This is a genomic window from Xenorhabdus littoralis (assembly GCF_033949345.1).
In the GTDB taxonomy this organism is placed as follows: Bacteria; Pseudomonadota; Gammaproteobacteria; order Enterobacterales; family Enterobacteriaceae; genus Xenorhabdus; species Xenorhabdus littoralis.
Genome location: NZ_VCDP01000017.1, coordinates 1 through 57,671 on the forward strand (window position 1 = coordinate 1; position 57,671 = coordinate 57,671).

The 57,671-nt window shown below is 45.2% G+C and carries 54 protein-coding genes (1 of these 54 running past the window's edge); 18 read left to right on the forward strand and 36 right to left on the reverse strand.

Going from position 1 to position 57,671, the window contains the following annotated elements; genetic code table 11:
• Nucleotides 1-131: 131 nt before the first annotated feature.
• Nucleotides 132-662: a MarR family winged helix-turn-helix transcriptional regulator gene (locus FE394_RS05395; protein WP_319925376.1), complete on the reverse strand. Its 531-nt coding sequence runs from the start codon at nt 660-662 to the stop codon at nt 132-134.
• Nucleotides 663-998: 336 nt separating this feature from the next.
• On the opposite strand from FE394_RS05395, the gene FE394_RS05400 reads away from it, so the two are divergent.
• The 8 genes from FE394_RS05400 to FE394_RS05435 all read left to right on the forward strand — a co-directional run bounded on the left by FE394_RS05400 (nt 999) and on the right by FE394_RS05435 (nt 13,444).
• Entirely contained in the window at nt 999-2,636 is a 1,638-nt protein-coding gene (locus tag FE394_RS05400) for an FAD-dependent monooxygenase (protein WP_319925377.1), read from the forward strand.
• A complete protein-coding gene (locus FE394_RS05405; protein WP_319925378.1) occupies nt 2,627-2,827 on the forward strand; it encodes a DUF2783 domain-containing protein in 201 nt (66 codons plus the stop codon). The genes FE394_RS05400 and FE394_RS05405 overlap by 10 nt, the downstream gene beginning before the upstream one ends.
• Nucleotides 2,828-3,772: 945 nt before the next feature.
• A complete protein-coding gene (locus tag FE394_RS05410) occupies nt 3,773-7,240 on the forward strand; it encodes an indolepyruvate ferredoxin oxidoreductase family protein (RefSeq protein WP_319925379.1) in 3,468 nt (1,155 codons plus the stop codon).
• Between the two features lie 2 nt (nt 7,241-7,242).
• Nucleotides 7,243-8,700, forward strand: a complete 1,458-nt coding sequence (locus tag FE394_RS05415; protein WP_319925380.1) for an acyl-CoA carboxylase subunit beta — start codon at nt 7,243-7,245, stop codon at nt 8,698-8,700.
• A 13-nt stretch (nt 8,701-8,713) separates the two neighbouring features.
• Nucleotides 8,714-9,958 (forward strand): hydroxymethylglutaryl-CoA reductase, encoded by a 1,245-nt coding sequence (locus tag FE394_RS05420; protein WP_319925381.1) that lies wholly within the window; start codon nt 8,714-8,716, stop codon nt 9,956-9,958.
• Nucleotides 9,955-11,439 (forward strand): acetyl-CoA carboxylase biotin carboxylase subunit, encoded by a 1,485-nt coding sequence (locus tag FE394_RS05425; RefSeq protein ID WP_319925382.1) that lies wholly within the window; start codon nt 9,955-9,957, stop codon nt 11,437-11,439. Before FE394_RS05420 ends, FE394_RS05425 begins: the two co-directional genes overlap by 4 nt.
• Nucleotides 11,429-11,989: an acyl-CoA carboxylase biotin carboxyl carrier protein subunit gene (locus FE394_RS05430; RefSeq protein WP_319925383.1), complete on the forward strand. Its 561-nt coding sequence runs from the start codon at nt 11,429-11,431 to the stop codon at nt 11,987-11,989. The genes FE394_RS05425 and FE394_RS05430 overlap by 11 nt, the downstream gene beginning before the upstream one ends.
• A gap of 24 nt (nt 11,990-12,013) precedes the next feature.
• Nucleotides 12,014-13,444 (forward strand): MmgE/PrpD family protein, encoded by a 1,431-nt coding sequence (locus tag FE394_RS05435; RefSeq protein WP_319925384.1) that lies wholly within the window; start codon nt 12,014-12,016, stop codon nt 13,442-13,444.
• 119 nt (nt 13,445-13,563) lie between these two features.
• Here FE394_RS05435 and paaK read toward each other — a convergent pair whose 3' ends face one another.
• From paaK to paaA, 11 genes are all read right to left on the reverse strand, one after another.
• The gene (gene paaK, locus FE394_RS05440; RefSeq protein ID WP_319925385.1) at nt 13,564-14,907 is read right to left on the reverse strand and encodes a phenylacetate--CoA ligase PaaK; all 1,344 of its coding nucleotides are present in this window, start codon (nt 14,905-14,907) and stop codon (nt 13,564-13,566) included.
• A gap of 77 nt (nt 14,908-14,984) precedes the next feature.
• Complete coding sequence (gene pcaF, locus FE394_RS05445; RefSeq protein ID WP_319925386.1) at nt 14,985-16,199, reverse strand: 3-oxoadipyl-CoA thiolase; 1,215 nt, start codon at nt 16,197-16,199, stop codon at nt 14,985-14,987.
• Nucleotides 16,196-16,648, reverse strand: coding sequence for a hydroxyphenylacetyl-CoA thioesterase PaaI (gene paaI / locus FE394_RS05450; protein WP_319925387.1), 453 nt, complete (start codon nt 16,646-16,648; stop codon nt 16,196-16,198). Before paaI ends, pcaF begins: the two co-directional genes overlap by 4 nt.
• Complete coding sequence (locus tag FE394_RS05455) at nt 16,638-18,296, reverse strand: 3-hydroxyacyl-CoA dehydrogenase (RefSeq protein ID WP_319925388.1); 1,659 nt, start codon at nt 18,294-18,296, stop codon at nt 16,638-16,640. The genes paaI and FE394_RS05455 overlap by 11 nt, the downstream gene beginning before the upstream one ends.
• A gap of 2 nt (nt 18,297-18,298) precedes the next feature.
• The gene (gene paaG / locus FE394_RS05460; RefSeq protein WP_319925389.1) at nt 18,299-19,096 is read right to left on the reverse strand and encodes a 2-(1,2-epoxy-1,2-dihydrophenyl)acetyl-CoA isomerase PaaG; all 798 of its coding nucleotides are present in this window, start codon (nt 19,094-19,096) and stop codon (nt 18,299-18,301) included.
• Between the two features lie 3 nt (nt 19,097-19,099).
• Nucleotides 19,100-19,873, reverse strand: coding sequence for a 2,3-dehydroadipyl-CoA hydratase PaaF (gene paaF / locus FE394_RS05465; protein ID WP_319925390.1), 774 nt, complete (start codon nt 19,871-19,873; stop codon nt 19,100-19,102).
• 62 nt (nt 19,874-19,935) lie between these two features.
• Nucleotides 19,936-21,081 carry a 1,2-phenylacetyl-CoA epoxidase subunit PaaE gene (paaE, locus tag FE394_RS05470; RefSeq protein WP_319925391.1) on the reverse strand — a complete coding sequence of 382 codons (1,146 nt, stop codon included), beginning with the start codon at nt 21,079-21,081 and terminating at the stop codon, nt 19,936-19,938.
• A gap of 14 nt (nt 21,082-21,095) precedes the next feature.
• On the reverse strand, nt 21,096-21,599 hold the full coding sequence (gene paaD / locus FE394_RS05475) for a 1,2-phenylacetyl-CoA epoxidase subunit PaaD (RefSeq protein ID WP_319925437.1): 504 nt from the start codon (nt 21,597-21,599) through the stop codon (nt 21,096-21,098).
• 48 nt (nt 21,600-21,647) lie between these two features.
• Nucleotides 21,648-22,424 carry a 1,2-phenylacetyl-CoA epoxidase subunit PaaC gene (gene paaC, locus FE394_RS05480; protein ID WP_319925392.1) on the reverse strand — a complete coding sequence of 259 codons (777 nt, stop codon included), beginning with the start codon at nt 22,422-22,424 and terminating at the stop codon, nt 21,648-21,650.
• Between the two features lie 9 nt (nt 22,425-22,433).
• A complete protein-coding gene (gene paaB, locus FE394_RS05485; RefSeq protein WP_319925438.1) occupies nt 22,434-22,721 on the reverse strand; it encodes a 1,2-phenylacetyl-CoA epoxidase subunit PaaB in 288 nt (95 codons plus the stop codon).
• A gap of 124 nt (nt 22,722-22,845) precedes the next feature.
• Entirely contained in the window at nt 22,846-23,787 is a 942-nt protein-coding gene (gene paaA / locus FE394_RS05490; protein WP_319925393.1) for a 1,2-phenylacetyl-CoA epoxidase subunit PaaA, read from the reverse strand.
• A 329-nt stretch (nt 23,788-24,116) separates the two neighbouring features.
• Between paaA and paaZ the strand changes: the two genes are divergently transcribed.
• Nucleotides 24,117-26,183 (forward strand): phenylacetic acid degradation bifunctional protein PaaZ, encoded by a 2,067-nt coding sequence (gene paaZ, locus FE394_RS05495; protein WP_319925394.1) that lies wholly within the window; start codon nt 24,117-24,119, stop codon nt 26,181-26,183.
• Between the two features lie 324 nt (nt 26,184-26,507).
• On the opposite strand, the gene FE394_RS05500 is transcribed toward paaZ, so the two are convergent.
• From FE394_RS05500 to yhfZ, 8 genes are all read right to left on the reverse strand, one after another.
• Entirely contained in the window at nt 26,508-27,635 is a 1,128-nt protein-coding gene (locus FE394_RS05500) for a glycosyltransferase (protein ID WP_319925395.1), read from the reverse strand.
• A 484-nt stretch (nt 27,636-28,119) separates the two neighbouring features.
• Entirely contained in the window at nt 28,120-29,214 is a 1,095-nt protein-coding gene (locus FE394_RS05505; protein ID WP_319925396.1) for an aminotransferase class V-fold PLP-dependent enzyme, read from the reverse strand.
• A gap of 4 nt (nt 29,215-29,218) precedes the next feature.
• Nucleotides 29,219-30,568, reverse strand: a complete 1,350-nt coding sequence (locus FE394_RS05510) for a YhfT family protein (protein ID WP_319925397.1) — start codon at nt 30,566-30,568, stop codon at nt 29,219-29,221.
• Between the two features lie 10 nt (nt 30,569-30,578).
• The gene (locus FE394_RS05515; RefSeq protein ID WP_319925398.1) at nt 30,579-30,941 is read right to left on the reverse strand and encodes a DUF2620 domain-containing protein; all 363 of its coding nucleotides are present in this window, start codon (nt 30,939-30,941) and stop codon (nt 30,579-30,581) included.
• 50 nt (nt 30,942-30,991) lie between these two features.
• Nucleotides 30,992-31,897 carry a phosphotriesterase-related protein gene (locus tag FE394_RS05520; RefSeq protein ID WP_319925439.1) on the reverse strand — a complete coding sequence of 302 codons (906 nt, stop codon included), beginning with the start codon at nt 31,895-31,897 and terminating at the stop codon, nt 30,992-30,994.
• Between the two features lie 298 nt (nt 31,898-32,195).
• A complete protein-coding gene (locus FE394_RS05525) occupies nt 32,196-33,368 on the reverse strand; it encodes a YhfX family PLP-dependent enzyme (RefSeq protein ID WP_319925399.1) in 1,173 nt (390 codons plus the stop codon).
• A gap of 106 nt (nt 33,369-33,474) precedes the next feature.
• Nucleotides 33,475-33,837 (reverse strand): PRD domain-containing protein, encoded by a 363-nt coding sequence (locus FE394_RS05530; protein WP_319925400.1) that lies wholly within the window; start codon nt 33,835-33,837, stop codon nt 33,475-33,477.
• A 53-nt stretch (nt 33,838-33,890) separates the two neighbouring features.
• Nucleotides 33,891-34,799 (reverse strand): GntR family transcriptional regulator YhfZ, encoded by a 909-nt coding sequence (yhfZ, locus tag FE394_RS05535; protein ID WP_319925401.1) that lies wholly within the window; start codon nt 34,797-34,799, stop codon nt 33,891-33,893.
• Nucleotides 34,800-35,296: 497 nt separating this feature from the next.
• On the opposite strand from yhfZ, the gene FE394_RS05540 reads away from it, so the two are divergent.
• Entirely contained in the window at nt 35,297-36,208 is a 912-nt protein-coding gene (locus FE394_RS05540; RefSeq protein ID WP_319925402.1) for an alpha/beta hydrolase, read from the forward strand.
• 35 nt (nt 36,209-36,243) lie between these two features.
• On the opposite strand, the gene FE394_RS05545 is transcribed toward FE394_RS05540, so the two are convergent.
• The 8 genes from FE394_RS05545 to gntX all read right to left on the reverse strand — a co-directional run bounded on the left by FE394_RS05545 (nt 36,244) and on the right by gntX (nt 42,924).
• Complete coding sequence (locus tag FE394_RS05545; protein ID WP_319925403.1) at nt 36,244-36,801, reverse strand: GNAT family N-acetyltransferase; 558 nt, start codon at nt 36,799-36,801, stop codon at nt 36,244-36,246.
• Between the two features lie 17 nt (nt 36,802-36,818).
• Nucleotides 36,819-37,394 (reverse strand): RBBP9/YdeN family alpha/beta hydrolase, encoded by a 576-nt coding sequence (locus FE394_RS05550; RefSeq protein ID WP_319925404.1) that lies wholly within the window; start codon nt 37,392-37,394, stop codon nt 36,819-36,821.
• Between the two features lie 267 nt (nt 37,395-37,661).
• Entirely contained in the window at nt 37,662-39,158 is a 1,497-nt protein-coding gene (glpD, locus tag FE394_RS05555; protein WP_319925405.1) for a glycerol-3-phosphate dehydrogenase, read from the reverse strand.
• Nucleotides 39,159-39,401: 243 nt separating this feature from the next.
• The gene (locus tag FE394_RS05560; RefSeq protein ID WP_319925406.1) at nt 39,402-40,160 is read right to left on the reverse strand and encodes a DeoR/GlpR family transcriptional regulator; all 759 of its coding nucleotides are present in this window, start codon (nt 40,158-40,160) and stop codon (nt 39,402-39,404) included.
• A 56-nt stretch (nt 40,161-40,216) separates the two neighbouring features.
• Entirely contained in the window at nt 40,217-41,053 is an 837-nt protein-coding gene (gene glpG / locus FE394_RS05565; RefSeq protein ID WP_319925407.1) for a rhomboid family intramembrane serine protease GlpG, read from the reverse strand.
• Between the two features lie 83 nt (nt 41,054-41,136).
• Nucleotides 41,137-41,460, reverse strand: coding sequence for a thiosulfate sulfurtransferase GlpE (glpE, locus tag FE394_RS05570; RefSeq protein ID WP_319925408.1), 324 nt, complete (start codon nt 41,458-41,460; stop codon nt 41,137-41,139).
• 145 nt (nt 41,461-41,605) lie between these two features.
• Nucleotides 41,606-42,181 carry a Fe-S biogenesis protein NfuA gene (gene nfuA, locus FE394_RS05575; protein WP_319925409.1) on the reverse strand — a complete coding sequence of 192 codons (576 nt, stop codon included), beginning with the start codon at nt 42,179-42,181 and terminating at the stop codon, nt 41,606-41,608.
• A 59-nt stretch (nt 42,182-42,240) separates the two neighbouring features.
• Nucleotides 42,241-42,924 (reverse strand): DNA utilization protein GntX, encoded by a 684-nt coding sequence (gene gntX / locus FE394_RS05580; RefSeq protein WP_319925410.1) that lies wholly within the window; start codon nt 42,922-42,924, stop codon nt 42,241-42,243.
• A 38-nt stretch (nt 42,925-42,962) separates the two neighbouring features.
• Between gntX and bioH the strand changes: the two genes are divergently transcribed.
• Entirely contained in the window at nt 42,963-43,739 is a 777-nt protein-coding gene (bioH, locus tag FE394_RS05585; protein WP_319925411.1) for a pimeloyl-ACP methyl ester esterase BioH, read from the forward strand.
• 121 nt (nt 43,740-43,860) lie between these two features.
• Here the strand turns inward: bioH and FE394_RS05590 are convergent, their stop codons facing one another.
• Complete coding sequence (locus FE394_RS05590; RefSeq protein ID WP_319925412.1) at nt 43,861-44,304, reverse strand: OsmC family protein; 444 nt, start codon at nt 44,302-44,304, stop codon at nt 43,861-43,863.
• Between the two features lie 212 nt (nt 44,305-44,516).
• Here FE394_RS05590 and FE394_RS05595 point away from each other — a divergent pair, with 212 nt between their 5' ends.
• Entirely contained in the window at nt 44,517-45,707 is a 1,191-nt protein-coding gene (locus FE394_RS05595) for an MFS transporter (protein ID WP_319925413.1), read from the forward strand.
• On the opposite strand, the gene FE394_RS05600 is transcribed toward FE394_RS05595, so the two are convergent.
• Nucleotides 45,682-46,140 carry an RES family NAD+ phosphorylase gene (locus tag FE394_RS05600; RefSeq protein ID WP_319925414.1) on the reverse strand — a complete coding sequence of 153 codons (459 nt, stop codon included), beginning with the start codon at nt 46,138-46,140 and terminating at the stop codon, nt 45,682-45,684. The genes FE394_RS05595 and FE394_RS05600 overlap by 26 nt on opposite strands.
• A complete protein-coding gene (parS, locus tag FE394_RS05605; protein ID WP_319925415.1) occupies nt 46,137-46,583 on the reverse strand; it encodes a type II RES/Xre toxin-antitoxin system antitoxin in 447 nt (148 codons plus the stop codon). The genes FE394_RS05600 and parS overlap by 4 nt, the downstream gene beginning before the upstream one ends.
• Nucleotides 46,584-46,910: 327 nt before the next feature.
• On the opposite strand from parS, the gene FE394_RS05610 reads away from it, so the two are divergent.
• Both FE394_RS05610 and FE394_RS05615 read left to right on the forward strand, forming a co-directional pair.
• Nucleotides 46,911-47,252 (forward strand): toxin, encoded by a 342-nt coding sequence (locus FE394_RS05610; RefSeq protein WP_319925416.1) that lies wholly within the window; start codon nt 46,911-46,913, stop codon nt 47,250-47,252.
• Complete coding sequence (locus FE394_RS05615) at nt 47,249-47,563, forward strand: helix-turn-helix domain-containing protein (RefSeq protein ID WP_319925417.1); 315 nt, start codon at nt 47,249-47,251, stop codon at nt 47,561-47,563. The genes FE394_RS05610 and FE394_RS05615 overlap by 4 nt, the downstream gene beginning before the upstream one ends.
• A gap of 26 nt (nt 47,564-47,589) precedes the next feature.
• Here FE394_RS05615 and FE394_RS05620 read toward each other — a convergent pair whose 3' ends face one another.
• The 5 genes from FE394_RS05620 to FE394_RS05640 all read right to left on the reverse strand — a co-directional run bounded on the left by FE394_RS05620 (nt 47,590) and on the right by FE394_RS05640 (nt 54,113).
• Nucleotides 47,590-47,829, reverse strand: coding sequence for a FeoC-like transcriptional regulator (locus tag FE394_RS05620; protein ID WP_319925418.1), 240 nt, complete (start codon nt 47,827-47,829; stop codon nt 47,590-47,592).
• A 15-nt stretch (nt 47,830-47,844) separates the two neighbouring features.
• Nucleotides 47,845-50,157 carry a Fe(2+) transporter permease subunit FeoB gene (gene feoB, locus FE394_RS05625; protein ID WP_319925440.1) on the reverse strand — a complete coding sequence of 771 codons (2,313 nt, stop codon included), beginning with the start codon at nt 50,155-50,157 and terminating at the stop codon, nt 47,845-47,847.
• Between the two features lie 33 nt (nt 50,158-50,190).
• Nucleotides 50,191-50,415 (reverse strand): ferrous iron transporter A, encoded by a 225-nt coding sequence (feoA, locus tag FE394_RS05630; protein ID WP_319925419.1) that lies wholly within the window; start codon nt 50,413-50,415, stop codon nt 50,191-50,193.
• A gap of 395 nt (nt 50,416-50,810) precedes the next feature.
• Nucleotides 50,811-51,344, reverse strand: a complete 534-nt coding sequence (locus FE394_RS05635) for a pyridoxamine 5'-phosphate oxidase family protein (RefSeq protein WP_319925420.1) — start codon at nt 51,342-51,344, stop codon at nt 50,811-50,813.
• Nucleotides 51,345-51,761: 417 nt separating this feature from the next.
• On the reverse strand, nt 51,762-54,113 hold the full coding sequence (locus tag FE394_RS05640) for a Tex family protein (RefSeq protein WP_319925421.1): 2,352 nt from the start codon (nt 54,111-54,113) through the stop codon (nt 51,762-51,764).
• 250 nt (nt 54,114-54,363) lie between these two features.
• On the opposite strand from FE394_RS05640, the gene greB reads away from it, so the two are divergent.
• The 4 genes from greB to pstS form a co-directional block, all read left to right on the forward strand.
• A complete protein-coding gene (greB, locus tag FE394_RS05645; protein WP_319925422.1) occupies nt 54,364-54,846 on the forward strand; it encodes a transcription elongation factor GreB in 483 nt (160 codons plus the stop codon).
• 174 nt (nt 54,847-55,020) lie between these two features.
• The gene (gene ompR, locus FE394_RS05650; protein ID WP_319925423.1) at nt 55,021-55,740 is read left to right on the forward strand and encodes an osmolarity response regulator transcription factor OmpR; all 720 of its coding nucleotides are present in this window, start codon (nt 55,021-55,023) and stop codon (nt 55,738-55,740) included.
• Nucleotides 55,737-56,600, forward strand: coding sequence for an ATP-binding protein (locus FE394_RS05655; RefSeq protein ID WP_319925424.1), 864 nt, complete (start codon nt 55,737-55,739; stop codon nt 56,598-56,600). Before ompR ends, FE394_RS05655 begins: the two co-directional genes overlap by 4 nt.
• A 219-nt stretch (nt 56,601-56,819) precedes the next feature.
• Nucleotides 56,820-57,671: the 5' portion of a phosphate ABC transporter substrate-binding protein PstS gene (gene pstS / locus FE394_RS05660; protein ID WP_319925425.1), read on the forward strand. 189 nt of this gene lie beyond the right edge of the window; the window shows 852 of its 1,041 coding nt (coding positions 1-852); it begins with the start codon at nt 56,820-56,822; the stop codon falls past the right edge of the window.

Sequence of the window (57,671 nt, forward strand, 5' to 3'; positions counted from 1 at the left end):
GGCTAAAGCCATAAAATAATGGCCAGCAACGATAATTCGTTGCTGGCTTAAAAGGTCAACATTGAGATTGTAGGTTACCTAAGAATTAATCTACCACCACTACTTCTACGGGGGAAAAGGGTAGAAAGATATCAATCTTTTTCAACTCTTCGGTTTGCTTCGTTTATAATCTCTGTTAGAACCCGTTGTGTGGCCTGAACATCGGCAGGATCTGTATTTCCTAAAAGAGAGCTAATAAATCCTCTTAAGACCTGTTCGAGCTCAACTGCAACTCGGCGACCAGCCGCCGTTAATTCAATCAAACGAGCACGACGGTCTCCTGGCATGCTTCTCCTCACGACCAATCCCTCTTCCTCAAGCTCATCTAGAATACGAACTAAAGAGTTTCCTTCTATACCGACGTGCTCGGCGAGTTCTTTTTGACGCATTGAGCCAAATTTACTAATAGCCCATATTGGTCCCGTTATACTTTCCGACAAACGAAAATTGCGTAATTCGTGATTTGCTTCTCGACGCCAAAGCCGAGCCGCTCTCTGTAACAGACAACAAAATGTGTCGTATTCGGGATAAAATTTTGTAGCCGAAGTATTGCTAGTGCGGCTAGAAAGATCATCGGTAGTAGAGTTGTTAGGCTCTGAGCGTTGTTTGACACTATTCTTCATATCTTTTCCATCTAGTTAAACCGTCGCTTTGTCTTAGGGCTGACCAGTAAACTCAACATACATTCATCAACAGTACATCAGCCTTTCATGAGCAGTAGACGTATGGTTTACCTTCGATAAAAGCTGTGTTATAGATCTCATAGGAATAGATCTTATGAGATCTATTTGCAGGCTACATTGTTATATTGCACTATTGCAGCGTAAGTAACTGAATTTTATAAGGCTATTAGCATATTTGTCTAATGATAGTCTACAGATGTTACACATTCAATAAAGTTATTCTAGTCCGAACAATTTACTCATATCAACGCTAGAAAGGGTATATCAGAGGTGACAATGAGCTATCAACGACCAAATTTTACAATCCCTCCCCCTCCCAAAAATGGGAAAGACCAAGATCACTTAGTAACTATCGTCGGTGCTGGTTTAGTTGGTCTAATTCTTGCTTTGGATCTTGGTCTACGTGGAGTTCGTGTTGTAGTACTGGATGAGGATGACTCGGTGGCTGATGGTTCACGAGCCATCGTCTTCGCGCGTCGTTCTCTGGAAATCTTATCGCGATTGGGATTGGGTAATCGCCTAATGGCTAAAGGAATAGCATGGGAAACTAGCACAATATACCTCAACGATACTCCACTTTTTTGCAATACGATTGGAGAAAATAACAAAAGTGAGTATCCAGTATTTTTGAACTTACAACAATATTATATCGAGGAATGGCTTGTGGAGGCTTGCATGGCCACCGGTTATGTTGACCTTCGCTGGCGGCATAAAGTTGTTGAGATAAAGCAAGCAGATAATTACGTTGATTTATCTATAGAAACACCTAATGGAAATTATGCTCTTCGCACAAATTGGCTATTAGCGTGTGATGGTGCTAAGTCATTTATACGCCGTGCGCTCAATTTGCCATTTATAGGTCAGGTCTTTCAGGATAGGTTTCTCATCGTTGATATCAGGATGAAGTCCTCACTTCCTGCGGAACGCCATTTTTGGTTTTCACCATCATTTCACCCAGATCGATCAGTTCTTATTCATAAACAGCCTGATGATATTTGGCGTGTTGACTTTCAACTCGGATGGCAAGCAAATCCCGAAGTAGAGCGTCAGGAAGAGCGTGTACTTGCCAGGTTAAAGTGTATGTTTGGCGATACGGCCAATATCGAAGTGGTTTGGTCAAGTGTCTATACTTTTCAATGCCGTCGTCTTGAGAACTTTATTCATAATAACATAATTTTTGTAGGTGACTCAGCTCATCAAGTCAGTCCATTTGGTGGTCGAGGAGGCAATGGCGGTATTCAAGATGCAGATAACCTGGCTTGGAAACTCACTGCAATTTTATCTGGAATTTCTGACACACGACTTCTGGAAACCTATAATCACGAACGTTGTACGGCGGCTGATGAAAACATACTTCACTCGACGAGAAGTGCCGAATTTATTACTCCGAAGAGCCAAGGTGCTTTAGTTTATCGCAACGCAGTGCTTGCTCTTGCTAGAACGAGTGAGTTTGCACGTAAAATGGTCAATTCTGGGCGGCTGTCTACACCTACTATACTGAAATCAAGCCCACTAAATTATATCAATGACCTGTCTGAAAAAGCGCCTTTACCTCTTGGGGCTCCAGCACCAGATATGCCATTGCAGAGAAATGGCGTTACTGTTTGGATATTACGCCATATTGGTGGGAATAATTTCACACTTATGACTCGCTCATCAAGTCTTAATGAACAGGGACGAGCCAAAATTACATTAAGCACTTACCCTCTAACACAAAATCCATCAATTGAATTGATAGATTCAGAAAATCTTCTGAATAATAGATATGGTATTTTTCCTGGCGGAGCAATGCTTTTTCGCCCAGACCAGCATTTATGCGCTCATTTAACAAATCCTACCCCTGCAGCACTTGAGTTGGCTTATACCACTGCACTTGGGAAATACCTCAGTAAGGGGATACAAACATGCATCTAAACACAAGCGCTTCAAAAGTCTCAAATGATGAACTTTTCGCACTTCTTGTTCAAGCGCACGAACAGCTGAATGAGAATGAGTTACTGCAATTTGATGCCAGACTGGTTTTATTATTGGCAAATCATATTAGTTCAATGGAAGTGATCAAAGAGGCTATTGAGCATGTAAGGAATTCACTTATCTCCAAGTGATAATTAATTTTTAATGAATTGTGGTTTTTTTCACAATATTTAAATCTTATTGGATTTATTCTTTAGAGATGTTTTTGTGGGGTGCACTTTCTTAGGTTGGTATCACTTGAACCTTCATGACTAAACACTAATGTAACTGATTAGAACAAAAGGATTTATTGATAAAGAATAGCAAGGCGATTGCAGATAGTGTTTCCTTTTGAATATATAAATGTTGTTGTAATTTGCCTGGAGACTAGTTTTTTGTCGGCATAGTTGATCGATTTTCTTTTAATTGGGTAATCCAACTCGAGCATATGGAATATATAAATTGAACTTGGATTAACTAATTGGGTGTTGACGAAGCAGTTTTGCAGGAATGAAAAAGAGTGTTCGCTTTAAATTCCGATATGGTTATTAAGTTGGTTTTCAGAGAAGCAACTAACATCGCCAAACGATACGTTTTATTTTTTCAGGAGAATGTTATGGCTAAATAAATTTTTCATAATATTACTACGATTGATGATTTTGTTCGTTCTAATTGGAATGCCAATAATCCAAAGCTGTACTGCATTTCGTTGGCTATGATGTTAACCCATTGTAGAACAAGGAGTAATGTGAAATGGAGCACTATTTCGAAAAGTCATTTAGACATGGAATTTTCAGGAACTTTCAAAGTTGGCGTAACTATTATATTAAGCAAAAAATAAACTACCCTAATAAAAATACAGTAATAATTAGTGCAGAAACATTTTTACGATACAGACCGTCATTAGTTTTTTTGTCTGAGGTACTCACTTTTGAGAGAGCAACCTCCCAATCTAAAAAATCAGTAAATCGCAAAAGTATCAACATTATTCGGATCTTCGATCTGATGAGAATTAAGTTATCTCTCTGCTCGTTCACAAATAAACTGCGACTAGAAAATCACGCTTTCTGTAGGTGTACATTTTGCGGAGATATCGAATGACTAGTTCAACAACGAATTTTATCACTGGCACTGAAGCTCTTGTTGAATTACTTCTTGCTCAGGCTGCCATAGACAAAGCACGAGGCATTAATACGGCTGGTTTTGTATCTGGCTATCGTGGTTCTCCGTTAGGCGGATTTGACCAAGCGTTATGGAGACGTAATAAAGAATTAATTGAAGCAGGAATTAGATTTCAGCCAGCAATAAATGAAGACCTTGGTGCAACAGCACTCATTGGTACACAAAAAGTGGAAACAGACCCAGAACGTAAAGTCAGTGGAGTTTTTGGGATGTGGTATGGAAAGGGACCAGGTGTTGACCGATCAGGGGACGCACTAAAGCACGGAAATGCTTATGGCAGTTCAGCACATGGTGGTGTTCTCGTTGTAGCCGGTGATGATCATGGCTGTGTCTCATCTTCTATGTCCCATCAGTCAGACCTTGCAATGATTGCATGGAACATGCCTGTATTACATCCAGCTTCCGTTGCTGACTATAAGGAAGTTGGTCTTTGGGGGTGGGCAGCTTCACGTATTAGTGGGGCTTGGATTGGATTTAAAGCTATTAGTGAGACTGTAGAAAGTGGAACCACCCTTCGGAGATCGAATGCGCTGGGAGAATTCGAGCACCCAACGGATATAGATCAAGGACCAGATGGATTGCATTGGCGGTGGCCAGATCTTCCAGGACCTCAGGTGGAGCAACGTTTCCGATATAAATTAAAAGCAATTGAAGAATTTGCACGCCTGAATCCTATTGATAGGGTACTCGTTTCCTGTAAAGAACCACATGCCTTGCTGGTTACAGTGGGTAAAGCGCATCATGATGTACTTGAAGCTCTACGTGTCGGGGGATTAACTCCAGATCATTTGGCCTTACACGGGGTTGTCTGGGTACATATCAATCTGGTTTTCCCTTTATCTCCTCTTCTGCAAGATTTGGTACCACGAGTTGAACATATCTTTGTAGTGGAAGAAAAAGCGGCGGTGGTAGAAACATTACTTGCTCGCTACCTGTTTAGCATAACAAATAGTCACCCCATGACTTTGTCGGGAAAACGAGATCCAAACGGGCGCATTATACTGCCTGAAGATATTGAATTGCGCCCATCAAGAGTTTCCCGGCCGTTAGCGAATTGGCTGTCTCAATTTGGAGTTAGTCTCAATATTCCACTAGAGTGGTCTATTGCAACTGAAAAACGAGATTTAACCCTTCCTAAGCGTACACCATATTTTTGTGCAGGCTGCCCCCATAGTACTTCGACTCTTGTTCCTGACGGAAGCCACGCTCAACCAGGAATTGGTTGCCATGTTATGGCTGCTTGGATGGATCGTAATACTGGTGGTGGCTCGGTTCAGATGGGAGGCGAAGGCGTCGATTGGGTTGGTCACGCGCCATTCACTGATAGGAAACATGTTTTTCAAAACCTTGGGGATGGTACTTATTTTCATTCTGGTCACTTAGCTATTCGTCAATCGATAGCGGCAGGTAGCAATATCACCTTCAAGATCTTATTCAATGATGCTGTAGCAATGACAGGAGGGCAGCCCATTGATGGTGTGATGTCAATTTCTCAAATTGCAGCCTTAGCTTTGGCTGAAGGTGCAAAAGCGGTAGCTGTCGTGGCTGAGGATCTCAAACAATATGGTAGGGGAAATCCATTACCTTCAGGTGTTAGCCTTTATCATCGAGATCACTTAGAACTAATCCAGCGTAAATTTCGCGATATCAAAGGCGTTACTGTCATTATTTACGATCAAGCTTGTGCTACCGAATTACGCCGTCGGAGAAAACGTGGCCTCATCCCTCAAGCTAAAGTAAGTGCCTTCATAAATGATCGTGTATGTGAAGGATGTGGAGATTGTCAAATACAATCCAATTGTCTCGCTATTACTCCCATAAAGACCTCTTTGGGGCAAAAAAGGGCAGTTGACCAGAATGCTTGCAATTCTGATCTTTCTTGCCTAAAAGGGTTTTGCCCCAGTTTTATCACAATTGAAGGGGCAGAGCCCAAAAAGGATATAACAAGAGTCATTTCTCAATCAGAACTAGAAGGAATAGTGAGAGAACTGAAATATCCTGTTTTTTCATCGCAAGATGAGCCGTATGACATTCTTCTGGCTGGAATTGGTGGAACTGGAATTGTAACTGCGGCAAGACTTCTTGCTCATGCAGCTGAACAGGATGGAAATGCGGTTAGTGCTCTGAACTTCAGTGGATTTGCACAAAAAGGAGGTGAAGTTTTATCCCACATTCGTTTTTGTCATAACAAAGGAATACTCCATCAGGTTCGTATAGATCGAGCACAGGCAAATTTAGTTATTGCTGCGGATCTTGTCGTCGGAGTTGGTATGGCAAGTCTGGAGGTTATGTCCTCTTCTTCCACGGCTTGTATAGCGAACACGCATGAAACTCAGACAGGTGCGATGCTACGAGATATTTCATTGCAGATTGATGAAGATCGTACGTTGAAAACTCTGCGTAACCATTGCCGATATCTTAAAAGCACAAATGCGAACATTATTGCAACACATTTGGTGGGAGATCATGACCAAGCAAATATAGTGCTTCTCGGTTATGCTTGGCAATTAGGGTTTATACCAATCAGACTTTCTTCTATGGAGTTGGTCATTAGAGGACTTGGCAAGGTATTCCAAAGCGCTCTGAATGCCTTTCATCTGGGGAGAGTAGCCGCAGTTCATCCGGAAATTATTTATAGTCGTCTGACTGATGTCAAAGAAGAATTTCCTAAATCTCTGGATGACTTGATTGCTCATCGTAGAGATTTCCTCTCTGAATATCAAAATCCAGTCTACGCCAATCGGTATGTAAAACATATTGAGCATGTTAGAGCCGCCACATCCATATTTAATGATGAAAGTTTAACACGTGTTGTGGCAGAAAATTTATTTAGACTTATGGCCTATAAGGATGAGTACGAGGTTGCACGTCTTTTTGTCGAGACTGATTTTCTAATTAGAGTGAAAAATCAATTCGGGGGTAAATACAAAATACGTTTCCATATGAGCCCTCCTCTTTGGAATCGTAAAGATGCACGTACTGGGAAACGAGGAAAAATCACATTAGGCTCTTGGCTCATCCCTTTCTTAAAAATAATAGCGAAGGCGCGTTTCCTTCGTGGCACCGTTTTTGATCTGTTCGGGTTGCAAAAAGAACGGAAAATGGAAAGACAATTACTCTCTGATTACGAAAAATTAGTTGACTATATCGTTCATATAGTGACTCCAGATCATCTCTCTCTTTGCATCCAACTCGCTGAACTTCCAAATCAAATCCGTGGATTTGGCTATGTGAAATCCCAAACTGTTAAGCAAGCAACTCAGAAAAAACAAGAGCTTATTGCTCAGCTTAATCGAGCATTGCAAAGTTCTGAGGAGAGCACTAAAACCGTGCGCACTCGACCTTCTGGTAATCAAAAATTTTTTACTGGCTCTGGACATTAAACATGACGACTCAACCAGCCATATCAACAGTACGAGAACTAATTGAACGCTTTGTTGACAAAAATTCTTTTTTTGAACTAGATCCCCTCGCTGAACATGACTGTACATATTTTGGTTCAGAACGCCGTAAGGTTCCTGGAGATGGATTGATAACGGGGTTTGCCCGAATCAATGGACGTCCGGTTGTGCTTTATGCTCACGATGCCAGCTTCCTTGGTGGTAGTTCAAGCCGAATGCATGCCCTGAAGATAACCAAAGTTCTAGATCTTGCTCTCAAGACGGGTGTACCCGTGATTGGGCTTAATAACTCGACTGGCATAAGGATTCATGAGGGAGTTGATGCTGGAGTACAATTTGGTGAAGTGTTCTATAAAATTGTCAAAGCATCCGGTGTTGTTCCACAAATATCAATACTTCTAGGTGATTGTGCTGGTGGTGCTGCCTATGCCCCAGCACTAACCGACTTTGTGATTATGGTTAAGAACAGTTCAACTATGTTTTTAACCGGCCCAGCAGTAATACGGCAAGCAACTGGCGAAGAAGTAACAAAAGAAGATATTGGTGGTGCTATGTTACATGCCAAGGATACAGGTTTAGCTCATTTTGTAGTTGATACTGCGGAAGATGCTCTTAGTTTAACTTGTGAACTTTTAGAATTTTTACCTCAGAATAATTGTTCAATAACACCACAACGTCCCGCAGAAGATCGAATAAAGGCGCGGCTATCCGAAATAATTCCTCAAAATGGCAATGAACCCTATGATGTAACAGACGTTATAGGTGAAATTGTAGATAGAGCTAACTATCTTGAAGTCCATCATAATTATGCTCCCAACATCATTACAGCATTTGCTCATCTTTGTGGTATTCCCATAGGTATCATTGCTAATCAACCCCAGATCCTCGCGGGATGTTTAGACATAGCCGCTTCTGAAAAAGCGGCACGTTTCGTGCGTTTTTGTGATGCTTTTAATATCCCAATCTTAACACTGGTTGATGTTCCGGGGTATTTACCAGGCATAAATCAGGAGGCAGGAGGGATCATTGGTGCAGGAGCAAAACTCTTACATGCCTATTGCGAATCTTCTGTTCCTAAGATAGCTGTTGTTCTGCGTAAAGCTTATGGCGGAGCGCATCCTACGCTTGCAAACAAATGGGCTACTGACATGATTTTTGCATTACCTGAAGCAGAGATCGCTATTATGGGCCCCCAAGCTGCAGTCGATGTTATCTTTCGCCGGCAAATGTCTGAAGCTGATGATCCTCAAGCGCGCCGAGCTGCATTGGCCGCAGAATATCGTAATGCTCACGCTAGTGCCGATTATTCGGCGCGCCGAGGTTATATCAATGGATTCCTAGACGATCAAACTATACGTCCGTTTCTTGCCAGTGCCTTCCGGCTTCTCCAGGACAAAATTGCAGTCACTCCTGGGCGTAAACACTCCAATATTCAACTTTAATTGAGGGAATACCGTGAAAATACCACGCCATGCAGAAAATGACTTTCTTCCTGATGCAATAAAAACTCGCCAGGAGTGGCTGGTTGAACAAATCGGTCGAGATTTACCGTACTTGTTTAATCGACTACCTACACCACCGACTTCGCTAATTGGTACTATAGAAAATTACGTCGGTATGGTTGGCATTCCAATTGGGCTTGCTGGCCCTTTGCACATAGAAGGTAGCTATGCCAAAGGTGATTTTATCGTTCCATTAGCTACCACTGAGGGCGCTCTTGTTGCATCGTTCTCACGTGGAATGCAGGTATTAACAGAGGCTGGAGGATGCCATGTCTTTTCACCAACAAATGTATGGTCAACAGAAGGAAGTAAAAATACCCACTATAAATTCCGTGGTAATGCTCTGACTAAGATATCTGCGGTTTGGCTGCATCGTGCCTCTGATACTTCGCTATTTGATACATGGTTACGTCAACATGCAGAAAAAATTGCTGAAGCAGCTAATAGTACTAGCCGTTTTGCACGACTTAAAGAAGTCACTCCAATATTTCAGGGAAGTATTGTTGGTTTGGCATTTCGCTATGAGACAGGTAACGCAATGGGGTTAAACATGGCCACCAAAGCTAATGAAGCGGCGTGTGCCTATATCCTAGCTCATGCTGACAAGTTGGTTGGAGGATATTTTAACACGTTGGGAGGAGACAAGCGTTTCGTGCCGGATGAAGCCAAAGGGCATTACGTTACAGCAAGTGCTATTTTGCCGGCAGAGCTTATCGCGAAGAGGTTTCGTTCTACACCTGAGCGTATGCAAAGATTCCTTCAGGCATGTCAGCTTATTTTGGGCCAGCGCGGGGCTACCGGGCAAAATATTCATATTGCTAATGCGCTAACTGCGTTTTTTATTGCATGTGGGCAGGATCCTGCTTTTGTTACTGTCTCCTTTTTCAATGCTAGTACCTCTTTTGAGATCAATACAGAAGGTGCTTTGGTGGCAAGTGTTACTTTGCCCAATATTATTGTTGGTGCAATTGGTGGCGGGACGAAACTGCCTGTACAGCGAGAGTGTCTTGCTATGATAGGGTGTGAAGATGATGCTTGTAAGTTGGCAGAGATTTGTGCGGCTGTTGCGTTGGCTGGTGAAATATCTGTTGCGGGTGCAGTCAGTGCTGGGGAATTTACTCGGGCGCATACCCAACTTGGTCGTGGTTTAAGTGATTTTGAGGCTGGTCATATATCCAAAATTACGGAGACACTATGATGATTCGACGTGTGCTACTTGCGTGCCGTGGAGAAATAGCTTTTCGTTTCATTCGTACCGCACAGCGACTTTGTATCGAAACAATTGCTGTATACGATGAGGAAGAAAAAACAGCACCTTTTGTTATGGCTGCAACATATAGGGTACAGTCGGATATGATTAATCCCTTTGCATCTTCTGACTATCTTTTGACTATAGCTAAAGAATACAAGGCTGATGCTATTGCGCCAGGTTACGGTCCATTAGCTGAGAATGCGGATTTTGCTCAGGCATGTACAGATTCTGGGATTATTTTCATTGGCCCAAATGTGTCAGCACTTAGTCTGGTTGGGAACAAAATTCAAGCACGTCAATTGGCCATATTCTCGGAAGTGCCTGTTATTCCTGGCTCGGCTGTGGCATCGCTCAGTGAAGCTCAAGAATTAGCGGCCAGCATTGGATATCCTGTTCTGTTAAAAGCGGTAAATGGTGGAGGTGGGCGAGGGATCCGCCTTGCAGAAAGCCAAAATATGCTAGAGCAGGCTTGGAAAGAGGTCGAACGGGAGAGTTTAGCTGCATTCGGTACAGCAGATCTCTATATTGAGCGTTTTCTCGGACATAATATTCGTCATATTGAAGTTCAAATTTTGGCTGATGTAACTGGAAATGTCATCGCTCTCGGAGAACGTGGCTGTAGTATACAGCGTCGGCGACAAAAGATGGTTGAAGAATCTCCGGTTCCTGGAATCAATGCTACCTTACGTAAGGTGATCAGTGAATCAGCTGTCAAATTTGCCCGAGCTGCGGGTTACACCAGTGCTGGTACAGTGGAATTCTTGGTTGATACTACCGGACAGTACTATTTTATTGAGATGAACGGGCGTATTCAGGTTGAGCATCCTGTTACTGAAGCAGTGACAGGTATTGATATTGTGGAAGCTATGTTTACTATCGCAGAAGGGAAGCCGCTCAGTGACGATATACTGAATATCGTTATTCACGGTCATGCGGTAGAATTTCGTATTTGTGCGGAAGATCCATTTCAGGGATTCATGCCAACGGGGGGTGTTGTTACAGCTTACAATTTTCCACATGGGGCAGGGATACGTATTGATACAGGTATAGCGGAGAATCAGATCCAACTTACGCGATATGACAGTCTTTGCTTAAAACTCATTGTCTGGGGCAGAAATAGGGATGAAGCTATTTCTAGGGCAAAGATAGCGTTAGATGAACTAGTAGTTGCTGGTTTTCCAACCAATATTCCATTCCACCGTTGGCTGGTTGATTATGCCCCATTTTCCACTGGAAATTATGATCTGTCATTGATATCTGATTATCATCCTGAGCCTCTCAATGAAACTCTACAGCACGACATCGCCATCGCCGTGGCATTGCGAGAATACTTGACTATGAAGGCCATTTCTGAAGGCAGCGCTGCTTTATCTTCGTTCTCAAGTTGGCGTTTCATGAATGAACGGAGAGTTTCCTATGGTGGATAAATTATTTTCTATTCAAATTGCTGTACCTTCTGGCACCCCGAAACAACATGTATTACGTATTTCTGACGAAGACAATGGTCAATTTTCTGCAACAGTTAATAAAGGCAACCCAACCCGTGTTCGCCTTCTCAGGTTGGATCAGGAAGGAAAATATGACCGTCTTATTATAGATTTTGAAGGCACAATCAAGAGCATTATTTTAGGTAAGAAAAATGAGCTTGAGCAAACTACCTCCGCAAATATAGATGGTTATCATCTGGATATCAGAGCAATGCATGGTATGCGACCGACGCCTGCCAGTACAAAATATGGTTTTGATAAAAATGAAATTCGTGCCCCATTTCATTCAATAATTTCGGAAGTATTAGTTAATCAAGATGATATTCTTGAGGCTGATCAGCCTGTACTAAGATTGGAATCAATGAAGGTTATTTCGACTTATTTTTCACCTTCATATTGTCGTGTAGCAGAAGTCTTTGCCGTGGAAGGGCATGCCGTTGAGACTGGCTTTCTGCTCATCCGTTTTGAACCACTTTCAATGACCCCATAAATTATGACTCATTAGGAGTTCGGTATGTTTCGTGTGAAAAATATTGAAGACCAAATCGCATCGTTTTCCTATGAATTAACGTATGACAATATTCCATCAGCGGCTTTGAAAATTGCACATTTATCGATACTCGATATATTTGGAGTTACTTTGGCTGGCTCGCTCCGCCCGGAAATCCAACTATTACAGAAGGTTATCGGACAATGGGGAGGCAGTTCTGTTTGCCCTGTTTTCGGGACAAATTTGTGTCTTCCCCCCAGTGCTGCTGCGCTTCTCAACGGTGCTGCATCGCGAGTTTTAGATTTTGATGATGTTGTGGATCCACTAGGTATCCATCCTAGTGTGGCTATATTTCCTGCCCTTTCAACTATAGCTGCTCTCCGTCAACAACACGTCACTTCCAGTGAGTTCTTGACCGCTACCGTCATTGGTCACGATTTGATTACCCGATTTGCACGTGCGCGTAAGGAGACTCTTCTTGAAAGTGGTCGATATGATCTCAGTAAAGTCATTGCAGCAACAGCCGCTGCTGGTCGCCTGTACGGACTGAATCCCATTCAACTGCGCTCCGCTATGGGGATTGCTTACACCTCTGCTCTTGGAGAAGCGCAGTGTATGGTAGAGGGGGCGCCTACAGTTTCTTACCAACAGGGTCTGGTTGCATCCAATGCGGTTAAGGCTGTACTCCTTGCATCAGAGGGTTTCGAGGGTGCTCATCATTTCTTTACTGGTCGATATGGCTTGTTTAGAACATTTGAATCTGGTTCAGATGTAGAAAGTATCGTAGATGGGCTTGGCGCTGTGTTCGCAAGTGAAAATGATATTGCCTTCAAACCTTACCCTACTTGCCGCCCTAATATCTCGGCGACTACCTTGGCGATAAGTTTAGCAAACTATACCCAAGTAAGAGCTGAGGATATCAGTCATATTGATATTGCCATGAATCAACAAATCTATGATCTTGTATGTGCACCCGCCGATAAAAAATGGAAACCAAAGACATCTGTAGAGGCTAGATTTAGCATGGCATATACCGTAGCTGTCGGTTTACGAAATGGTGGAGTATTTATTGCTGATTATGACGATACAGCATTAGATCGTGCAGATGTACTCTCTATTAGCGAAAAAATTCGGCCACGTGTTGATCCCAAGTGTGAAATTCCTGAACTTGGAACTCATGGCAGAATCGAAGTCAGCATTCATTATGTTAGTGGAGATGTTCGCACCGGATTTATTGATATACCGAAAGGAAATCCTCAAAATCCCCTTGAGCCTACTGAGATTATTGAAAAATTCACAAACTGCTGCCGTTATTTCGATCCTAGAAATGGGGCAATACAAGCGAACAACGCAATTCAGGCTTGGGAACGTATTATGAAAGATGAAACTGGTTTGCAAGATTTTTTAGCCTATGGAATAGCCATTACAAGTAAAAGCATTTCTTCTGCGAAATGAATGATTGATATCAAGCAGTAATCAAACTTAATCATGCCTGAGGATCTACGATTATGTTTCTTTGAAAAAACTTTTATCGTGCCGCAGGCATTTAGCTCTATTATTAAGTGCGTTTCAGGTTAACTAGACAGGCGATTATCGATTACCCGAGCGGCTTTGCCCTCTGAACGAGGTATATCTCCGTAGTTGACGATGTTGACATCGGTACTGATTCCCACCATGGATTTTATGTGATGACGCAATTGATGGCAGATATCGCAGCGTTGTTGATAGCTCAGCAGGTCTGATTCTTTCATTTCAACCTTAACGGATAGTTTGTCATAATTACCGACACGGTTCACCTCTAATTGGTAGTGCGGTGATAGTTCTTTGACGCGCATGACCTGTTCTTCTATCTGTGATGGGAAGACGTTGATGCCACGTATGATCAGCATGTCATCGGAGCGTCCAGTGATCCTGTCCATACGACGCATATTGCGAGTTGTACCTGGCGATAAACGTGTCAGATCGCGGGTACGATAGCGGATCACAGGCATGGCCTCTTTGGTCAGTGTTGTGAGAACTAGCTCTCCAATTTTGCCATCTGGCTGAGTATTTAAATTTTCAGTATCAATTAATTCGGGATAGAAATGATCTTCCCAAATGGTGGGGCCATTAGCGTATTCTGATGATTCCATGGCGACACCCGGCCCTATAACTTCGGACAGACCGTAGATATCCAACGCTTTGATGCCCATACGTGCTTCAATCTCGTTGCGTAGGGCATCGCTCCAAGGCTCCGCACCAAAAATACCGACACGCAAGGAGCACCTACTGGCATCCCCACCCATCTTGCGCTCCAGTTCATCCAGCAGCGTCAGGCAGTAGGAGGGGGTCATCATGATGACATCAGGCTGGAAATCCAGAATCAGTTGAGCCTGTTTTTCTGTTTGTCCGAAGGACATGGGGATCACGGTTGCGCCCAATCGTTCAGCGCCATAGTGAGCTCCCAAGCCACCCGTGAACAGGCCGTAACCGTAGGCGATGTGAATCTTGTCTTTGGCGCTGGCTCCAGCAAAACGTAGACAACGGGCTATGATATCTGCCCAATTGTCGATATCCCGTTGGGTATAACCTACTACAGTAGGGCTTCCAGTGATACCGGATGAGGCGTGTATGCGCACTATCTGCTCCATTGGTACGGCGAAAGCATCAAAAGGATAGTGCTCCCGCAGATCTTGTTTTGTGGTGTATGGAAATTTGCGGATGTCTTCGAGTTGTCTGAAATCATTCGGATGGACACCTGCTGCATCAAATTTGCGGCGGTACATGGGAACGTTGTTATAAGCGTGATTGAGCGTCCATTTTATCTGCTTAACTTGGTATGCCTGAATTTCATCAAGTGAGGCAAATTCAAGGGAGTTCAAATGTTGATCTTGGTGCTGATTTAAGTGTTGTTGCAGGTGTTGCGCGTTATTGCTCATAGTTGCCTGTCCTTTTGTTGATTTGTTTGTAACAGGTTGTTTTTGTTGTTATGTGCAGGTGTTGCTAAGTCAGGTATTTATGAAATGCGTTCAATAATCATGGCGATGCCTTGCCCCACGCCAATGCACATGGTGCATAAGGCATAGCGACCCGCCCGTCGCTCCAGTTCAAGCGTGGCTGTCAGCGCAAGGCGAGCTCCGCTCATGCCCAGCGGATGTCCCAGTGCAATCGCGCCGCCATTCGGGTTTATGTGCTCTGCATCATCCGGCAGTCCTAATTGGCGTATAACCGCCAGTGACTGTGCGGCGAAAGCTTCATTCAGCTCAATGATATCCATTTGGTTCAGGCTCAGACCTGCAAGTTCCAGTACCTTGCGGGTGGCAGGCACAGGCCCGATCCCCATGATGCGGGGTTCGACTCCGCATGTTGCGGTAGCGACAATACGTGCCCGTGGCGTCAGCCCTTGATGTAATGCTGCCGCTTCTGAGGCAATGATGAGTGCCGCGGCCCCATCGTTTAGGCCGGAGGCGTTGCCTGCCGTGACTGTGCCGTCAGCCCGGAAAGGCGTTTTTAGCCGCTGTAGTTGTTCGAATGTTGTTTCCGGTCGGGGATGTTCATCTTGTGAGATGATCGTTTCTACGCCTTTTTTTCTGCTTAAGGGCAGAGTGACGGGGATGATTTCTTCTGCCAATACACCTCGTTGCTGCGCTTTGGCGGTGCGCTGCTGGCTGCGCAGGGCAAAAGCATCCTGATCGTCACGGCTAATCTGAAACTGGGTGGCGACGTTTTCTGCTGTTTCTGGCATGGAGTCTGTGCCAAATTGCTGTTTCATTAACGGATTGATAAAACGCCAGCCAAGGGTGGTATCAAAGATCTCAGCCTGGCGGTTGAACGCACTGTCAGATTTACCCATGACGAACGGAGCGCGGGTCATGGATTCAACACCACCCGCCAATATCAGTTGAGTGTCACCCGCTTTGATACCACGGGCAGCGAAAGCCAGTGCATCCAAGCCTGAGCCGCATAGTCGATTAACCGTTGTGGCAGATACTGAACTTGGCAGACCAGCCAACAGTGCCGCCATGCGCGCTACATTGCGATTGTCTTCTCCCGACTGATTGGCGCAACCGAAGATTACGTCATCAATTTGTTCCCAATCCAGCGTAGGATAGCGCGTCATCAGTGCCCGTAGCGGCAGGGCTGCCAGATCGTCAGCCCGCAGGCTTGATAACGCGCCGCCGTAGCGCCCGATGGGGGTACGGATACCGTCACAGATAAATGCGTGAGTCATGATTTCTCTCCCTGAGCGTCTTTCAGAATAGAGTGACCGAGGCGGTGGGCGTGACCACGGAACAGTGCCACGACTTTGCCGTGTTGATTGATGATCTTGACGTCGTAAAGGCCGGTGGTTTTACCCTGATATTGCACAGAAGCTGTTGCGGTAAGCTGATCTCCTTCCACGGCCGGACGGATGAAATCAATGCTGCCACTGGAGGCTACGGTCGCCACTCCTCCGCTGTTACAGGCGTAGGCAAAGGCGGTATCCGCCAGACTGAACAGAATGCCACCGTGACAGTTTTGATGACCGTTTAGCATGTCAGGCACAATCGTCATTCTGAGTCGGGCAATCCCAACGTCAATATGTTCAATGTGCATTCCCAAGCTCTGGGCACAGACGTCTTTGGCATACAAGGTTTCTACGCAGCGGCGGGCCAGTTGGCCGGAGGCGTTATTGTGCATGAGTGCTCTCCTTGTTGTGATTGCCGTGCTGCCGGGAAAGTTGCAGGTTGGCATGTCCTGCTGCCAGTTGGCGCAGAAGAGGAGCGGGACGATAACGGGGTTCGCCGTAAAATTTCTGCAAATTTTCCAGCGTAGCGAGAATATGTTTCCAGCCCACTTGTTCACCCCATGCCAGCGGGCCGATGGGATAATTCACGCCGTAGCGCATCGCCAGATCGATATCTTCGGCACTTGCGATACCTTTGTTGATGGCATCCAACGCTTCGTTGCACAGCATGGCGACGGTGCGCATCGTCAGCAAGGCGGGATAATCCGGTAGGAGAATAATTTGTTTGCCGAGAGATTGCAGGAAGCCAATCACTTTTGCCGTCTGTTGGGGCGTATTCTGGCAGGCGGTACTGAGTGTGATAATGGCAGATGATTGATGATTGGCAGAAAGATCAAACTGTATCACGGGAGCCCTGATTTCATCAGCAATCTGCGCGCAGGTTCTCCCTTTGGCCAGTATCAGGAGAACGTCATCAATTTGCAGGGTGGGAGAGCGGAATCGATCATTTTTATTATCTTCAAATACGATCCCGTACTGCTGTAATTCAGGCTGCTTTAGCAGGGCAACAAAATCAGGTAACGCTGCCCAATTTCCCGTTGCCTTAATCCGTACAGGTTGTTTTTGTTCTCTGGTCTGTTTCGGCTCTATTTTGGGCTGAGGACGAGTTTCTTTATTGAACGGCTTTTCTTTATTGAACTGCTTTTCTTTATTGAAATTCTCTTTGTAGACATTCTCTTTATAGTAATAGAAACCCCGACCACGCTTGCGTCCCAGATGATCGGCATCCACCAGCTCTTTCTGCCTCAATGAGGGCTGGAAACGGGGATCACCGTAGAAGGCATGAAACAGCGATTCGGTCACGGCGTAGTTTATATCATGACCGATTAAATCCATCAGTTGTAATGGTCCCATCGCGAAGCCGCCAGACTCTTTCATGACGGCGTCCAGTGTCGCGGGAGCTGCAACTTGCTCTTCCAATGCGCGCAGGGCTTCTGCGTAGAATGGTCGGGCGATGCGATTGACGATAAACCCCGGCGTAGATCGGCAGATTACGGGCTGTTTTTTCCAATGGGCAACGAGAGTCTTGAGCGTTGCCACAGTTTTGGCAGAAGTTTCCAGACCCTGTACGATTTCCACCAATTTCATCAAGGGCGCGGGATTGAAAAAATGCAGCCCCGCCATGCGTTGCGGTGAAGACAAAACACGGGCAATGGCAGTAATGGACAGTGATGAGGTGTTGCTGGCAAACAGCGTTTGAGCTGAACAAATGGATTCCAGTTGTCGGAATAAATTTTGTTTGGCTTCTAGTTGTTCGACGATTGCTTCAACCACCAGCGCACACGGTGCCAGTGTTTGTAACGAATCAACCTGAGTGATGCGCTGTAATAGAGCTTGTGTTGCACCAGCCTCTGCTTTGCCTGCTTCTACACGCTGATTCAGGCGGGTATGGAGTCCATCCAGTGCATGACGTACAGCGTCTCCATTCGTGTCAAACAGCAGGACAGAATGTCCTGCTTGAGCCGCGACCTGAGCAATACCGATACCCATTGTTCCCGCCCCAATGACGGCGATGGGGCCGTGGAGTAGAGGCGTGGTCATGACTATTTCCCCTTGAACTCTGGCTGGCGTTTTTCAATGAACGCATTCACGCCTTCACGGAAGTCTTCACTGAGCCCGCACTTGCGTTGTAAATCGCGTTCGAGATCAAGCTGTTGATCCAGCGTGTTGGCTGCTGCGGCATAAGTGGATTGCTTGATGCAGGCGAGAGCCACTGTGGGCAGGGTCGCCAGACGTTGAGCCAGTTTCCGTGCTTTATCCTCTAACTCTTTGGGATCAACGACCTGCCAAATCATCCCCCATTCCAGTGCTTGCTCAGCGCTGATTTTGTCTCCCAATAAAGCCATTCCCATTGCACGGGCATGGCCAATTTTATGGGGCAGGAACCAACTGCCACCAGAATCAGGGGTCAGGCCAATGCGGCAGAAAGCTTGAGTGAAGATGGCATTACGGGCCGCGATCACTATGTCGCAGGCCAGGGCAAGGGAAACCCCGGCACCGGCTGTAATACCGTTGACGGCGCAGACGATAGGCTTAGGTAAGGAGGTCATGCGTCGGATCAGCGGATTATAGTAACGTTCAACGGATTGGCCGAGATCCGGGACGCCTCCCTCAGAGATAAGGGTATTTCGATCATTTAAATCTTGTCCGGCACAGAAGCCACGTCCGGCACCGGTGAGCAGGACACAGCGCACAGATTCATCCTGTTCAGCAATATCCATGGCCTTTTTCAACTGCTTGTGTAGTTCTTCGTTAATGCTGTTGAGGCGTTCTGGACGGTTGAGCGTAATGCAAAGGACACCAGCTTTAATATCAGTGAGTATCATTGCCATGTTTTCCATCAGTCAGAATCCTTTAAATGTGGGTTTACGTTTTTCCAGAAAGGCGGCTATGCCTTCCTGACGATCGGCTGTACCCGCCAGCGCAACAAATTGTTGGCGTTCGGCGAGCAGTCCTTGTGACAAGGCAGTTTCCTGTGCAGTCTTGAGTGCTGCTTTGGCTGCCCGTAAAGCCAATGGTGAAAATTCACTGATGCGTTGTGCGATCTGCTCTGCACGTTCTAACGTCAGGGCATCAATGCAAACTTCGCTGACCAAACCTGCCTGTTGTGCCCTTTGGGCATCAATGGCCTCGCCAGTCAGTATCATCTGGTAAGCCAGCGCCTTACCGACGCTGCGGATGAGTCGTTGTGTTCCCCCCGCCCCCGGAATCAGCCCCAGGGTGATTTCCGGCAGGCCAAAGCGGGCGCTTTCTCCACAAATCACCAAATCACAAGCCAATGCCAGTTCGCAACCCGCGCCAAGTGCGTAGCCATTCACGGCGGCAATCAGGGGTTTGCTGATGTTGTTTAAACGTTGCCAGAGTTGTGGACGGCGATCAGTCATGGCCTTGGCGACTGTCTGCTGTTGCAGTTCTTTAAGGTCAGCACCTGCCGCAAAACCGCGTGATGAACCTGTAATGACAATAGTCCCGGTGTCACTGTCCTTATCTGCCTGCTCTAATTGCAGAACAAGCAGTTCAAGGCAGTCATTACTGAGGGCGTTGCGCACTTCCGGACGATTGAGAGTCAGTGTGCGTACTCTTTGCTGTTGGTGGCATAAAATCCATTCCTGACTCATGTTCGTTCCTCATTCCTGGTTTTTATTCATATTTTTATTCGTATCTTTATTCATGAAAGTGCCTAGACATCAAAATCTACGATCACGCCATCCCCTTTCGGCCATGACTGGCAACTTAAGATATAACCTGCCGACAATTGATCCGGTTCGAGGCTGTAGTTCACGCTCATGTCTACTTCACCGGATTTAAGCCGGCATTTGCAGGTAGCACATACGCCCCCTTTACAGGCGTAGGGCAAATCCGCGCCTTGGCGCAGGGCAGCATCAAGAATGCTGTCATCTTCGGCATTCATGGTGATGTTGATTGTGCGTCCATCCAGATGAATTTCGACCCGGGTTTCGCTGCGTTCAGCCAGATTATCTGGGCGTGAGCCCATCGCCGCTTTCCGGGCGCGTCCGGTGTTAAAGCGTTCACTGTGAATGTGCTGGTTAGGAATACCTGCTTGTTCCAGCGCGGAATGAGCATCGTCCAGCATGGCTTCTGGCCCGCAGAGAAAAGCATGGCTGAACCGGGAAAAGTTGAGCAGAGTCTTGCCGATGCGGTGCAGGTGCCGGGTATCAATCCGCCCGTTAAACAGCGGGCTGTCGGTGGCTTCCTGACTGAACAGGTACAGCACCTGAAAACGACTCAGGTAACGATTTTTCAGATCCGCCAAGACTTCTTTGAACATGACTGAACGGCTGGTGCGATTACCATAAATCAAGGTGAAGGTGCTGTTGGGTTCCAGTGCCAGTGTACTTTTGATGATCGATAGAATAGGTGTAATGCCCGAACCGGCGGCGATAGCCAGATAATTCCCCTGTTGATCTGCATCGGGTTGATGACCAAAAGAACCCTGTGGCAGCATGACCTCCAGTTCATCCCCGACTTTTAACTGTCGATTGATAAACGTCGAAAAACGGCCTTGATAGATGGCTTTGACGCCAATCTGCAATACATTATCCAACGGTGAGCTACAGATGGAGTAGCAGCGACGCAGCTCTTCGCCATTGACCTGTGCCTTGAGAGTCAGGTGTTGTCCGGGTTGGTAGCAGAAACGGCTTTTCAGCTCATCGGGAACATGCAGCGTGACGGTCACGGCATCCGGTGTTTCCCGTTCAATGGCAGCGATGCTTAAGCGATGAAAGCTATGTGTTCGCAGTGTTCGCAGTGTTCGCAAGCTATGTTCCCGTAAGCTATGTGAACGTGTTTGATGAGAAATAGCCATCTTCTGCTCCCTTGTTAGATACATTTGAAATAGTCAAACGGTTCCAGACATTGCTGGCAGCGATAAAGGGCTTTGCAGGCGGTGGAGCCGAATTCGCTGATTTTCTCTGTTTCATGGCTGCCGCAACGCGGGCAGATGATGGGTTCCACATCAGTGGGTTTTTCACAGGCCAATCCCTGAGGTGGAGCAATGCCGGATTCGCGCAGGCGTTGTCTGGCATCTGCATTCATCCAATCGGTTGTCCACGCGGGAGCCAGACTGATTTCGAGATATACCGGCGAAAAGCCTGCTTGTGTCAGTGCCTGGCGGATTTCATTGAGCAAAAATTCGGTTGCCGGACAACCCGAGTAGGTCGGGGTAAATGTCACCCGCCAGCCGGATTGCAAGGGTGTGACAGCACGTATCATGCCGAGGTCGGTAATAGAGAGCGCGGGCAGTTCCGGGTCGGCAATGTGATGCAGACATTGCCAGATTTGATGGATTTCCGGCTGCTGTAATGTCCTGAATTGCTGTTCCATCATTTCCTCCACCTTTTATTACCCATTACAGTATTACTAATTACAGTATTACCAATTACTGTTAGGGTAAGTGCGTTGCAGGTATTGCATTTCTGTCAGCATGTATCCCAGATGCTCCGTATGCAGCCCCTGTTTTCCACCCTGCCGGTAAGGCGCTTCCGCCGGTATTTCCAATGTGGCTTCTGCGAATGTGTCGTTGATGATTTTCAGCCACGGTTCATGCAGGGTACGAGGATCTACGGCAATACCGTCTTCAGCCAGTCGCTGTTCTATTTCATCGCAATGGAACAGTTCGCCGGTAAAGCGCCATAATTGGTTGATTGATTGCTGGATTTTCTGACGGCTTTGCTTTGTGCCATCACCCAAGCGGATCATCCAGCCCTGACTGAATCGCAGGTGATATTCCACTTCCTTCAAAGATTTGGCACTGATGGCGGCTAGTTGAGGATCGCTGCTCTGTCCCAAAGCCTGATGCAACAGAACGTGATAGGCATCGATAAAAAACTGGCGCACCAGCGTATCGTCAAAGCCGTTATTTGGTTGTTCCACCAGCAGTAAATTGAGGAATTCACGCTCATCACGACCAAACGCTAAATGATCTTCATCAAGTCCCGTTCCTGAAAGAGTGGCTGCGTAGCTGAGGAAATGACGCGCTTGCCCCAGCAAATCAAGACCGATATTGGACAGGGCGAGGTCAATTTCCAGTTCGGGAGCATGTCCACACCATTCGCACAGACGCTGTGCCAGAATCAGCGGCGTGTCCCCCTGACGCAGCACGTAATTAAACAGATCATGGTTGGGTGATGAAACGCTGTGTGTATTCATATCTCAGCCCTACATATTCTTGATGCCTTCAGGAATGGAGTAGAAAGTCGGATGACGGTAAACCTTGCTCTCTGAGGGTTCGAAGAAAGCGCCGCGATCTTCCGGCTGCGAGGCCACCAGATAGAGGGATTTCACTACCCAGATTGAGCAACCTTCATTGCGACGGGTGTAGGCATCGCGGGCGTTTTCCAGAGCCATTTGATCATCCGCTGCATGAAGGCTGCCGACATGACGGTGGGCCAGTCCCTGCTTACTGCGGACGAAGACTTCATACAGTGGCCAATCGGTATCGTTCATTGCATTGCTCTCCTGCTCAGATAATACAATTTCAGGTGGTACGATTTCCGGTAGTACAATTTCAAGTAGTGCAATTTCAAGTAGTGCAATTTCAGGTAGTACATTAGATAGATAACGCAACGGGTTAAGCAGCGCGTTTTTTAGCGGCTACTTTCTTGGCATGAACAGAAGCGGCTTCACGTACCCAACTCCCGTTTTCCCAGGCGCGGCGTTTAGCCTCCAGACGCTCGTGATTGCATATGCCCTGTCCTTTCAGGACCTGATAGAACTCGTCCCAGTCTATTTCGCCAAAACGGTAATGCCCTGTTGTTTCATCCCAAGCCAGTTCAGGATCGGGGGCTGTCATGTTCAGTGCCGCTAACTGGGGTACGGTGTTGTCGATGAATTTTTGCCGTAGTTCATCATTGCTGAACCGTTTGATTTTCCACGCCATACTTTGGGCGCTATTGGGAGACTCACTATCATTGGGGCCGAACATCATCAGCGTCGGCCACCAAAAACGGTTAATGGCATCCTGAAGCATTGCTCGTTGCGCCTCACTGCCATTCGCCAAAGCCATGACTGCTTCATAACCTTGTCGCTGGTGGAAGCTCTCCTCCTTGCAGATTTTCACCATCGCCCGTGCATAAGGGCCGTATGAGGCACGGCAGAGGGCAACCTGATTGACAATCGCTGCACCATCTACCAGCCACCCGATTACGCCAATATCCGCCCAACTGAGCGTGGGATAGTTGAAAATAGAGGAGTACTTCATTTTGCCGTCTAATAATTTTTGGTAGATATCCTGACGGGAACAACCCAGTGTTTCGGCGGCACTATAGAGATAAAGCCCGTGTCCTGCTTCATCCTGTACTTTGGCGAGAAGCACGGCTTTGCGGAGTAGTGTCGGGGCTCGGGTGATCCAATTGGCTTCTGGCAACATGCCGACCACTTCCGAATGTGCGTGCTGACCAATCTGGCGTATCAGATTCTGGCGATAATTTTCAGGCATCCAGTCTTTGGCCTCAATCGCGAGATCCGCCGCAATTTTGGCGTCAAAGTGTGCCTGAAGTGGGTCTGTTATCATTTTTGCACCTCATTATGATTCTTATTTTTTTATATTGTATTAAAAACAGAATCACTTTAAATAACTACAAATCTACAAACTGGTAACAAAAATATCAAACACTTAAGTTGTGTATTTGTTGTTCACATCACAATATGAATTTTTATTCTTTAAAAAACATGTTGTTAATTTTTATTGTTATATGAGGGAAAGGATCTTAACAAGTGTTCAGGTACAAATGTTTTTATTTTGTTAATGCTATCGGTGGTTTTGTTAATGGGATATGTGATACATAAATAGCATGATGTTACTTAATGATTGATTCATTAATGATATTGGTGGAGAAAAAAATGCAACAGTTAACGAGTTACATTTGTGGTGCTTGGGTTCACGGGCAAGGCAATATCAGAACCATTCATCATGCAATCAGTGGCGAAGCGTTGTATCAGGTATCTTCAGCAGGCTTGCCATTGGCCGGGAGTTTAGAGTATGCCCGCGAGAAAGGAGGAAAGGCGCTGGCAGCGATGACTTTCCAGCAACGTGCGCAGATGATGAAAGCGGTTGCAAAGCACTTGCTTGCCAACAAAGAAACGCTGTATGCCATTTCTATCGAGACCGGCGCGACCCGTTCAGATAGTTGGGTGGATATTGAAGGGGGAGTGGCGACACTGTTCTCTTATGCTGGGCTGGCAGGACGTGAACTACCGGATGATACGCTGTGGCCGGAAGATGAGATGATCCCGCTGTCTAAGCAGTCTCAGTTTGTTGCTCGTCATGTACTGACTTCCCGTCCCGGCGTTGCCCTGCACATTAATGCCTTTAACTTTCCTTGCTGGGGTATGTTGGAAAAATTAGCACCAACATGGATGGCGGGTATGCCGGCGATTATCAAACCGGCGACGGCATCTGCCCAATTGACACAGGCGATGGTGAAAATAATCATCGACAGTGGATTGGTGCCGGAAGGGGCATTGCAATTGATCTGTGGCGGTATTGGCGATCTGTTTGATCATCTCGACTATCAGGATGCGGTGACTTTTACGGGATCGGCACAAACAGGGCTGAAGCTGCGCGCCCATCCTCGGCTGATAGAGAAATCCATTTCCTTTACGATGGAAGCGGATTCCCTCAACTGCTGTATTTTAGGTGAGGATGTTACGCCTGAAATGCCGGAGTTTGGTGTATTCATTAAGGAAGTTGTCCGTGAAATGACGGTTAAGGCCGGCCAAAAATGTACGGCTATCCGACGTATTATTGTACCCGCAAACCAAATGGAAACGGTTAAACAGGCATTGCTCAAACGGTTGTCCGGTGTGGCAGTAGGTGATCCTACTTTGCCGGATGTACGGATGGGAGCGCTGATTAATCTGGAACAGCGTGATGAAGTACAGATGAAGGTCAATGAATTGCTGGGTAGCGGTTGTGAACTCCTGTGCGGTGGTTCACTGGACAAATTGGTGCTGACCGGCAATAGCAACAGCAATGGTGCATTCTACCCGCCGACCTTGCTCTATTGTGCTGACCCAATGACAAATCAGGCAGTGCATGGTACGGAAGCATTTGGGCCGGTTTCCACGCTGATGGCGTATCAGGATACTGAACAGGCGATCACACTGGCGATGATGGGACAGGGTAGTTTGGTGGGTTCATTGGTGACAGCGGATGAACAGATCGCAGTACAAGTGATCCGGGCGACGGCATGTGCTCATGGCCGTATGTTGGTGCTGGATGAAGCGGCTTCTGTAGAATCCACAGGGCATGGATCTCCATTGCCGATGCTGGTGCATGGTGGACCCGGACGGGCTGGCGGTGGTGAAGAACTGGGTGGATTGCGTGCTGTAAAACATTATATGCAGCGTACTGCGATTCAGGGTAGCCCAAGTATGCTGGCTGCGATTGGCCGTGAATGGGTTCGTGGCGCAAAAGTGAAAGAAGATCCGATACATCCGTTTCGCAAATACTTCGAACAGCTTGAGATAGGAGAAAGCCTGCTGACCGCCCGCCGGACGGTGACGGAAGCGGATATCGTTAATTTTGCCTGTCTGAGCGGGGATCATTTTTATGCGCATGTGGATAAGATTGGCGCGGCAGAATCCCTGTTCGGAGAGCGCGTGGCGCATGGTTATTTTGTTGTGTCCGCAGCGGCAGGCTTGTTCGTTGATGGCGCGGTTGGGCCTGTGCTTGCTAACTACGGAATGGAAAACCTGCGTTTCATTGAGCCGGTCAAGATTGGCGATACCATTCAGGTGCGCCTGACTTGCAAGAAGAAGATCAAAAAAGTCCAGAAAACACCAGAAGATAAACCGCACGGCGTTGTGATGTGGGATGTCCAGATCCTGAATCAGGAGCAACAGCCAGTGGCCCTTTACAGCATCCTCACGCTGGTGGAGCGGCAAAAAGGGGATTTTTCAGTGTAGGTGTAGATATATATTTAATGGATTTCAAAATGTAGCCAACGAAATTACAACTTGAAAGACGATGGTTATATTAGGGTCAGTGAATCTGGGATTGATTCACTGAATAGAAACAGAAGAGCCTGAGGATATTTGCTGGGGGCAAAGGCAATCCTCGGGCTTCTTTCTAAAGTTTAAATTCAGGTTTACTTTTATCGATAGCATATATGAACTGTAATTTTGTAATAATTTTTCTAATGCATAAGCTCTTTTAATAGCATATTTTGTTGTTCTGGGTTTTTTTGAACATAGAGTGATTATTGTTTAATTAATTTAACTGAATGGATCTTAATTTGAATATTTTTTCTTGTGAATATCAGCCCACGTTCCGGATGCATCAACATCTTGAAAAATGTTATCATGTTTATTTGTAGACATAAGCTTATATCTTTTAGGTAAATGATTTTTATTTTCTGGACCAAGGACTCTAGTAAGAAAACTAGGTCCTGTTAACTCCATCGTATAATTAATTCTATTTGTCCCACGTTGGAAATCATTTATTTTTTCTTTTTCTGAATCTCTAGGTATTCCTGTTCTCCATATAGGGTTCATTATATTACATTTTTCATCTAGATTTATTTCTTTTCTCTCTTTTAGTTTTAAAGCGAAGTCAATTCTATTATCTATTTGTTTTTTTCTATTACGGCCTGTTATATTACGTATTTTATCGAATGTAGGTGGTTGGTTTATTTGAGTATAAAGATGATGTCTTTTGATTGTGATAGCCATTTTAATTAATATATCAAATACTTTTTTTGAATTTGGTAATGATGAAACAATAGCATTTCCAATTGTATCACTTGAATGTTTAATATTCCAACCTTCTCCATTGCAATCACCTAATCCTATATCTGATTTAAGTTTAAGATATGCAAGTTTGTCTTTTTCTGTCTTAATGTCATTTAGTTCTACATCAGCATCCAAATATATTCCACCTTCCATATATAGAATAACAAGGCGTGCTATATCACTGGCTGATGCATAATTATGACAATTTCCATTTATGTTAATAAAATAGACATGTTTTAAATAGTGAGCTAATTCTTCATAATTGCTATATAGTCTTTGTTGTATATTTTCTCTCTCATGATTTCTGTTAAAAAACCTTAAACAATTAGTTTTTTCGTCAGGGACTAATCTTTGAAAATGAGCTTGCCTGAATAGGTGGTTAAAAGCTATTTCGATATTTTTGTACGTGAAATTAAAGAATATTTCTCCAATATCAAAGCCATTCCCTTGGTACTTAAATTTTATTTTATTTAGTGTGTTGTTAATTAATGATTTTATATTATCATTTCCCCAGACATTGACTTCAAAGTTTGGGTTTTTCCGTTTAACAGAAATCATGTTTTTTAATAATTGTTCTGGTATATTATTACCAGCCCAGAAATAATGTATTTTTTTTGGTATGTTCATATAAACAATCCTATTCTTTGATATAATTAATTAGCTGTGATGATTAGTTTATTCATTCTAATAAAGATTAAGTTCGTTATTGTGATGTGGATCACATTAACAAGTCTTGATTCTTCCGTATTAAAAAAATTATCTATACGTTAATTCATTGATATAATTTAATTATTTTCTACTTTTACATTATCAATGGAATAATTTACACTAAATAGATAATAAAATATGTACGTTGACTAAAGTCAAACTGAATGGTAGAAGTTAATGTAAACTAAATTCAGTTACTAACGCCTGATGATGTTTTCTGTTTTGGTATCATGACTCCAAAATTTCGGGTAGATAATAAAAACAGATGAAATACCTTATATGATGTAATAACAGAGTGTAATCGTTTTTCTGGTTTTTCAATTAAATTATAATCAGGCGTTATGTTTTTATTTTAATAAGATAATTTTAACAACAGATTCGATAATAATAATTGTAATTAGTTTCAATTGAAACTACAGGGCTGACAGCTTTCGCGCAAGATACGCATCACGGTATCGGCACCACTGCGATTCGGGTTGATGCGGATCATGCGTTGTTCCAGAGAGGGATCTGCCTGACGGAAAGTAGCAGAAACCCGGTAAAACAGTGGCGGGATTTCAAATTTTGACTCTGCACCTACCGGATAAGGTAACGCGCCTAATGTATGCGCAGAAGCAAGTACGCTTTCTGCGATGGCATCATGAAATTCCACTAATAATACTTTTGATTGGGCATTGGCGAGAAAGGCTTGTTTGACCTGAGGCAATTCTCCTTGATTCAAACGCATGACCAGCTCGTCATTCACTTCTGCCTGTACTGCGTGCATCACTGGCGCAAATACCATGCCACGCAAGGCCTCCATTGCCTGATAACCCTGTATCTGACAGCCACCGGAATACATGCTGTGGCGCAGGGTATCAATGGCTGTTTTTTTTCCTATCACGAGTCCGACACCTTGAGGCCCCAGTAATTTAAAGCAAGAAAATGTGGAGAGTGTCGCGCCATACTCACAGCCAATGTGAGGCGTTTTCATGGCGGCGTAGTTGTCATCGACTAACGACGGAATGCGATGTTGATTCAGCATGCCGATAACATCTTGCAGGGAATAGCTGTCAGACATTTTCTGGCGAGTATGTTGGATAAGAGAGGCCACAGGTTGGTATTGCTGAATCGCCGCTAAAATTTGCCCGGTGTGATTGAAATCCGCATGAACTACGTGAAGCCCCATTTGCTCAATCGATGTTTTGGTTGTGGGATAAATTGGCGCATTATGCACAAGCAGCGTCGAATTGGGGCTGACTAAAGCTGCCAGCCCCGCACGTAATGCGCCCGTTCCTGCCCCATTGACGAAAGCTGCCGCTTCAGCGCTAAAAAACTCGGCAATCACCGCCTCAATACGTCGGGTCATCCGTGGCTGGTGCAGATCCGGGACTAAGCCCAGATCACCTTGCGAAAGAAAATCAGCACCCGGAAAGTGACGACAGATGATGTCCACCAGCTTGAATTGTTGCTGTTGTGCTTGCGCCATCGTCATGCTTTGTAATGGATAGGTTTTCATTCTTTTATTTTATTCCCAGCAGAAAAAGCAGGTTCGCCAGAATACCCACGGTAATCGTGGCAATCGGGCCGATAGCCATTTCTACTAAAGGACGCTTGGAAGTACGGTTGAGCAGGTAGATACCCGCTACGATCATAAAGCCCATACCCGGCAGGATGGCATTGGAGGCAATCATAGCACCAACCAGCAAGGCGACTTCGAGCATTTTGGTGATCGCGGTCCGAATATACCCGCTACAGGCTTTCACTCCCGGATATTTATCCAGCCAGATCGCGATTTTTGCCAGCAGTTGGATCTCAATGAACATTGTGATGCCACCCGCAACAAAAGCAATCCATGGGTTATTGGTTGCCAGCCCTGCAACAAACACGAATTTCATACCATTCGGACTGTAAACTCCCGTGGCTATTGCCGTCGTGCCCACCAACGGGATAAAGCTAATAGCACGAGCTAAAGCGACCAGCAAAGCGTTGGTTTGTTCGCCTTGTGCCATCAGTTGCAGAGAAACAGGGCCTTCCGCCAGTAAACTAAAGGACATGGTTGCCGCACTGGCTGTCAGACCACCGCACAGGATCAGCAGCCATTTGTTTTTCTGGATGCGTTCTATGCGGGTTGAGAACAAGCCGACCAAAACTTCATTCGCCCCTTTCTGTTCTTTTGACTGAGCGGGGCGTTCACGCATTGCAAAGTAGAACATAGCAATCATCGACAGCAGCAGTGCCGCTCCGTTGGGATCGATGCTGACAGGTTTCTCGATCATGCCACCAAAGCTCAATGGGCCGATGGCTTTGGTGGCCATATAGCCAACCAGCGCAGTGAACATCACCAAAAGTCCTTTTCGGTAGCCATATTGGTAGCCGACGACCATCGCCGGGAACAGGGCAAAACAGGCTACAATCGGATCGCCGACTTTCTTGAGATCATCTGTGAAATTCACCGGCAACATGGCAAACAGTTCCACAACTGAGCGCAGGCCCGCCAGCAAAGCAATAGCATACAGCGCCCCGATGATACCAGAGGCGATAAAACCTCTTCGGCTGTTGGTACACCAGATACCGATCATGTCAGTGCCGAGTAACAGGCTGTGAACCAGCACAATGGGCGCGGCGAGTGAAAAAGGAATACCGAAACCCACCACCAGACCAATGCTCAGGGCGAAGCTGGTTGCGGCGAGTGCCTTGCGGCTCATTCTGCCCTCAAGGTATTCCGGTAGCAGCGGGCGCAGGCCATCATGGAAAACGGCAATACCACGGTTTGCCATCATGGCGGCAATCGCCCCTATTGCGGCTAATAATCCTGCCTTGAAAGGGTCAACTTCCATCAATCTCAGCAGAAAATCATGGAGGTGCTGCATGGCAGGCTCCTTACAGTGAGAAGATGGTATTGATGATAACTGGCAGGACGATATCGATATCCTGACCCGTGAAGCCAAATGCTTTTTTGCCTGTTTTCACATGGGCAATTATTTCATCGTCAGACAGGATTTTTCCCGGCATACCAATGGTGGCACATTCATTTAGGCCGATGAGGGCGATGGCAATAGCCAGAGCACCACCACCACCAGTATTACAGGCACCAAGATAGTAATCCGCGTCGCCATTTTTAATTGCCAGAGCCGCTTCAATGTCATTCATGATGGTAATTGAAGTGGCTTTGTTTCCCGCCAATTGACGAATACCTTCGGCTATCGCCTCTTTCTCTATTTGTCCACCCACGACAAATTTCATGTTGTTCTTCCTCTCTTTGTATCTTCTATCGGATTGTTATTTTTAATAAATTATGTTTTTGTTTTGTTTTGGGAATATCGAGTACTCTGGAAAAATTGTGCAGGATTATCGCGTAGCATTTTTTCTATCTGCATTTGGGAAAATCCTGCGTCCTGCAACATGGGAAAGAATGTGGTTAATAAGTAATCGAATCCATTTCCCCCATTGCTTTTTAAGTGTGAGCGGCGCGTGATATCTTGGGAAAGCATCACCCTATCAAGCAGCCCACGATTGGCGATTACCTGCAACATAGCAATACGCCCGTTGTCCGGATAGTAATTATTTTTACCGATCGTATCGAATTGAACCCATGCTCCTGCTTCCAGCAGCGGAATGATGGTTTCAAGGTTATCTCTCAAATCGCAATGCCCGATGGCGATATGTTCGGGCGATACACCAAATTCCTTCAGCAGTGTCAGCTGTTCACATCCCATTGTGCTTAATGTGGTATGGGTGGAAATAGGGCAGCCTGTTGCCTGATGTGCCAATGCCGCCGCTGCAAAGACTTTTTGCTCATCTTTCGTGATCTCCCCGAAACTGGAGCCGATCTCTGCAATAATTCCGGCTTTTAATTCGGTACCATCAATGCCGGTTTCAATCTCAGCGATCATGTCATCGGCAATCGCCTGTACACTCAATTCACCAAAATGGGCAGGAAAGAAGGGCTGTTTATAGTAGCCCGTTGAAGCAATGATGTTGATACGGGTATCACGCATCAAATCCAGCAAAAAAGCCGCATTGCGTCCCATGTAACGATTAGTCATCTCCACAATGTTCCTTACTCCAAGGGTGTAGAGATGGCGCAGTTCATCTACGATCAGATCATATTGATCCAACCGGCAATCAAGGCTGCCTTTCGTCGCAGAGAGGTCGATATGCAAATGTTCATGCACATAGGTATAGCCAGAAGCATCAATGCAGCTATTTGTTTTTATCGCAATATGATGATGAACGGCTTGGTTTTCTGATACTTGGTGTTCTGATAAAAGTTGCAGTGTATCCCCCGATATTCAACTTGATATCTCTGATATCCCGCAGCTCGAGTTTGCCTTCAACTGCATCAATGCTGGATGAGGAATACGAAGCGGGTATCCCTAATATGTTTTAGTATTCCATAAAATAGTTGCACAGGATCACGCAGTAAATCCACTACAGTGAAAGAATATTATTTAATAGCGGGATAATAATATATGTAATACCTATGATTAGGGATTATTAAGAATAGCCACTGTTTTTCCAATTTCCTTGGCTGTCATAAATGCCTTCAAGTTTTGGGGAGCCGGATTGGACTCCAGAGACAAGGGCGACATCGCTGCGGGTCACGAAAATCTGAGTACGGAAACACATGACCACCGGACTGCCGATAGGATGTGTGCCTGACAACGGGAGATGGTAGTCAATGCAGGGATCACCCAAGCGCAGTATGCGTACTTTTTTTGGGGAGATTGTACGCTCAGGGAATACCAGCGCGTGTTTCATGTGCCCACGTTTATAGTAACCACCGCCATAGCAGTAACTATTATCATCGAAGTGATGTGACACTTCAGTCACATAAACCATTGCGATATGTTCAGGCTCCCGGCCACTGATATTGGCGGGAATGGTTCCGGTCAGGGCATGGCCCGGTTCAAGGTGGGTGGCACCGTATTTGGTCAGTAGCGGGATGGTGTTACAGCTTGAGGCTGAGGGGGCATTGATTTGTGAAAGTTTGATACCGAGTTGTTCAAGGCGGTTGCGTGCGCGAATAAGGGTCAGCAAATTGATAGTAGGTAAGGTTGTCTGGTATCGCGCATCCCATGACAGGCAAGGAAAATGAGTCAGACCGCTTAATTTCACCCCTGGCATGTGTTTTAAGGCATCTACAACACTATCGAGTTCATTAAAGGTGATACCAGCTTCTTGGCACGGAAAAACAATATCTCGTTTATCATACACTTTCAGCATAATGGGCTGAACTCGTCCCAGTTTCTCCGCAATATCTGAAATGGCTTGTGCTTTTTCAAGTGAAAATACCGTGATGATATCCGGATTCTGCTTGAGCATTGTTTCTATCAAATGGGCTGGTATCTGCACTAAGTGTCCGATGTGGCACAGTGGTATGCCATGCTGGCTCAGGCTATAGGCTTCTCTGAAATCGACTGCAACGACACCGCGATAGCCGACTTCAATCAGCTTTTTGATCAGCCACGGATTGCGTCCGATTTGTTTCGTCATCAAATAAAGCTCAATGCCATATTGCTCGGCGGTTTGCAGTAAGCGTCTGCCATTGTCCAGAACCTGATCGACATCAATGATGTAAGTATCTGGCAATATTGCGCCTTGTTGCCAAAGTGTTTTTGCAACTTCAATCAGTTTGGGGTTCTGTTTTTTCAATGCATCAATAAACATAGGCTTCCCTTCATGTCTGCAAAGCAGTAAGGCTGTGTGAAAATCGAAACTTTATTATGAAGTTAAATATCTTCATTTTTTTGAATATTTATAGGGCAGTCGAAAACTAATTTTTTTCTACCGAAAGTATTAAACCATATAAATTTACCAACAGATAGCCTTCTTCGTTGGGATGTAAGGCCACAGTGAATTTTTTGATTAGCGCGTGGTGGAGGGCAAGTAATTGACTATAGTGTTCAGATTGCTCAATTTTGGCCAATATTGCTTCATCCAGTGGAGAAACCCTTTCACCACGGCGTGAACGCATGAAAGCACTTGCCATATGAGTAAGCACCATTTCGCCTTGTGAATGACGGACAGGAATTAGCCAGATATCTTCCAGATCATGCACAACATCCAGCATGTTATCGTAGATATCCTGATCGATGACGCCGCCTTGCAATAGGATAGTTAGCCGTTGTTCTATCATTGCTTTTTGTTATACGTCGGGGTTAATCAACTTTTATTTTCGCGGTTCGCGTTTCAATAAATCGGTTCTATGATACCTGCAACTACATTTCGTTGATGGGTCAGCAGTGAATCCCGGTTAACCATAGTTTGTAGGAATTGCTGGATGGGGATATTGTCCTTACGGGCAAGGATAACGGCTTCGGAAGCTTTGATAAAGCACTCACTGTCGTCGGGGAGTTCGGTCATCAGACCCTGTGCGAGCAGTTCGTGGCCTTGTCCAACGTTCCAGATAGCCGCATCAATATGGCCTTTTATGATTTGATTCAGACATTCATGGTAGGAGACCTCGACCAATTCAATATCTTTTTCTGCAAAGTATTGATTTGTCATTATTTTCTGGTCGGCTGAGGTGCTGTCTAATCCAATGCGTCGAATAGATTCTCTTTCGCCATGACGAAAGATCAATCTATGTCTATCTGTATAACTTTGTGTCCCTAGTGAAAGCGCAATATATATATCTTTATGTTCCGGGTGCTGCTCTGCGGCAAGTTTTGACGTTACTGCCAAGTCATAAACGCCATTCAGCAGGCACTCAATGCGGATATCTGAGCCACGCATATGTGCAAAGTAGAAAGGAACACCTACACACGATGCTTTTAAACCACTTGCCAGCCCTTCATAGGCGCGGGTATAGGGAAGCGGCATCGCGCAGACCACATTGCCGATATCGGCATACTCCAGGAGCAATTTGTGGTTTATCTGTGCAAGAAAGCTACCATTACGACCACGACGCTTAATCCCAACCGCCTGTGCCTGTTCGAGAGATTTCAATGCTGCCTGCATCAAACCTACGGACAAACCACATTCTTTAGCTAATGATTCTATTGTTTTCAGACGGTTGCCACATTGTTCTGAGAGGAGATAACGAGCTAAAAACGCTTGTGCAATCCCCTCTTTCTTTATGAATGTTTGACTCATCATTGCAAGTTTTTATCCATTCTTATTTATCTTCATAAATTTGAACATAAATCGCAATAAGCGAATTAAAGAAAGGGGAGTAATATCACAATCACAAAAAAAATGAAAATTTAAAAAATAATAAAGTTCAATATTATCAATATTTTGAATATATAATTTAATTTGGCTTTGAAGATATAAAAATAGTCATTTTGGAAGAATATAGGGAACATGGAGAGATTATTCGTTTCTGTCTGCTGTATTTTTCTGTTTAATTGGTGGTTTTTTCTACACTGTTTATCACATTACAGAATAATTAGTCTAGATTTTGCTCCTTATTTTTTCATGAATCAATGAAATATCTGATTGGAAGTATTTTATTTTCTGTATAAAAAACAAGCTCCAAAACTTAGTTTTTTATATCTCCATATTTAATAATAAAATTGACTTGTTACGAATTTATGCCTTAATTTTATATCCTTAGTGGTTTATGAATATATTGGGTATAAGCTGAAAGGTTGATGCTTGTGAAAATTACTGCCAATAATATTTCGATTGAAGTTGAAGATAGCGAAGATAACGGTAATAGTCGTGGCAAACAACGCCCGACTGCTTTGCTTATTATGGGGTTGGGAATGCAGTTGACTGATTGGCCGGATGAAGTGGTCAGCCAATTGGTTGCCGCTGGATTTCGTGTGATCCGTTATGATAACCGCGATGCAGGGTTAAGCCAGCGCTTTGAGCATATCCCGCAGCGCTCTCTTCTTTGGCAAAAGATTCGTTTTCGTTTAGGGCTTCCGGTTCGTCCATTCTACAGCGTACAAGATATGGCAGATGATGCTTTAGGGGTTCTTGATGCGTTGAATATTCCACATGCCCATATTATTGGCGCATCAATGGGGGGAATGATCGCTCAGAGACTCGCAGCAACTTATCCTGAACGAGTGATGAGCTTGGTGAGTATTATGAGTTCAAGTGGTGCCAGTCACCTTCCTCCGCCTAAGCCAGAAATTATGGCAGCATTATTGTCTAAGCCTGCTGGTACCCGTGAGGATGAGTTGGTTGCTCATCAGCTCAAAATCGCCCAAATTGTGCTTTCTCCCTCTGAACTTTGCGATAAGGACGAGCTGACCCGGCACATCAGGATAGCTTTGCGCCGTAGTGGATATTATCCCAATGGCCCCATTCGGCAGACACTGGCAATAATGGCTGATTCCGGCAGAACAGAACTTTTGGCTCAAATTCGTTGCCCGACCTTGGTTGTGCATGGTGAGGATGACCCTTTGATGCAGATGGTCTGTGGAGAGGATACGGCTAAACGGATTACTGGTGCCGAATTTTTGCCAATACAAAGTATGGGGCATAGTTTTCCGCTTTCATTTATGCAGGCTCTGACTGAGAAAATCATTCCATTTTTACATGGAGTAAAATGATAAAACAGCAACTTAAAGTCTATTGAATATAATGCTTAATCGGACAGATTTTTAGTCATTATATGTAATATGCTTTGCTGTTTTTGGCTGGAAAAGAGGATATTTTTCTGCCACTTCATCCCTTTTCTGGCATAAAATTTGATGGCATGTTTGTTATTCTCCAGTACTTCCAGCCAAAGCCATTTTTGTTCCAGTTTCTGACCGAGTTTTACCACATGATCAAATAATTGCCCACCCTGTTTTTGTCCTGTCAGGTATGGCATCAGATAAATCTTGTGTAAATAAATACCTGTGAAGTGTTGATCGGGAACTGTTTGATTGAGAACAACCTTACTGAAGCCGATGATATTGGAATGGCTTATGTCGGAGTCAGTTTCATCGCTTCTGATAGCATGGTCAGATTCGGCAATAAACCATTTGTGATCGGGAGTTTTGAGTGAAGTGGATATTTTTTCTACCGAACATTCTTCCGCAATATATTCCTCTAACTCATCTTTGTCATACCATAAATCGGAAAAATGAAAACGGTAGCTCGTTTCAAATAACCGGGATAAAAGTGTCGCATCTTTTAATGTTGTTTCTCGAATCTCCAATATCGATATCTCCGAAATTATTTACGGGTAGTTAGGGCATTGGCGATAAGTCCATTATCTGATATCTCGTTGATTATGCACTCTCCTGCCAGCCATTCGCCATATCCTGCGGCAGTATGGATATGGCCTGCTCCAGGTAAAACAATTAAATCTGATTTCCAGCAATTGGCTAAGGTGCGGGCTTTTTCCAAAGATAAAAATTCATCGTTATCACTGCATACTATTGTGGAAGGAAAAGGCAGGGGTGACATCGCCATAGGTCGCTGTACCTGAATTTCTGACGGTGCATCAGGGCTATCGATATCAGCGGGGGCAACAAGCAATGCGCCTTTTATCCTGCTACATTTTCTTTCTGCCGCCCATTGGGTTACGGTAACTGCGCCACAGCTGTGACCAATCAGGAATATCTCGCCAGAGGTTTTTTCAATTGTCTCATCAAGGCGATTTATCCATTTTTCTCTGATAGGGGAGTTCCAGTCGCTTTGCTGTACTCTGATAATGTTTGAGTATTTTCTTTCTAAATAAGATTGCCAGTGATCCGGCCCAGAATTGGTATATCCCGGTACGATTAAGTAAGTTTTTTCTGCCATCATTCATTCCGGAGTATTTGTTTTTATCTATGCTGAATTTGTTTTCAGAATACTATCACGACAATAAAAACTTGCATGCTGAATAACCCCTTTAATTCAGTGAAAAATAAGGGAATCTAAATGGAATACAGGAATGTTTGATTTCGAAACTTTATGCGCTTTTTGGGGAATACTCATGAGCGGGAAAAGACTTAATACATTAAAAATGGCGATAAAAAATTATCGCCATTTTTCAATTAAACAAAACTAAATCACGCTAAATCAGTCTTATTATTGAGCTGATTTGACGTTCTGAACCAGCCAATCAGCGACACGTTGTTTTTGCTCGTCAGTGAGCCACATACCCAGTTTAGTACGACGCCAGATAGCATCATCCAACTGTGTAACCCATTCGTGTTCGACCAAATAACGCAGTTCGGCTTCATACAGGCCATGCCCGAAGAATTCGCCGAGAGCGGACAGTTCTTCTGCACCTTTCAGAATAATCTGGCTATTGCTGCCGTAAGTGCGGGCATAACGCAGTGCTATGCCTTCTGGCAACCAGTTGTGGCGTTGGCGCAGGAGACGTGCGTAACCATCGCGGTCATGGCCTTCCAGCTCACCACCCGGCAACTTACCATTTTTAGTCCATGCCTTGCCTGCGTTTGGATAGTACTGTACCAGTTTCTCCATTGCATGCTCAGCCAGCTTACGATAAGTCGTCAGTTTACCGCCAAATACGGAAAGTAATGGTGCCTGTCCTTGCTCATCCTGCACATCCAGCGTGTAATCACGAGTGATTGCCTGCGGAGAGTCGGATTCATCGTCACACAATGGGCGAACGCCTGAATAAGTCCAGACAACATCATCGCGGCTAAGTTGTTTTTTGAAGTGATCGTTATAGACTTGCAGCAAATAATCGATTTCTTTATCGTCAATTTTAACGTCTTTTGGATCGCCTTTGTATTCAACATCGGTCGTACCGATGATGGAAAAATCATTATTCCATGGAATGACAAACACGATGCGGTTATCTTCATTTTGCAGAATATAAGACTGCGGTTCATCATGGACGCGAGGGACAACGATATGGCTGCCTTTGATCAAACGGATGCCATAAGGTGATTTTAGTTGCAGGCCATTATCGAAGAAGTTTTTTACCCACGGGCCGGTCGCGTTTACCAAGCCTTTAGCGCGCCATGTATTGGTTTCGCCAGTGGTGAGATTTTTAGCTTCAACTATCCAGTAATCATTTTCACGATATGCGCGAGTAACTTGGGTACGGGTACGCACTTCTCCGCCATGTTTCTGGACTTCCTGCGCGTTCAGGACAACCAGACGGGCATCGTCAACCCAACAGTCGGAATATTCAAAACCACGGGTAATCGAGGATTTCAATACTGAGTTTTCGCCGAATTTCAGCCCTTTACTACTTGGCAAGCTAACGCGTTTGCCTAAATTATCGTACAGGAACAGACCAATGCGGATCATCCACGCCGGGCGCAGATGCGGCTGATGTGGCAGGCGAAAACGCATCGGGAATGCAATATGAGGCGCTAATTTCAGCAGCACTTCACGTTCTGCCAGCGCTTCGCTGACCAGACGGAATTCATAGTGCTCCAGATAGCGCAACCCCCCGTGGATCAGTTTGGAACTGGCAGACGAGGTCGCACTGGCCAAGTCTTGACCTTCCAACAGCAGGACTGAAAGTCCCCGTCCAGCAGCATCTGCTGCAATACCAGCGCCGTTAATTCCGCCGCCGATTACAATCAAGTCTTTGGTTTCCATTGCATACCCTCTGAAATGTTCGAAACAGTTCTTTCATGTTCGTTTTCGCTCAAGGATTGTAATCAAAAATTCATCAGTCGCCAACCATTAACTAAGAAAAAACATATTCACGTGATACAGGTAACAAATCTTTATCTTATATCTAAGATTAATAAGGATTTTGCAGGATACAAATCTGAGAGGATATTGGCAGGTGAACCCCACCAGAATTTCAGGTGGGGAACGTCATTGGATAAATTATGATTAGCACAGTTCTAGCTTGACGTTATGCTGTTCGATGATTTTCTGGATGTTAGAAGGAGGTGCTTTATCCGTGAACAAGAAATCAATCAGGTTCATATTGCCGAGGTTAACCATCGCACTGCGGCCAAATTTTGAATGGTCGGCAACCAGCATAACACAGCGGGAATTCTCGATAATCGCGCGTTTGGTTCGCACTTCATGATAATCAAACTCCAGCAGGGAACCGTCACTATCAATGCCGCTGATCCCAAGAATGCCGAAATCGAGACGGAATTGAGAGATAAAATCCAGTGTGGCTTCGCCAATGATGCCACCATCACGAGAGCGAATCTCACCACCAGCCAAAATCAGGCGGAAATCTTCTTTGCCCATAAATAAGGTGGCAACGTTGAGATTGTTGGTGACAATCCGCAAATCCCGATGATTGAGCAGGGCGTGTGCCACAGCTTCCGGAGTCGTTCCGATATCAATGAACAGAGTTGCTCCGTTCGGGATTTGAGTGGCTACCTGCTGAGCGATGCGGGCTTTTTGATCTGACCACATGATTTTGCGGTCATGATAGGCAGTATTGACAGAACTAGAAGGCAATGCGGCCCCACCGTGATGACGATGGATTTTATTTTTATCTGCCAGATCATTTAAATCGCGTCGGATAGTTTGCGGGCTGACATCAAAATGTTCAACCAGCTCTTCAGTGCTGACATAACCTTGAAGGCGCACCAGCTCGATTATTGCATCATGTCGCTGAGTTTGCTTCACGAAACTCCCCTAATGTTTGCCTAGATGAATTGTAGTTAACCAAAATTATTCGGATATCATTGATTTTTTTGTTTACGCAAATTATCCCACAGACCCATTAATAACCCGATGATTAAGCCTGACGCATGGGCAGCATTGCCGATATTTAATGAAAAAAGCTCGAAATAGCCAACCAACAACCAGATGACGGAGAACGCGATTAGTCCTCTGGGAACACCGATCCCTCGTTTAGGGGAAAGTTCGCCCGTTAGCCAGATATATCCGATCAGAGCGAAGATCACACCTGAAAGTCCACCGAAATGAGAACCACTGAACAATGATTGAGACCAACCACTAAAAACAGCCGATACTATCGTGATCTCAAAGAGTTTTCCGGCACCCATCTTCCGTTCCACCTGACTGCCAAGATACCACCACAACGTAAGATTAAAGAGGATATGTGTCAGAGAAAAATGCAGCAGGGCGTGGCTGACCCAACGCCAGACTTCCAGATACTGATTACTGGCAGGCCATGCCAGCCAGTTCATGACATCGGGTATGCCTGCAATTTGTATCCAGAGGTAAACGAGGATGCAGAGGGCTGCCACGGAGATGGTCAGGGGGCCGGACTGACTTTTAAGCGTGCCCCAGTTCAGATTGTTGCGATACTGAAAAGGACTGACAGATTTGCCCGTTTGCCAACTGGCGGCTTGATAGCGCTCATTGAGTGGATCACGGGAAAAATGGTTAAACTCCTTTTCAACCAGACTTAACTGGCTGTCATCTTCAAGCCATAATTCAACTAACGATGGCTCATTGGCAGGCTGCATGATCAAATGAATACCCTGCGTCGCCATATAATCAATAAAGGCCTGAGCCAGCCGAGGATTGGATATTGAAGTTACATGAATCATTGCTCGTCTTATCTCTGCCTTAAATTGAAGTTAATCGCAAGATCGCAAGGGAGTCATCGCGCTGAAGCCCGTGCGTCAAAAATTCATTGGGTGTGGACGGCCTGAGGATAGTCTCTCTGCCAGATCTCAAAACCACCGTTGACACTGTAAACCGTTTCAAAACCCATGTTGATAAGGTATTGCGCCGCTCCCTGACTGCTATGGCCGTGATAGCACATCACCATGACGGGTTGGTCAAAATCTGCTTCTTGCAGAAAGCTGTTGAGCGTTTCATTCGTCAGATGAAATGCGTCGGTTACATGCCCGGCCCGGAAACTTTGTGGGTCACGGATATCTACCATAACGGCGGTTTTATCGAGCCAATATTGGTAAGCCTGCTCAGGGGCTATTGTTTGAAAATGATCCATAAATACTCAACGTAGTTTCTAAAATTTTCCTTGACAATATATTCATTTCTTAATGGCTATCTGGTATGACCTGAACGCCTTCCCAACGGTTTCATTGGAAAGGCGTGAAAATATCGCTAGAAAATATTAGAAACAGAAAAAATAATCAGTAATACGAGTGTTCACCGCGTTGGTGTTCAGTCAGGTCTCTGACCCCTTTCAATTCAGGGAACATCTGCAAAAGCTGCTTCTCAATTCCCTCTTTCAGGGTGACATCGACCATTGAACAACCGTTGCATCCACCACCGAATTGCAGAATAGCGTAGCCTTCATCGGTGATCTCCATCAGGCTGACACGACCACCATGCCCTGAGAGCTGGGGATTGATCTGCGATTGTAGGACATATTCGACGCGGTCAATCAACGGAGCATCGTCATCCACTTTACGCATTTTGGCATTCGGCGCTTTCAGGGTCAGTTGAGATCCAAGTTGGTCGGTTACAAAATCAATGACGGCTTCTTGCAGAAAAGGAACGCTGATTTCATCAACATAGGCAGAAATTTGGTCGAACTTCAATTCAGTATCAGTGGCTTCAACAGCATCCGGTGGGCAATAGGAAACACCACATTCAGCAGTCGGTGTTCCCGGATTAATGACAAACACACGGATCTGAGTGCCCGGTTCTTGATTTGCCAGTAGTTTGGCAAAGTGCGCTTGCGCTGCTTCAGTAATATTAATCATGTCATTTGCTCAATAGTTGACTGTTCTAGTTGGTTATAATACGCCCATTTATAAAGGAACTACAAGGTTCGGCATACTGCCCAGGCCTGCACAGAGCGCGCCCCCGCACGAATTAACAATTGTGAGGCCTCATGCAGCGTTGTGCCTGTGGTGATCACATCGTCGAAAATAGCGACATGTTGATCAGCAAAATCGCCCCGTAATTGGAACGCATGCTTAAGATTGGTTTTCCTTTGGGCGGCAGATAAGCCCCGTTGCGTGAGTGTAGCACGTGAACGTTGCAAAAGATCGGGCTGATAAGGGCATTGCAGCCAGTGCGATAAGCAGTGAGTAATTAATTCAATGTGGTCGAAGCCTCGTTGCCAGCGCTTTTTTCTATGCAGGGGAATGCCCAGTATGTGATCCGGTTTATGCCAGCGGCCTTCCCGATAGCCTTGTAGCCAATGCAGCAGAAACAGGCGAGCCAGCACGGGTGCGAGTTGAGGCGTCGCATGATATTTGTATCGCTGGATAAGCTGGCTTAATGGCGGAGCATAATCCGTAATGGCGATTAAATGTTGCCACGGAGGCGGATCTTTCAGGCAGCGGCCACAAGGAACCTCCCTCGATTCCGCAGGCAAGGCGCAACGGGGGCAGACAGATTGCAGCCGTTTTAAGTGCCGATGACAAACGTGGCAGACTCCATGATAGGCAAAATACAAATTTTGATGGCATAGCCAACAGTATCCAACCATTGTTAGCATAGTTCCCTTCCTTGGTGACAAATAAGATGAGGATAACAATGGAACAGTTGTTTTGGCAGACAATCGGTGATGCACCTCGCGATCTTGTGATGCTGCACGGATGGGGATTGAATGCAGAGGTTTGGCGCTCAGTGGAAACGCGATTGGCTTCGCATTTTCGTTTGCACTTGGTGGATTTGCCCGGATATGGGCGCAGTCAGTCATATTCGGCTATGTCTCTGGCGGAAATGGCAGAGACAGTGTGGCAGCAAGCACCGGAAAATGCCCTGTGGCTGGGATGGTCTTTAGGAGGATTGGTTGCCAGCCGGATTGCATTGGATCATCCGGAAAACGTTGCGGGTTTAGTGACCGTGGCTTCTTCTCCAAAATTCAGTGCTGATGAGGATTGGCCGGGCATTAAACCCGAGGTATTGAGTGCTTTTGAGTACCAATTGAGTGCTGATTTTCAGAAGACGGTCGAACGTTTTCTGGCATTGCAGACATTGGGAACAGAAAGTGCTCGTCAGGATGCCCGTATATTGAAATCAGTCATACTGAATCAGCCGATGCCATCGGTAGAAGTACTTAATGCGGGTTTGGAAATTCTGCGCACTGATGATTTAAGGGAAGAGCTGTCGCAGCTCCGGTTGCCTTTCCTGCGTCTGTATGGCTATCTTGATGGTCTTGTACCGCGCAGAATTGCGGAACGGCTTGATAGCGAATGGCCGGATACGCATTCCGTTATTATGCGCAACTCCGCCCATGCCCCGTTTATTTCTCATCCTGATGAGTTTATTGAAGTATTGACAGGTTTTACTGCCAGTATGGGATGGTGATTTTTAATCATTAAGTGTACTGCTATTAGGCGTTCTTATTTATATCTTGGATTTTAAAAATGGAATGAACTGAATAAGTTATATTGTTTATTCCATTTTCCTATGTTAGGCGTATACCTGATTATTTAATCGGATAAACCTCGGTGATAATTTCCGGGGTATTGACAATAGTATCGAGAACAGGGCAATTACTTTCGACAAACTCAATAAAGTCGCGAATTTCCTGTTCGGTATTGTCTGCCTTGATATAATATTTGGACGTGATTTTGGAAAAACCCATTTTGGCCGCTTTATTTCTGCCAGTGAAGCCATCGGTATCCAGTTCTCCTTCCATTTTAACCTGAATATCGATCAAATTGATTTTATGCTTGCGGGCAAAGCTTTTTGCCACAATACACTGACATGCACCAAAAACCGAAAGTAACGCTTCCACAGGGTTCATCGCTTCATCGGTTCCACCCAGACTTTTCGGTTCGTCTAAGTGGAAGGTAAAGTCCCGCGATGAACATTTCATTTTGAGATGGCCGGCTGACTCAATTGTTGCAGTAAATAACTCTTTAGGCATATTACTATCCTCGGGTTATTAATATAGGGGAATCACTTTTCAGATAATAAGAAAATGATTCTTATTTTTCAATTTTCCAGTGGCGGATGAGTTTATTCTTCATAAAAGGGATTTTTTGTTTAATATTGAATGAGATATTTTTAGTTAAGCCATAATTTTCATTGCTCAGCCTAATATAAAGTATGTTATTGCTTCTTAATAAGGAATTTAATATGGGAATTAGACTAAAAAAAGAATATATAATATTTATCGCTTTTATCACGGTTTTTTTAGCGCAATTAGGTATTTCAATGTATTTACCCGCATTGCCGTTAATAGCTGAAACGTTATCTGCTCAGCAACAGGATATCGCGTTATCTTTCCCTGCATTTTTAATCGGTATGGCTGTATTGATGCTCATTTGGGGTGGATTGGGTGAAAAATATGGCAGAAAAAGAGTACTCTCAATTGCCATACTTTTTTATTCACTGTGCAGTCTCGCCATACCGATGGTCAGCAATACTGAAATGTTCATTTTTCTCCGCTTCCTGCAAGGAATGGGCGCGGGAGGAATGACTATTCTTTCCCGTATATTAATCAAAGACCATTTTAGTGGTGATCGGTTAGCGAAAAGCCTCTCCTGGCTCTCGATTTCATTTGTGATTTCCGTAGGAATAGGGCAGTTTTTAGGTGCCGTAGTGACAAAACTCTGGGGCTGGCAGGCAATTTTTTTCAGTCTGACAATCACCACACTTGTACTGCTTTCGTTATTCTCCCTGATAAAGTTTCCTGAAGTGCAGCTAACTCCATCTCCCCTTTCTTTTAAACTGACTTATGTGACCATCCTGCGGTGTAAGCAATTTCTGTTACCTGCGTTGGCGGGAGCATTAGGTTATGGCATCGTTGTTACATTCAACACCAATGCACCGTTTATCTTTCAAACACAGCTGCAATGGAATGCATATGAATACGGTTTATTGGGATGGCCTATCAGCATGACCTATTTTTTGGGTGCTTTGATCGTTAGTCGTTATGTTGTCAGGAAAGGCCGTGAATTGATCATTCTGATTGGTTTGGGAATATTGTTATTTGGCTGCTCGGTGATGTTATTGGGTGGGATTTTTTACTCCGCATTGCTGCTTTGGTTGCCGTACTGCGTGGCAATTATCGGGCAGGCGATTATCTATCCCATCAGTATGTCGATTGCTATTGAAAAATCCCCCGTCGAAGGCGGTTATCCGGTCGCATTGTGTGGATTTATTCATCAAGTGATGGCGGCAACGATTGGTGTTATCGCAAGTCTACTGCCAAGTCAGTATCCCTGGATGACCACGATATTAATGCTTTGTCTTGCTTTAGGCGTGGTGTCGTGTGTGTTGTATTCCAAGAGTCACCCCATTAGGTTAGACGTTGATCGAATGTAAAATCCAATTCTTTGACTGATGTAATGAATTCGGGGAAGTCAGGGTGATTCGGATTAATAATGGCATTATTTTCATAGGGAATAATGCAAGACGGAATGATAAGGGCAATGTTTTCTGCGGCACTTAGCCAGCCACTGCCTATGTCCATTGTGGAAATGGGGGCAGGATCGTGTCTCCAGTCGTCAGGTAAGTAACTATGTTGTAAATAATCTATGGCTGTATCAGCTATTTCAATAGAAAAGAGTCGGTATTCTTCAAGCAGAGTTTCTTTTGGAGCGTGTACATAAATTTCCAGTACCGCTAGCGCAATGGAGCTAGACACATAGACTGCGGCATATCCTTTATGATTCCAGCGCCCGCCGAATTTTTTCGCGCCGTATCCCGTCCATGCTTCATTAGCATGGACGGATTTTATCAGTCGATAAAAAATCATGAAATGACCCCGTGCTCAAGTCTGCCGATGAGATCCATAATTTCAAGGGCACCACTTTCTGTAGAAATAAGGGAAACGGGTGCAACATTGCCCAATCCTTTTACGGGATGCTTGAGCCAGTGATAGGCGGCCTCTTTATCACCATTGAAGAAAACAATCGTTGCATCAAACACTCGAACCAAGCGGGCTATACGTTCGCTTTCATCAGGAGAAAGCGGGCGCCCGGAGCTTTTACGGCGTGCAACATTACGCTCATTGATACCCGCGATGCGCAGGATATCGGCTTTAGACAAATCTGAATCTCGATGAATATTATCCAGTACATCAAGGGGTAAGCCAGTCTGTAAAACGTTGATGAGATCTTGTCCCCGATTTGCCGGTAACCCGACAGAGCGCCATAGCGCTTTTTTGTTGACTACATCATTTGGTACATAAATACGCATATATCCCCCTAAATGACAAATGTCATTATTCTTATATGACACTTGTCTGGGTTATGCAAGTCTGATATCTATAAAAGTCGGATATCTATGATTAGGTATTTTAATGTATTTACCCGCATTGCCGTTGATAGCCGAAATGTTATCTGCACAGCAACAAGATATTGCGTTATCTTGCTTTAGGTGTGGTGTCGTGTGTGTTGTATTCCAAGAGATGATGCATGCTACAGATTTATAAAGTTGAGTAATAATACAACTATAACCAATTTGACTATAGTAAATATGGGTATACAATGATGGGTGATTTGATAATTGACGGAACATATTCATATGGAAGCGATCTTTATTGAATTACCACCATTTGAGAGATATCGCGCTAATTATTTATCAGATAATGAATTCCGCGCATTTCAAAATATGTTACTTAAAAATCCTCTCTCTGGAGATGTTATTCAACATACGGGAGGTTTGCGGAAGGTACGTTTTTCTGAGCCACAGCGTGGTAAGGGAAAACGTGGAGGCGTTCGAATTATTTATTATTGGTGGGTTGATAAGACTCAATTCATATTATTTACCATTTACAACAAAGGTGAAATGAAGGATTTGAGTCCAAATCAGTCTAAGATTTTACATAATCTGTTAGAAAACATGAAGAAAGAGAGGGATAAATGAGCCGTGATCTGTTTTCTGAACTCAAAGAAGGAATGGAGAGCTTAGAGCTACATAATAAAGGAAAAATTACTCTGAAAACCCATAAGGTCGCAGCTAAATCTATCGAAGCGCTGAAACCTGATGAAATTAGGTCTATTCGGGAAAAACTTAATATATCCCAAGCCGTATTGGCTAATTATCTGAGAGCAGCGATTACAACTTATCAGAAGTGGGAGCAAGGTAAAGCAAAGCCCAATCCACAGGCAGTCTTATTGTTGCGTCTAGTAGAAAAAGATCCTAATACGTTAAAAGCGCTTGAAAGCCTGCTTTAATCAAACCCTATAAAGCAGGCAATGTCTTAATTTTTGGCTGCCAACTGGTACGCTTTTGTATCGCATTTCTGCGTTTCCGGACACTGCTTGCAGCCACCGCTGAGGCAGGAGGAAGCATCCACTTCCTCCAGTTTACCCATCATGACAAGCTGCTTGAGCATGGCTTCCACCATTGGCAGAGGCGCTGAAAACTGATGACTCAGTGATCTCGCATCAGTACGCCCATTGAGGGCAACGGCGTCTCTGATTTCCAGCAAGCTAATCATTCATGACTCCTGCGTCTAATGGCAACTGTTATCTGAACATGCACAGTGACTGTCTTTGGCATTATTGAGTGTTACCGTGACTCTGCTGCGTGCGCGACGCAAGCCAATAAAGACCAGTACGTTAAACAGAACGACCGCCAGAATCGTGATGAGACTGCTCTGCGGATGAGCTGAAAACGTCGTGATCTGGTAAAACAGTGCCGATAGTGAATAGGCGACGTTCAATCCCCACAGGATGGAGAAAATCATCCAGCCACGACTGGTTTCACGGGCAATGGCTCCCATCACGGAAACACAGGGCACGTACAGCAGTACGAAGATCAAATAACTGTAAGCAGAAATAGCAGAGCCGAATTTGGCACTCATTGTTCCCATCGAACCGTGATCCATATTCCCATCACCTTTGCTGGCCTCAATCGGGTTAGAAAGTGCGCTCAGGGTCAGGGTTTCTTTCAGGCTATCCCGGGTTTCTGCAACGGCACCTTTCAGTTTATCCAATAACCGGAATTCATCCGGATTAAACGGTTCTTGGGTGATGTTCTCTGCGGTATATAGCGTGTTCAGAGTTCCTACAACAACTTCTTTTGCCATGGCTCCGGTAACCAGCCCGACTGTTGCCTGCCAGTTATCGGGATGAACACCAATGGGCTGCAATATTGGTGTAATCACTTTACTGACTGAAGCCAGTGCTGATTCATTGATATTGTCTACAGTTTTACCTGAGAAAGAGAAGCTGTTCAGCGCGCCAATGAACATACTGGCGGCGATAATCACTTTACCTGCCCGTACCACGAAACCTTTCAGTCGCTGCCAAGTCTGGAGCAGCAGGGTTTTGGCATGGGGAACATGATAAACAGGCAGCTCCATCACAAATGGCGAGGCTTCACCACGCATAATGGTGTATTTGAGCAACAGGCCTGTCAGGATGGCAACGACAATTCCCAATATATACAGAGAGAAGACGATGCTTGCCCCGCTTTTGCCAAAAAATGCCGCAGCAAACACGGCGAAGATTGCCAGCCTCGCCCCACAGGACATAAACGGTGCCATCATGATAGTAATCAGTCGCTCACGCGGCGCATCCAGAGTTCTTGCCCCCATCACGGCTGGCACGTTACAGCCAAAGCCGACAATCAAGGGCACAAAGGATTTACCCGGAAGCCCCATTGCCTGCATCAGCCTGTCCATGACAAACGCGGCCCGAGCCATATAGCCTGAATCTTCAAGGAAGGAGAGGAACAGGTACATCATGCCAATTTGGGGAACCAGCGGTAGCATCGTGTTGATACCCCCGCCGATACCTTGGGCAAGGAAAACTGTCAGCCAATTCGGGAAGTGGAGGGTATAACCCAGCCATTGCATTCCATCAATGAAAAGGGCGGCGGAAGCACCATCAAAGATTGGCTGTAAAGCCCCTCCGATATTAATGGCCAGTACAAACATCAGGTACATGACGAACAGGAAGATGGGTACACCCAGCCAACGGTTCAGGATAATAGTGTCTAATGTTTTGGTCAGTTTGTTTGGTATGGCCGAGCGGGTATCAATGACGGCCAGACAAAGCTCGTTAATTGCCTGATAGCGCGCTCCCGCAATAATCAGGTCTGGTTCTTCAATCTGTGTTTCTTGCAGGCGCTCCTTACTTTCAGCCAGTTGTACCTGAGTCAGTTCAGAAATCTCGCGACTATAAATATCCCCTTCCAGCACTTGCAAAGTGAGCCAGCGACGTTGTTGTGGATTGAACTTCTCTGTGATCTGGCCGGAAAGGAGATTAATTTCCGGCAATAACACATCGGGATACTCAACCTGTACAGGGTTGGATTGTTGCGGGTAATTGTCGATGATTTTTTTCAGTGCATCGATCCCCGTGGCACGGGTAGATACCAACGGGATAACCGGACAACCAAGACGTTGCTCCAGTGCTTTGACATCAATATTGATACGCTGGTTTTGGGCGATATCCAGCATATTCAGTGCAACGATGCAGGGAACTCCCAGCTCAATCAGTTGCAGCGAGAGATAAAGGTTGCGCTCCAGATTTGAGGCATCCACAACGTTGATCAACATATCGGCTTCACCACTGAGGATATAGTGGCAGGCAATTTGTTCATCAATGGAAGTCTGTTCAGAGATGGTAGTCAGTGAGTAAGTGCCCGGAAGATCGACAAGTTCGACTTTATGGTCATGGGTTATAAAGTGGCCGGTTTTGCGCTCTACAGTGACTCCTGCCCAGTTTCCCACTCGTTGTCGGGAACCAGTGAGTTGGTTAAATAGGGTCGTTTTACCGGCATTGGGATTACCGATCAGGCCTATGGTTAAATGTTTCATCATACTTTCTGCTTCTGCCAATCAGGGGTGATACTATAGATCTTCATGCAAGATGATAAATTCTAAGTCTTGTTTACGGAGGGTCAGGTTTACCCTGCGTGTTTCGATTTGTATTGGATCGCCCAATGGAGCGAAGCGAATGACCTGAAATGTTGAACCGGGCAGCAAGCCGAGAGACAATAATTTTTGTCGGTAAGCCGGGCTGATATCTGGAGAAAATCCCAGAATTTTATATGTGCTTTCTGGAATAAGAGCCATATAACTCTCCATTAAAACTGAAAATATAAGTGATTATAAGAATTATTATCCTCAATAAAGGGGAATTCACAAGAAAAAAGTATGGCGATTACTCTGAATTCTAATTGTTAATGATAATAATATGCAGTTGCGATACGGATTGTTTATCCTCGGATGGTATTAAAATAAATTGATTTTAATCAAATTAATGGTGATTTAATTGAAAATAAATGGCTGCAATACTGGTTGAGTATTGTCTGAAATTTTTCTTCATTCGGTAAGTCGTTAAAAGTGGAGGGAAAATATAAGGCGTAGAGATTATTAGGGTAACAAGCCCTAGATAATAAACAGGGCCTGTTAATTTCTATCTTTTCATTAATATTTCGAATGATTGTTCATTCTCATTCATTCATTATTTATTTTTCATTGAACATGGGGGGAACAAGTAGCTCACTCAATGGAACCTGAACGCGATCATCATCCTTATGAAGAGTCCAGGCATCCGAATCATATACCCACCACACCTGAATCTCCAATTCATAGAAACGGCGTTCCGCATGACCCTGATAGTCACTGATAGGACGCGCTTTCTTCTTGCGGATATTCTCATCAGGAAAGGTTTTCAGAAAGAAGTGATCATACGTCTCCTGTAGTTGTTCGTCGGGAACTTGGCGGGCATAACCCATAAATTGGGAGCCGGCCAGATCCAGTGATGAATCAGGCATAACCTGGCTGCTATAGATTGTCCCGCTGACACGGGGGTTGATGTACAGCTCCCGCGAATGTCGGGTATTTTGTTTTGAATACCAAATCAATTTGAGTGGGTGGTATTGCGGAATATAAAACAGGGTTGATGACCAGGCTGAATCGGCATCTGGGTCATGAGTGGAAAGATTGAAAAAACGGATATTGCTGAGTAAGTTAAAACTGCTTTGGATATGCTTATTCATTACTTTTTCCTCAACAGTATGAATGTGTTTTTTATTTAAAGAACAGGTTAGTTAATTGTATTTTTTATAATATCCAATAAGTTTTTTTACTAATGGATTTATCGCAAAGCGAATTATACGGATTATTTTCAGGAATAGTCAGGTGTTATCACTTATTCAAATTTATAACGCTGGAAACAAATAAAATCATTGTCATGAATTCTATGGTTTTTTATCAGATAAAGGCGTGGTTAATTTTATTTAATCTGCTGTGATAATTTATTTTAATATAAATATAATTAGTGATTTTAAATAGTTAAAAAAATATACCCAATGGATGTAAAGTTGCAATTCAGATAATGGCACACCTATCAGGGAATAAAAGGGCTAACACTGAACTGATCCGCTTGGATCAGTTCAGGAATTAAGAAATTAAGATTAACGTTTTTTGCCGAATGCGGCAGCTAACGCATCGCTCATGGCGCTGTTTGCTAAAGACGCAGAACCTGAAGAGCGGGGATTATGGCGGCCTTTGCCATTACCGTTGCGGTTGTTGCCATTGCGCTGCTCCTGACGGTTGCCGCCTTGAGAGCCTCCGCGACGTGCTGGTGTTTCGCCGGGTTGTTCATCAAGACGCATGGTCAATGCAATACGCTTACGGTTCAGGTCAACATCCATCACCTTCACTTTCACGATATCGCCAGTTTTGACTATGGTACGTGGATCTTCCACGAAGCGATCGGACAGGGAAGAGATATGCACCAAGCCATCCTGATGGACACCGATGTCAACGAACGCACCGAAGTTAGTCACGTTGGTGACGGTGCCTTCCAGAATCATGCCCGCTTGCAGGTCATTCATGGTTTCAACGCCATCGGCAAACGTGGCGGTCTTGAATTCAGGACGTGGGTCGCGACCCGGTTTTTCCAGCTCTTTCAGAATATCAGTGACGGTCGGGATACCGAATTTTTCCGTCGTGAAATCCTGAGCTTTCAGATTACGCAGGTTCGCAGGATTGCCCATTAATTCAGGCAAAGTTTGTTCGGTTGTTGTCAGGATCTTTTCAACGATCGGATAAGATTCAGGGTGAACGGTTGACGAATCCAGTGGGTTATCACCTTGGTTGATGCGCAGGAAGCCCGCACATTGCAGGAAGGCTTTTGGTCCCAGACGGTTAACTTTCAACAATTGGCTGCGGTTGTCAAAGCGACCGTTCTCATCACGCCAGTTAACGATATTCTGGGCAACAGCGCGGGTCAGTCCGGCAACACGGGTCAGCAGGGCAACGGAAGCGGTGTTCAGGTCAACGCCGACGCCGTTAACACAGTCCTCGACGACAGTATCCAGTTTTTTGGCAAGCAGGGTCTGGCTGACATCATGTTGATATTGGCCAACACCGATGGATTTAGGTTCGATTTTCACCAGCTCTGCCAGCGGATCTTGCAGACGACGGGCGATGGAAACCGCGCCACGCAGGGAAACATCCAAATCAGGGAATTCCAGTGCGGCCAATTCAGAAGCGGAATAAACGGATGCTCCCGCTTCACTGACCACGACCTTCTGTGCCGTCACATCTGGGTACTGTTTCTGGACGTTGACAAAGAAACGCTCTGTTTCACGGGATGCAGTACCATTACCAATCGCGACCAGCTCCACTTGGTGTTTGGTACACAAGGCTGCAACGGCGGCGATGGCTTTATTTTCCTGTCCCGTGTGCGGGTAAATGGTGTCAGTTGCGATAAGTTTGCCTGTCGCGTCAACAACGGCGACTTTTACTCCGGTACGCAAACCCGGGTCCAGACCCATTGTTGAGCGCATACCCGCAGGTGCAGCCATCATCAGATCGTGCAGGTTACGGGCGAATACGTTGATGGCTTCCTCTTCGGCTTTCTCGCGCAGTGTGCCCATCAGCTCGGTTTCCAGATGCATCAGCACCTTGATTCGCCATGTCCAGCTCACTACCGCTTTGCGCCAACTGTCTGCCGGTGCGTTATTCAGACGCAGATTGAGGTGATCGGTAATAATGTGTTCGCAGTGGCTCTCTTTTGGCGCTTCCTCAAATTGAGGATCAGCATTCAGGGACAGTTGCAGAATCCCTTCGTTGCGGCCACGATACATGGCAAGGGCGCGGTGAGAGGGAACCGCGGCGATGGCTTCATGATAGTCGAAGTAATCGCTGAACTTAGCACCTTCTTCCTCTTTGCCCTCAACAACTTTGGATACCAAGTGGGCATTTTTCCACAGGTATTCACGTACTTTCGCCAACAGAGCCGCATCTTCGGCAAAACGCTCCATCAGGATATAACGTGCACCATCCAGTGCGGCTTTGGTATCGGCAACGCCCTTGTCAGCATCAACATAGGCTGCTGCTGCCAGCTCCGGCTCTTGTTGCGGCTCCTGCCACAATAAATCAGCCAAAGGTTCCAGTCCGGCTTCAATGGCGGTCTGCCCACGGGTACGGCGTTTAGGTTTATATGGCAGGTACAAGTCTTCCAGTTCAGTTTTACTCAGCGTGGTATTAATCGCCTCTGCAAGCTCAACTGTTAACTTACCCTGTTCCTCAATAGTTTTCAGAATAGTCTGACGGCGACTGGATAGTTCACGCAGGTAACCAAGACGGTTTTCGAGCTGGCGGAGCTGCGTGTCATCCAGACCACCGGTAGCCTCTTTACGGTAACGGGCAATGAAGGGAACTGTATTTCCCTCATCAAGTAAAGTAATGGCAGCTAGGACTTGCTGTGGTTGAGCTTGTAGCTCACCGGCAATGATTCGACTTAAAGATTCATTCATGGTCTGTTTTCTTCAACTTTCTTGGTGTCAGTAGATATCCCGGAACATCATCAGACAGTGCCTGACAGGATCAAATTTCAACTGAAATAATATCGGCATGGTTCAAACTGGCTCCATTTATACGTGCTGAGCGCGATAATTTCCAGTTTAGCGCGATATTTAGGTCATGTTGCGACAGAATTCATCGAATATATTTCGGGTTGAGATATAGTACTCCGCCATTAATCATCTTTTCTCAAGTGAGTTTTTCATGGCCAAGAGTAACTACATTACCCGAGAAGGTTGGCATACGCTTGATCAGGAATTGAAATATCTTTGGAAAACTGAACGTCCCCAAGTCACTCAGGCGGTTTCGGATGCAGCCGCATTGGGTGACCGTTCAGAGAATGCAGAATACATTTATGGTAAAAAAAGATTAAGGGAAATTGACCGGCGTGTGCGATTTTTGTCCAAACGGTTAGATGTGCTGCAAATTGTCGATCCAGATCTGCGGCAAGAAGGAAAAGTTTTTTTTGGGGCATGGGTAAAAGTCGAAAACGAAAATGAAGAAGAGCATGTTTTCCGTCTGGTAGGACCGGATGAATTTGAACCCGCCAAAAAATGGATCTCCATTGATTCTCCTGTAGCGAGAGCGTTACTGGGCAAACAGACTGATGATGAAGTCACGGTAATGACGCCTAACGGTATGGTGACTTACTGGATATTGGCAATTAGCTACCAGCCTTTGGCATAACTCACAGAATTGAGTGATGTAAATGGGAGAACAAGGATAGAAAACTTAAACATAAGCAATTATTGTCAATTCCGTAAACGGCTTTAGAATACGTGCGGTTAGTCTCTATTGGATTATGGGTTTTCTGTAAAAGTAATGGATATTGCAGGCAGGGAGCATCTGGGGAGCTGAAACATGCAAGATAGTTACAAGATCCTTGTTGTTGATGATGATATGCGCTTGCGGGCGTTATTGGAACGTTATTTATCCGAGCAGGGTTTTCAAGTTCGTAGTGTAGCAAATGCAGAACAGATGGATCGTTTATTGACCAGGGAGTCTATTCAATTAATTGTTCTGGATTTAATGCTGCCGGGCGAGGATGGACTGTCTATTTGTCGAAGGCTGAGAAGCCAGCATAACCCGATTCCGATCATTATGGTGTCCGCGAAAGGGGAAGAAGTCGATCGGATTGTAGGGCTTGAGATTGGGGCTGATGATTATCTCGCCAAGCCTTTTAACCCGCGTGAATTGCTGGCACGTATGCGGGCTGTCCTGCGTCGTAAGACTAATAAATTACCCGGGGCACAGACACCCGATAACGCGGTAATCAAGTTTGGAAAATTTAAACTTGATCTCGGTACACGTGAAATGTTCCATAAAGATGAATTATTACCTTTAACCAGTGGGGAGTTTTCCGTACTGAAAGCTCTGGTTTCCCACCCACGCGCTCCATTGTCGCGGGATAAGTTGATGAATTTAACCCGGGGCAGAGAATATGGCGCAATGGAGCGCTCCATTGATGTGCAGGTTTCTCGCCTGCGTCGCCTGATTGAAGAAGATCCGGCCCATCCCCGTTATATCCAGACCGTTTGGGGGTTAGGATACGTTTTTGTTCCTGATGGAAGCCAAGTATGAAAAGGCTGCTGTATTTGACTCTGGTGATAATGCTGGGCAGCTTGCTGGTCAGCTATTTGGTTGCCCGGCTGTTGATGAGGATGGAAACACTCTCATTCAATGTCTTGCTTCCTTATATTTTTATCGGGGTTTTTACGGCGGCATGGTCAGTATTTACGGCATTCTGGTGGTATCTCCATATCCAGAAACGATCACTGGAAGCACAGGAAAGTGAGCGTGCAGTATTAATAGCCGGAGTGAGTCATGACTTACGCACTCCGCTCACCCGTATTAGGCTGGCGATGGAAATGATGGGAGAAAAAGAGGATTTTCTCGCAGAATCCATCCATCGGGATATTGAGGAATGCAACGCCATTATCGATCAATTCATTGACTATCAGCGCGCAGGGCAGGATGTGCCGATGGTCTGTTGTGAGTTGAATGGGCTGCTTGAAGCCGTCATTGAGAAAGAGCAGCGCTGTACGGCGAATGTCGAAAATCACCTGTCTACCCAATCCATTTTCATTTTGGCCAATTCACTTTCCATTCAGCGTGTTTTGGCCAATATGTTCACTAATGCTCTGCGTTATGGCAATGGATGGATTCGGATCAGCAGTGGCTCAACCGAAAAATTCGGCTGGTTTCAGGTAGAAGATAACGGCACCGGCATGACGAAAGAAGAAGCTGCTATTCTGTTCCAGCCGTTTATGCAGCGAGAGCAGGCCCGCAATACTCACAATAATATTCACCATAATCATCGGGGCGTAGGACTGGGGTTGGCAATCATCAGTCGCATCATTGATATCCACGGAGGATATATTGAAGTGGGGGAAAGTGAAAAGCGGGGATTATCTATTCGCGCATATATTCCATTGAAATAAAAAATAAATGAATAAAAAATAAATCCCGCCTGAAAACAGTTGTTCATTGGTTCGTTGAAAAACACCTGTCATAAAAATGTCATAATTCATACATTTTCCTGTCATTGAATTCACCTATTTTCCTCTCTGATCCATTTCTTAACCTAAAAACCAAATTGTCGATGGACGATATCTGACACTTGTTTTTAATTAATGATGCGTATCCCAGCAGGAGGGAGTATGAAATTAATGCGTACCACCGTGGCGAGCATCATGGCTACCGCTTTTGCCATGACGTCCCTGTCTTCATTTGCCGCCATCAGCTTGACGGGGGCAGGTGCGACATTTCCTGCACCGGTATATACCCAGTGGGCGGATTCTTATCAAAAAGAAACCGGCAATAAAATCAATTATCAGGGTATCGGTTCTTCGGGTGGTGTGAAGCAAGTTAATGCCAATACTGTTGATTTTGGTGCATCTGATGCGCCGCTTTCCGATCAAAAATTAGCGCAAGATGGCCTGTTTCAGTTTCCTACCGTCATCGGCGGTATTGTGCTGGTCGTGAATATTTCCGGCATCAAATCCGGCCAGTTGATTCTGGATGGCAAAACCCTCGGTGATATCTATCTGGGGAATATTAAGAAATGGAATGACCCGGCGATTGTAAAACTGAACCCAGATCTCAAACTCCCTGATCAAAATATTGCCGTAGTACGGCGCGCCGACGGTTCAGGAACTTCCTACGTTTTCACCCGTTATCTGGCCAAAGTTAACCCTGAGTGGAAAGAAAAAGTGAGCGTGGGAACTACGGTCAAATGGCCAACCGGACTGGGTGGCAAAGGCAATGATGGTATTGCTGCATTTGTACAACGCCTGCCGGGTTCGATTGGCTACGTTGAATATGCTTATGCGAAGCAAAATGGCCTCGCTTACACCAAGCTGGTTTCAGCGGATGGTTCAGTCGTTGCCCCGACTGCTGAAAACTTTAGTGCAGCATCTAAAGGTGCGGACTGGAGCAGCAGTTTTGCTCAGGATCTGACAAACCAAAAAGGTGATAACGCTTGGCCAATCACCTCCACGACATTCATTCTC

Excerpts from the sequence above, each read along its gene's own strand:
- FE394_RS05395 (WP_319925376.1), bottom strand. The coding sequence starts at position 662 with ATGAAGAATAGTGTCAAACAACGCTCAGAGCCTAACAACTCTACTACC.
- FE394_RS05400 (WP_319925377.1), top strand. The coding sequence starts at position 999 with ATGAGCTATCAACGACCAAATTTTACAATCCCTCCCCCTCCCAAAAAT.
- FE394_RS05405 (WP_319925378.1), top strand. The coding sequence starts at position 2,627 with ATGCATCTAAACACAAGCGCTTCAAAAGTCTCAAATGATGAACTTTTC.
- FE394_RS05410 (WP_319925379.1), top strand. The coding sequence starts at position 3,773 with ATGACTAGTTCAACAACGAATTTTATCACTGGCACTGAAGCTCTTGTT.
- FE394_RS05415 (WP_319925380.1), top strand. The coding sequence starts at position 7,243 with ATGACGACTCAACCAGCCATATCAACAGTACGAGAACTAATTGAACGC.
- FE394_RS05425 (WP_319925382.1), top strand. The coding sequence starts at position 9,955 with ATGATGATTCGACGTGTGCTACTTGCGTGCCGTGGAGAAATAGCTTTT.
- FE394_RS05430 (WP_319925383.1), top strand. The coding sequence starts at position 11,429 with ATGGTGGATAAATTATTTTCTATTCAAATTGCTGTACCTTCTGGCACC.
- FE394_RS05435 (WP_319925384.1), top strand. The coding sequence starts at position 12,014 with ATGTTTCGTGTGAAAAATATTGAAGACCAAATCGCATCGTTTTCCTAT.
- paaK (WP_319925385.1), bottom strand. The coding sequence starts at position 14,907 with ATGAGCAATAACGCGCAACACCTGCAACAACACTTAAATCAGCACCAA.
- pcaF (WP_319925386.1), bottom strand. The coding sequence starts at position 16,199 with ATGACTCACGCATTTATCTGTGACGGTATCCGTACCCCCATCGGGCGC.
- paaI (WP_319925387.1), bottom strand. The coding sequence starts at position 16,648 with ATGCACAATAACGCCTCCGGCCAACTGGCCCGCCGCTGCGTAGAAACC.
- FE394_RS05455 (WP_319925388.1), bottom strand. The coding sequence starts at position 18,296 with ATGACCACGCCTCTACTCCACGGCCCCATCGCCGTCATTGGGGCGGGA.
- paaG (WP_319925389.1), bottom strand. The coding sequence starts at position 19,096 with ATGGAAAACATGGCAATGATACTCACTGATATTAAAGCTGGTGTCCTT.
- paaF (WP_319925390.1), bottom strand. The coding sequence starts at position 19,873 with ATGAGTCAGGAATGGATTTTATGCCACCAACAGCAAAGAGTACGCACA.
- paaE (WP_319925391.1), bottom strand. The coding sequence starts at position 21,081 with ATGGCTATTTCTCATCAAACACGTTCACATAGCTTACGGGAACATAGC.
- paaD (WP_319925437.1), bottom strand. The coding sequence starts at position 21,599 with ATGGAACAGCAATTCAGGACATTACAGCAGCCGGAAATCCATCAAATC.
- paaC (WP_319925392.1), bottom strand. The coding sequence starts at position 22,424 with ATGAATACACACAGCGTTTCATCACCCAACCATGATCTGTTTAATTAC.
- paaB (WP_319925438.1), bottom strand. The coding sequence starts at position 22,721 with ATGAACGATACCGATTGGCCACTGTATGAAGTCTTCGTCCGCAGTAAG.
- paaA (WP_319925393.1), bottom strand. The coding sequence starts at position 23,787 with ATGATAACAGACCCACTTCAGGCACACTTTGACGCCAAAATTGCGGCG.
- paaZ (WP_319925394.1), top strand. The coding sequence starts at position 24,117 with ATGCAACAGTTAACGAGTTACATTTGTGGTGCTTGGGTTCACGGGCAA.
- FE394_RS05500 (WP_319925395.1), bottom strand. The coding sequence starts at position 27,635 with ATGAACATACCAAAAAAAATACATTATTTCTGGGCTGGTAATAATATA.
- FE394_RS05505 (WP_319925396.1), bottom strand. The coding sequence starts at position 29,214 with ATGAAAACCTATCCATTACAAAGCATGACGATGGCGCAAGCACAACAG.
- FE394_RS05510 (WP_319925397.1), bottom strand. The coding sequence starts at position 30,568 with ATGCAGCACCTCCATGATTTTCTGCTGAGATTGATGGAAGTTGACCCT.
- FE394_RS05515 (WP_319925398.1), bottom strand. The coding sequence starts at position 30,941 with ATGAAATTTGTCGTGGGTGGACAAATAGAGAAAGAGGCGATAGCCGAA.
- FE394_RS05525 (WP_319925399.1), bottom strand. The coding sequence starts at position 33,368 with ATGTTTATTGATGCATTGAAAAAACAGAACCCCAAACTGATTGAAGTT.
- FE394_RS05530 (WP_319925400.1), bottom strand. The coding sequence starts at position 33,837 with ATGATAGAACAACGGCTAACTATCCTATTGCAAGGCGGCGTCATCGAT.
- yhfZ (WP_319925401.1), bottom strand. The coding sequence starts at position 34,799 with ATGATGAGTCAAACATTCATAAAGAAAGAGGGGATTGCACAAGCGTTT.
- FE394_RS05540 (WP_319925402.1), top strand. The coding sequence starts at position 35,297 with ATGCTTGTGAAAATTACTGCCAATAATATTTCGATTGAAGTTGAAGAT.
- FE394_RS05550 (WP_319925404.1), bottom strand. The coding sequence starts at position 37,394 with ATGATGGCAGAAAAAACTTACTTAATCGTACCGGGATATACCAATTCT.
- glpD (WP_319925405.1), bottom strand. The coding sequence starts at position 39,158 with ATGGAAACCAAAGACTTGATTGTAATCGGCGGCGGAATTAACGGCGCT.
- glpG (WP_319925407.1), bottom strand. The coding sequence starts at position 41,053 with ATGATTCATGTAACTTCAATATCCAATCCTCGGCTGGCTCAGGCCTTT.
- glpE (WP_319925408.1), bottom strand. The coding sequence starts at position 41,460 with ATGGATCATTTTCAAACAATAGCCCCTGAGCAGGCTTACCAATATTGG.
- nfuA (WP_319925409.1), bottom strand. The coding sequence starts at position 42,181 with ATGATTAATATTACTGAAGCAGCGCAAGCGCACTTTGCCAAACTACTG.
- gntX (WP_319925410.1), bottom strand. The coding sequence starts at position 42,924 with ATGCTAACAATGGTTGGATACTGTTGGCTATGCCATCAAAATTTGTAT.
- bioH (WP_319925411.1), top strand. The coding sequence starts at position 42,963 with ATGGAACAGTTGTTTTGGCAGACAATCGGTGATGCACCTCGCGATCTT.
- FE394_RS05590 (WP_319925412.1), bottom strand. The coding sequence starts at position 44,304 with ATGCCTAAAGAGTTATTTACTGCAACAATTGAGTCAGCCGGCCATCTC.
- FE394_RS05595 (WP_319925413.1), top strand. The coding sequence starts at position 44,517 with ATGGGAATTAGACTAAAAAAAGAATATATAATATTTATCGCTTTTATC.
- FE394_RS05600 (WP_319925414.1), bottom strand. The coding sequence starts at position 46,140 with ATGATTTTTTATCGACTGATAAAATCCGTCCATGCTAATGAAGCATGG.
- parS (WP_319925415.1), bottom strand. The coding sequence starts at position 46,583 with ATGCGTATTTATGTACCAAATGATGTAGTCAACAAAAAAGCGCTATGG.
- FE394_RS05610 (WP_319925416.1), top strand. The coding sequence starts at position 46,911 with ATGGAAGCGATCTTTATTGAATTACCACCATTTGAGAGATATCGCGCT.
- FE394_RS05615 (WP_319925417.1), top strand. The coding sequence starts at position 47,249 with ATGAGCCGTGATCTGTTTTCTGAACTCAAAGAAGGAATGGAGAGCTTA.
- FE394_RS05620 (WP_319925418.1), bottom strand. The coding sequence starts at position 47,829 with ATGATTAGCTTGCTGGAAATCAGAGACGCCGTTGCCCTCAATGGGCGT.
- feoB (WP_319925440.1), bottom strand. The coding sequence starts at position 50,157 with ATGAAACATTTAACCATAGGCCTGATCGGTAATCCCAATGCCGGTAAA.
- feoA (WP_319925419.1), bottom strand. The coding sequence starts at position 50,415 with ATGGCTCTTATTCCAGAAAGCACATATAAAATTCTGGGATTTTCTCCA.
- FE394_RS05635 (WP_319925420.1), bottom strand. The coding sequence starts at position 51,344 with ATGAATAAGCATATCCAAAGCAGTTTTAACTTACTCAGCAATATCCGT.
- FE394_RS05640 (WP_319925421.1), bottom strand. The coding sequence starts at position 54,113 with ATGAATGAATCTTTAAGTCGAATCATTGCCGGTGAGCTACAAGCTCAA.
- greB (WP_319925422.1), top strand. The coding sequence starts at position 54,364 with ATGGCCAAGAGTAACTACATTACCCGAGAAGGTTGGCATACGCTTGAT.
- ompR (WP_319925423.1), top strand. The coding sequence starts at position 55,021 with ATGCAAGATAGTTACAAGATCCTTGTTGTTGATGATGATATGCGCTTG.
- FE394_RS05655 (WP_319925424.1), top strand. The coding sequence starts at position 55,737 with ATGAAAAGGCTGCTGTATTTGACTCTGGTGATAATGCTGGGCAGCTTG.